General features: G+C 69.4%; 54 protein-coding genes and 6 pseudogenes (1 of these 60 cut by a window edge). 26 read left to right on the top strand and 34 right to left on the bottom strand.

The window, feature by feature from the left end; translation table 11 throughout:
• From menC to AB0C30_RS56960, 4 genes are all read left to right on the top strand, one after another.
• A protein-coding gene (menC, locus tag AB0C30_RS56975; RefSeq protein WP_225301994.1) for an o-succinylbenzoate synthase crosses the window boundary here: on the top strand, positions 1–151 show its 3' end. Its footprint begins 977 nt before the window's first position; 151 of the gene's 1128 nt are visible here — the last part of the coding sequence; its start codon lies off the left edge, out of view; the stop codon is at positions 149–151.
• 24 nt (positions 152–175) lie between these two features.
• Positions 176–1726, top strand: coding sequence for a GMC oxidoreductase (locus AB0C30_RS56970; RefSeq protein ID WP_357961196.1), 1551 nt, complete (start codon positions 176–178; stop codon positions 1724–1726).
• 30 nt (positions 1727–1756) lie between these two features.
• Positions 1757–3184: an aldehyde dehydrogenase family protein gene (locus tag AB0C30_RS56965; protein ID WP_357961193.1), complete on the top strand. Its 1428-nt coding sequence runs from the start codon at positions 1757–1759 to the stop codon at positions 3182–3184.
• Between the two features lie 184 nt (positions 3185–3368).
• Positions 3369–4070: a hypothetical protein gene (locus AB0C30_RS56960; protein WP_357961191.1), complete on the top strand. Its 702-nt coding sequence runs from the start codon at positions 3369–3371 to the stop codon at positions 4068–4070.
• Here the strand turns inward: AB0C30_RS56960 and AB0C30_RS56955 are convergent.
• The 4 genes and pseudogenes from AB0C30_RS56955 to AB0C30_RS56940 all read right to left on the bottom strand — a co-directional run.
• Positions 4071–4481, bottom strand: a pseudogene (locus AB0C30_RS56955) (NAD(P)-dependent oxidoreductase); the annotation flags it as partial.
• A 106-nt stretch (positions 4482–4587) separates the two neighbouring features.
• Positions 4588–4707 (bottom strand): annotated as a pseudogene (locus AB0C30_RS56950) (IS5/IS1182 family transposase); the annotation flags it as partial.
• Between the two features lie 124 nt (positions 4708–4831).
• A complete protein-coding gene (locus AB0C30_RS56945; RefSeq protein ID WP_357961188.1) occupies positions 4832–5563 on the bottom strand; it encodes a phenylalanine--tRNA ligase beta subunit-related protein in 732 nt (243 codons plus the stop codon).
• A 26-nt stretch (positions 5564–5589) separates the two neighbouring features.
• Positions 5590–6201: a LysE family translocator gene (locus tag AB0C30_RS56940; protein WP_357961185.1), complete on the bottom strand. Its 612-nt coding sequence runs from the start codon at positions 6199–6201 to the stop codon at positions 5590–5592.
• A 69-nt stretch (positions 6202–6270) separates the two neighbouring features.
• Here AB0C30_RS56940 and AB0C30_RS56935 point away from each other — a divergent pair, with 69 nt between their 5' ends.
• The 3 genes from AB0C30_RS56935 (at position 6271) to AB0C30_RS56925 (ending at position 9055) form a co-directional block, all read left to right on the top strand.
• Positions 6271–7761: a PLP-dependent aminotransferase family protein gene (locus AB0C30_RS56935; protein WP_357961182.1), complete on the top strand. Its 1491-nt coding sequence runs from the start codon at positions 6271–6273 to the stop codon at positions 7759–7761.
• Between the two features lie 380 nt (positions 7762–8141).
• The gene (locus tag AB0C30_RS56930; RefSeq protein WP_357961179.1) at positions 8142–8471 is read left to right on the top strand and encodes a hypothetical protein; all 330 of its coding nucleotides are present in this window, start codon (positions 8142–8144) and stop codon (positions 8469–8471) included.
• 125 nt (positions 8472–8596) lie between these two features.
• Positions 8597–9055: a cupin domain-containing protein gene (locus AB0C30_RS56925; protein ID WP_357961176.1), complete on the top strand. Its 459-nt coding sequence runs from the start codon at positions 8597–8599 to the stop codon at positions 9053–9055.
• 522 nt (positions 9056–9577) lie between these two features.
• Here AB0C30_RS56925 and AB0C30_RS56920 read toward each other — a convergent pair.
• Positions 9578–9961, bottom strand: a complete 384-nt coding sequence (locus tag AB0C30_RS56920; protein WP_357961173.1) for a tyrosine-type recombinase/integrase — start codon at positions 9959–9961, stop codon at positions 9578–9580.
• A gap of 200 nt (positions 9962–10161) precedes the next feature.
• Positions 10162–13389 (bottom strand): BTAD domain-containing putative transcriptional regulator, encoded by a 3228-nt coding sequence (locus tag AB0C30_RS56915; RefSeq protein ID WP_357961170.1) that lies wholly within the window; start codon positions 13387–13389, stop codon positions 10162–10164.
• Positions 13390–13491: 102 nt separating this feature from the next.
• Here AB0C30_RS56915 and AB0C30_RS56910 point away from each other — a divergent pair, with 102 nt between their 5' ends.
• The 3 genes from AB0C30_RS56910 to AB0C30_RS56900 all read left to right on the top strand — a co-directional run bounded on the left by AB0C30_RS56910 (position 13492) and on the right by AB0C30_RS56900 (position 15974).
• Positions 13492–14130 (top strand): hemerythrin domain-containing protein, encoded by a 639-nt coding sequence (locus tag AB0C30_RS56910; protein WP_225302058.1) that lies wholly within the window; start codon positions 13492–13494, stop codon positions 14128–14130.
• Positions 14131–14171: 41 nt separating this feature from the next.
• Positions 14172–14600 carry a DUF4267 domain-containing protein gene (locus AB0C30_RS56905; RefSeq protein WP_357961166.1) on the top strand — a complete coding sequence of 143 codons (429 nt, stop codon included), beginning with the start codon at positions 14172–14174 and terminating at the stop codon, positions 14598–14600.
• Between the two features lie 63 nt (positions 14601–14663).
• A complete protein-coding gene (locus AB0C30_RS56900) occupies positions 14664–15974 on the top strand; it encodes an FAD-binding oxidoreductase (RefSeq protein WP_357961163.1) in 1311 nt (436 codons plus the stop codon).
• Positions 15975–16272: 298 nt separating this feature from the next.
• On the opposite strand, the gene AB0C30_RS56895 is transcribed toward AB0C30_RS56900, so the two are convergent.
• The 3 genes from AB0C30_RS56895 to AB0C30_RS56885 all read right to left on the bottom strand — a co-directional run bounded on the left by AB0C30_RS56895 (position 16273) and on the right by AB0C30_RS56885 (position 17725).
• Positions 16273–16731: a Tn3 family transposase gene (locus AB0C30_RS56895; RefSeq protein ID WP_357961160.1), complete on the bottom strand. Its 459-nt coding sequence runs from the start codon at positions 16729–16731 to the stop codon at positions 16273–16275.
• A gap of 37 nt (positions 16732–16768) precedes the next feature.
• Entirely contained in the window at positions 16769–17386 is a 618-nt protein-coding gene (locus tag AB0C30_RS56890; RefSeq protein ID WP_357961157.1) for a Tn3 family transposase, read from the bottom strand.
• A 177-nt stretch (positions 17387–17563) separates the two neighbouring features.
• The gene (locus tag AB0C30_RS56885) at positions 17564–17725 is read right to left on the bottom strand and encodes a hypothetical protein (protein ID WP_357961154.1); all 162 of its coding nucleotides are present in this window, start codon (positions 17723–17725) and stop codon (positions 17564–17566) included.
• A gap of 41 nt (positions 17726–17766) precedes the next feature.
• Between AB0C30_RS56885 and AB0C30_RS56880 the strand changes: the two are divergent.
• Positions 17767–17964 (top strand): annotated as a pseudogene (locus AB0C30_RS56880) (GH32 C-terminal domain-containing protein); the annotation flags it as partial.
• 257 nt (positions 17965–18221) lie between these two features.
• Complete coding sequence (locus tag AB0C30_RS56875) at positions 18222–18881, top strand: TetR family transcriptional regulator (RefSeq protein WP_357961151.1); 660 nt, start codon at positions 18222–18224, stop codon at positions 18879–18881.
• 492 nt (positions 18882–19373) lie between these two features.
• Here AB0C30_RS56875 and AB0C30_RS56870 read toward each other — a convergent pair whose 3' ends face one another.
• Complete coding sequence (locus AB0C30_RS56870; protein ID WP_357961148.1) at positions 19374–20099, bottom strand: helix-turn-helix domain-containing protein; 726 nt, start codon at positions 20097–20099, stop codon at positions 19374–19376.
• A 371-nt stretch (positions 20100–20470) separates the two neighbouring features.
• Here AB0C30_RS56870 and AB0C30_RS56865 point away from each other — a divergent pair, with 371 nt between their 5' ends.
• The 3 genes from AB0C30_RS56865 to AB0C30_RS56855 all read left to right on the top strand — a co-directional run bounded on the left by AB0C30_RS56865 (position 20471) and on the right by AB0C30_RS56855 (position 23780).
• The gene (locus AB0C30_RS56865; RefSeq protein WP_357961145.1) at positions 20471–21268 is read left to right on the top strand and encodes an alpha/beta hydrolase; all 798 of its coding nucleotides are present in this window, start codon (positions 20471–20473) and stop codon (positions 21266–21268) included.
• Between the two features lie 73 nt (positions 21269–21341).
• Positions 21342–22346: an NAD(P)/FAD-dependent oxidoreductase gene (locus tag AB0C30_RS56860; protein ID WP_357961142.1), complete on the top strand. Its 1005-nt coding sequence runs from the start codon at positions 21342–21344 to the stop codon at positions 22344–22346.
• Between the two features lie 177 nt (positions 22347–22523).
• Complete coding sequence (locus tag AB0C30_RS56855) at positions 22524–23780, top strand: FAD-dependent monooxygenase (RefSeq protein ID WP_357961139.1); 1257 nt, start codon at positions 22524–22526, stop codon at positions 23778–23780.
• A 140-nt stretch (positions 23781–23920) separates the two neighbouring features.
• Here AB0C30_RS56855 and AB0C30_RS56850 read toward each other — a convergent pair whose 3' ends face one another.
• The 5 genes and pseudogenes from AB0C30_RS56850 to AB0C30_RS56830 form a co-directional block, all read right to left on the bottom strand.
• On the bottom strand, positions 23921–24130 hold the full coding sequence (locus AB0C30_RS56850) for a hypothetical protein (protein WP_357961136.1): 210 nt from the start codon (positions 24128–24130) through the stop codon (positions 23921–23923).
• Positions 24131–24553: 423 nt separating this feature from the next.
• Positions 24554–25774, bottom strand: coding sequence for a serine hydrolase domain-containing protein (locus tag AB0C30_RS56845; protein WP_357961133.1), 1221 nt, complete (start codon positions 25772–25774; stop codon positions 24554–24556).
• Between the two features lie 323 nt (positions 25775–26097).
• Positions 26098–26760, bottom strand: coding sequence for a DUF4097 family beta strand repeat-containing protein (locus tag AB0C30_RS56840; RefSeq protein WP_357961130.1), 663 nt, complete (start codon positions 26758–26760; stop codon positions 26098–26100).
• A 207-nt stretch (positions 26761–26967) separates the two neighbouring features.
• Positions 26968–27461, bottom strand: a pseudogene (locus AB0C30_RS56835) (SDR family oxidoreductase).
• Positions 27462–27716: 255 nt separating this feature from the next.
• Positions 27717–28463: a TetR/AcrR family transcriptional regulator gene (locus AB0C30_RS56830; protein WP_357961127.1), complete on the bottom strand. Its 747-nt coding sequence runs from the start codon at positions 28461–28463 to the stop codon at positions 27717–27719.
• Between the two features lie 133 nt (positions 28464–28596).
• Between AB0C30_RS56830 and AB0C30_RS56825 the strand changes: the two genes are divergently transcribed.
• The gene (locus AB0C30_RS56825) at positions 28597–29172 is read left to right on the top strand and encodes a dihydrofolate reductase family protein (protein WP_357961124.1); all 576 of its coding nucleotides are present in this window, start codon (positions 28597–28599) and stop codon (positions 29170–29172) included.
• Positions 29173–29604: 432 nt separating this feature from the next.
• Here the strand turns inward: AB0C30_RS56825 and AB0C30_RS56820 are convergent, their stop codons facing one another.
• The 6 genes and pseudogenes from AB0C30_RS56820 to AB0C30_RS56795 all read right to left on the bottom strand — a co-directional run bounded on the left by AB0C30_RS56820 (position 29605) and on the right by AB0C30_RS56795 (position 32641).
• Entirely contained in the window at positions 29605–29721 is a 117-nt protein-coding gene (locus AB0C30_RS56820; protein WP_357961121.1) for a TetR family transcriptional regulator, read from the bottom strand.
• Positions 29718–30137 (bottom strand): annotated as a pseudogene (locus AB0C30_RS56815) (recombinase family protein); the annotation flags it as partial. The gene AB0C30_RS56820 and the pseudogene AB0C30_RS56815, both read right to left, overlap by 4 nt.
• An 88-nt stretch (positions 30138–30225) precedes the next feature.
• Positions 30226–30702, bottom strand: coding sequence for a hypothetical protein (locus AB0C30_RS56810; protein WP_357961118.1), 477 nt, complete (start codon positions 30700–30702; stop codon positions 30226–30228).
• Positions 30644–31669, bottom strand: a complete 1026-nt coding sequence (locus AB0C30_RS56805; protein WP_357961115.1) for a hypothetical protein — start codon at positions 31667–31669, stop codon at positions 30644–30646. The genes AB0C30_RS56810 and AB0C30_RS56805 overlap by 59 nt, the downstream gene beginning before the upstream one ends.
• 178 nt (positions 31670–31847) lie before the next feature.
• A complete protein-coding gene (locus AB0C30_RS56800) occupies positions 31848–32174 on the bottom strand; it encodes a helix-turn-helix transcriptional regulator (protein ID WP_357961112.1) in 327 nt (108 codons plus the stop codon).
• Entirely contained in the window at positions 32171–32641 is a 471-nt protein-coding gene (locus tag AB0C30_RS56795; RefSeq protein WP_357961238.1) for a tyrosine-type recombinase/integrase, read from the bottom strand. Before AB0C30_RS56795 ends, AB0C30_RS56800 begins: the two co-directional genes overlap by 4 nt.
• A gap of 894 nt (positions 32642–33535) precedes the next feature.
• Between AB0C30_RS56795 and AB0C30_RS56790 the strand changes: the two genes are divergently transcribed.
• The 8 genes from AB0C30_RS56790 to AB0C30_RS56755 all read left to right on the top strand — a co-directional run bounded on the left by AB0C30_RS56790 (position 33536) and on the right by AB0C30_RS56755 (position 44170).
• Positions 33536–37438 carry a DNRLRE domain-containing protein gene (locus AB0C30_RS56790; protein ID WP_357961109.1) on the top strand — a complete coding sequence of 1301 codons (3903 nt, stop codon included), beginning with the start codon at positions 33536–33538 and terminating at the stop codon, positions 37436–37438.
• Positions 37439–37838: 400 nt separating this feature from the next.
• Positions 37839–39101, top strand: coding sequence for a UDP-N-acetylglucosamine 2-epimerase (non-hydrolyzing) (gene wecB / locus AB0C30_RS56785; protein WP_357961106.1), 1263 nt, complete (start codon positions 37839–37841; stop codon positions 39099–39101).
• The gene (locus AB0C30_RS56780) at positions 39098–40960 is read left to right on the top strand and encodes a DUF2334 domain-containing protein (protein WP_357961103.1); all 1863 of its coding nucleotides are present in this window, start codon (positions 39098–39100) and stop codon (positions 40958–40960) included. Before wecB ends, AB0C30_RS56780 begins: the two co-directional genes overlap by 4 nt.
• Complete coding sequence (locus AB0C30_RS56775; protein WP_225302465.1) at positions 40953–41102, top strand: hypothetical protein; 150 nt, start codon at positions 40953–40955, stop codon at positions 41100–41102. Before AB0C30_RS56780 ends, AB0C30_RS56775 begins: the two co-directional genes overlap by 8 nt.
• Positions 41099–42334: a glycosyltransferase family 2 protein gene (locus tag AB0C30_RS56770; protein WP_357961100.1), complete on the top strand. Its 1236-nt coding sequence runs from the start codon at positions 41099–41101 to the stop codon at positions 42332–42334. The genes AB0C30_RS56775 and AB0C30_RS56770 overlap by 4 nt, the downstream gene beginning before the upstream one ends.
• Positions 42331–43008 (top strand): hypothetical protein, encoded by a 678-nt coding sequence (locus AB0C30_RS56765; RefSeq protein WP_357961097.1) that lies wholly within the window; start codon positions 42331–42333, stop codon positions 43006–43008. The genes AB0C30_RS56770 and AB0C30_RS56765 overlap by 4 nt, the downstream gene beginning before the upstream one ends.
• Positions 43009–43107: 99 nt before the next feature.
• On the top strand, positions 43108–43860 hold the full coding sequence (locus tag AB0C30_RS56760) for a response regulator transcription factor (protein WP_357961094.1): 753 nt from the start codon (positions 43108–43110) through the stop codon (positions 43858–43860).
• Positions 43823–44170: a hypothetical protein gene (locus AB0C30_RS56755; protein ID WP_357961241.1), complete on the top strand. Its 348-nt coding sequence runs from the start codon at positions 43823–43825 to the stop codon at positions 44168–44170. The genes AB0C30_RS56760 and AB0C30_RS56755 overlap by 38 nt, the downstream gene beginning before the upstream one ends.
• 332 nt (positions 44171–44502) lie before the next feature.
• Here the strand turns inward: AB0C30_RS56755 and AB0C30_RS56750 are convergent, their stop codons facing one another.
• Complete coding sequence (locus AB0C30_RS56750; protein WP_357961091.1) at positions 44503–45798, bottom strand: alpha/beta fold hydrolase; 1296 nt, start codon at positions 45796–45798, stop codon at positions 44503–44505.
• A gap of 135 nt (positions 45799–45933) precedes the next feature.
• Between AB0C30_RS56750 and AB0C30_RS56745 the strand changes: the two genes are divergently transcribed.
• Positions 45934–46542, top strand: a complete 609-nt coding sequence (locus AB0C30_RS56745) for a class I SAM-dependent methyltransferase (RefSeq protein WP_357961087.1) — start codon at positions 45934–45936, stop codon at positions 46540–46542.
• Positions 46543–46572: 30 nt separating this feature from the next.
• On the top strand, positions 46573–47196 hold the full coding sequence (locus tag AB0C30_RS56740) for a DUF2218 domain-containing protein (protein ID WP_357961084.1): 624 nt from the start codon (positions 46573–46575) through the stop codon (positions 47194–47196).
• Here AB0C30_RS56740 and AB0C30_RS56735 read toward each other — a convergent pair.
• From AB0C30_RS56735 to AB0C30_RS56680, 12 genes and pseudogenes are all read right to left on the bottom strand, one after another.
• Positions 47193–47780, bottom strand: a complete 588-nt coding sequence (locus tag AB0C30_RS56735) for a TetR/AcrR family transcriptional regulator (protein ID WP_357961081.1) — start codon at positions 47778–47780, stop codon at positions 47193–47195. The genes AB0C30_RS56740 and AB0C30_RS56735 overlap by 4 nt on opposite strands.
• Positions 47781–47966: 186 nt before the next feature.
• The gene (locus AB0C30_RS56730) at positions 47967–48131 is read right to left on the bottom strand and encodes a hypothetical protein (protein WP_357961079.1); all 165 of its coding nucleotides are present in this window, start codon (positions 48129–48131) and stop codon (positions 47967–47969) included.
• A gap of 239 nt (positions 48132–48370) precedes the next feature.
• Positions 48371–48631, bottom strand: coding sequence for a hypothetical protein (locus tag AB0C30_RS56725; RefSeq protein ID WP_357961076.1), 261 nt, complete (start codon positions 48629–48631; stop codon positions 48371–48373).
• Positions 48618–49283 (bottom strand): group II intron maturase-specific domain-containing protein, encoded by a 666-nt coding sequence (locus AB0C30_RS56720; protein WP_357961235.1) that lies wholly within the window; start codon positions 49281–49283, stop codon positions 48618–48620. The genes AB0C30_RS56725 and AB0C30_RS56720 overlap by 14 nt, the downstream gene beginning before the upstream one ends.
• A gap of 895 nt (positions 49284–50178) precedes the next feature.
• A complete protein-coding gene (locus AB0C30_RS56715) occupies positions 50179–50907 on the bottom strand; it encodes a glycosyltransferase (RefSeq protein WP_357961073.1) in 729 nt (242 codons plus the stop codon).
• A 98-nt stretch (positions 50908–51005) separates the two neighbouring features.
• Positions 51006–51137, bottom strand: coding sequence for a hypothetical protein (locus AB0C30_RS56710; protein WP_357961070.1), 132 nt, complete (start codon positions 51135–51137; stop codon positions 51006–51008).
• A 345-nt stretch (positions 51138–51482) separates the two neighbouring features.
• Positions 51483–52382, bottom strand: coding sequence for a CDP-alcohol phosphatidyltransferase family protein (locus tag AB0C30_RS56705; protein WP_357961067.1), 900 nt, complete (start codon positions 52380–52382; stop codon positions 51483–51485).
• Between the two features lie 280 nt (positions 52383–52662).
• The gene (locus AB0C30_RS56700; protein WP_357961063.1) at positions 52663–53778 is read right to left on the bottom strand and encodes a CU044_5270 family protein; all 1116 of its coding nucleotides are present in this window, start codon (positions 53776–53778) and stop codon (positions 52663–52665) included.
• On the bottom strand, positions 53771–54343 hold the full coding sequence (locus AB0C30_RS56695) for an RNA polymerase sigma factor (protein ID WP_357961059.1): 573 nt from the start codon (positions 54341–54343) through the stop codon (positions 53771–53773). Before AB0C30_RS56695 ends, AB0C30_RS56700 begins: the two co-directional genes overlap by 8 nt.
• 120 nt (positions 54344–54463) lie before the next feature.
• The gene (locus AB0C30_RS56690) at positions 54464–54610 is read right to left on the bottom strand and encodes a hypothetical protein (protein ID WP_357961056.1); all 147 of its coding nucleotides are present in this window, start codon (positions 54608–54610) and stop codon (positions 54464–54466) included.
• A 93-nt stretch (positions 54611–54703) separates the two neighbouring features.
• Positions 54704–55582 carry an MFS transporter gene (locus AB0C30_RS56685; RefSeq protein ID WP_357961053.1) on the bottom strand — a complete coding sequence of 293 codons (879 nt, stop codon included), beginning with the start codon at positions 55580–55582 and terminating at the stop codon, positions 54704–54706.
• A 185-nt stretch (positions 55583–55767) separates the two neighbouring features.
• Positions 55768–56451 (bottom strand): annotated as a pseudogene (locus tag AB0C30_RS56680) (Tn3 family transposase); the annotation flags it as partial.
• Positions 56452–56644: the final 193 nt, after the last annotated feature.

The raw sequence follows: 56644 nt of genomic DNA, 5'->3' as shown, positions 1-56644 counted from the left end.
CTCGGATCGGTTCTACGCCCAGGACATCACCGAGCCGATCGTCATGAAGGACGGCGCGGTGTCGATCCCCGGCGGACCCGGGTTCGGCGTCGAACCCCTTCCCGCGGCACTCGGCGAGATGACCGTTCACACGCTCGACCTCACCGCCTAGCGACGAGACCAAGGATCAGGCCAGATGGGATCAGCAGGCAGCTACGACACCATCGTCGTCGGAGCGGGCTCGTCCGGCTCGGCACTCGCGGCACGGCTCGCCGACGCGGGACAGCGGGTGCTGCTGCTCGAGGCCGGCCGGGACTACGCGGCCTCGCAGCTTCCGGAGGCATGGAGGTCGCCGAATCCGTTGAACGCGATCCTGAACTCCGACTACAACGCGTTCTTGTGGGACGGGCATCTGGCCACCAGGACCGAGGCCCAGGAGCCCTACCTGTACTGGCGAGGCAAGGGCCTCGGCGGAAGCTCGACGGTGAACGGGCAGATCGCGATCCGGCCGCCCATCGAGGACTTCGACGAGTGGGCGGCCTCCGGTTGCACCGGATGGTCGTCCGCGGAGGTCATGGCGGACTTCATCGCCCTGGAGTCCGACGCCGGCTTCGGCGACGAGGACTACCACGGCACCGCCGGCCCGATCCCCGTCTACCGGGCCCCGGTCGACACGTGGGGCTCGGTCGACCAGGCGCTCCGCGCGGCAGCGCTCGCCTCGGGTTTCGGGTGGGCCCCGGACGTCAACGCACCCGGCGCGACCGGCGTCTCTCCCTACCCCATCAACTCGATCGACCGTCGACGGGTCTCGTGCCACGACGCCTACCTGGAGCCACGTCGCGACAACCCGGGCCTCACCATCCGCGGCGACAGTCTGGTCGACGTGGTTCTCTTCGAACGTGCTCGGGCAGTCGGCGTCCGGCTGGCCAACGGATCGGCCTTCCACGCGAACCAGGTCGCGCTCAGCGCGGGCGCCACGGCCTCGCCCTCGATCCTCATGCGCTCGGGCATCGGCCCCGCCGATGACCTCCGACGGCTGGGCATCGAGGTCCGTGCCGATCTGCCGGTGGGCCGTGGGCTCCAGGACCATCCGATGGCCCTGATAGGCATCCCGCTCACCGAAGCGGCCTCGGCCGGCCCCGCCGACCGGCACACGAACTGCTGCGTGCGCTACAGCAGCGGCACCGTGCCCGGCGGGAACGACATGATGCTGGCCGCCCTCAACCAGAACGCGCTGGCCATGGCGGCGGCCGAAGTGCGCGCCGGCGCCGGTGCCGTCGGGGTGTTCGTCAACCGGACCTACTCGCGCGGAACGCTGAAGCTTCGAAGCGCCGACCCGAGCACGCAGCCCCGGGTGGCGCTGAACATGTTGTCGGACGAGCGCGACATCGACCGCCTGGAAGCGGGCATCAGGCTCCTCGGCGACCTGGTGGCCCACTCCAGCTTCGCGGAGATCGCCGACGGCGATCTCTGGCGGGTCAATTCGTCGCTGCGCGATGCCCTGGACACACCAGGGCGACTGCGCGACTACCTGCGCGCCAGCGTGGTCGACACGCAGCACGCGACGAGCACGTGCCGGATGGGAGATCCGAACGCGCCGGAGACGGTCGTCGACCCCCGGTGCGAGGTCCTCGGTTTCGAGGGTCTCCGAGTCGTCGATGCCTCCGTCTTCCCCTTTGTCCCACGCGCCAACACCCATCTCGCCTGCGTGATGTTCGGCGAGCATATGGCCCGCAGGCTCCACTGAAGCCGGCTTCGATCCAGAAGGAATGAGCAGATGAAGCGCCTGAGCAACATCATCGACGGCACCCCGGTCGAAGCCGCGGACCCGGAACTCCGCAGCGTCGTCAACCCGGCCACCGAACAGGTCGTCGCACTGATTCCGGCCGGATCGGCCGCCGACGCCGCGGCGGCGGTGGAGTCGGCGCAGGCCGCGCACGCGGGCTGGGCGAGGCTCGACCTCGAGGACCGCCTCGGCCGGCTGAGCCGCACCGCCGACCTCCTCGAACGGCATGTGCGTGAGCTGGCGGAACTCGAGAACCGGGAGATGGGCAAGCCTGTCCCGCTCGCCGAGCAGTTCATCGCGGGCGGAATCGCCTCGTTCCGGCTCGGCATCGAGCGGGCGCGGTCCTATCCGTTCGTCGCCGACGTCACAGCTCCGGGCGAGTCCGGACGGACAGTGGTCATCCGTGAGCCGCTGGGCGTGCTGGCACTCATCGTGCCCTGGAACTTCACGGTGACCTCGATCCTGGGAGCCCTGGGCCCCCTCCTCGCCGCCGGCAACACAGTGGTGATCAAGCCCTCGGAGAAGGCGCCGCTGTCCGCGGCCCGGCTCGTCGAGCTGTGCGACCTTCCGGCAGGCGTGGTGAACCTTCTCCTGGGCGACGCGCGCGCCGGCAAGCCCTTGGCCGAGCATGAGGCGGTCAAGCTGGTGCACTTCACCGGGTCTGTCGAGGCGGGCCGCAGCGTCGCCGTCGCCGCGGCCAAGCGCCTTCAGCGAACGATCCTGGAACTGGGAGGGAACGACCCCGTCCTCGTCGACGCCGACGTCGACGTGGCCGCCACCGCCAAGGCGGTCGCGACGTCGACGTTCCTCAACAGCGGACAGATCTGCACATCGTCGGAGCGGATCTACGTGCACCGCGCGGTCGCGGACGAGTTCATCGCCGCCCTCGTGGCCGAAGCCGAAGGCTGGACGATGAGCGACGACCCCTACTCCCCGGGCCTGGGACCACTGGTCGACGACACCCAGAGGAGGATCGTGCACGACCACGTCCACGAAGCCGTCGACCGCGGGGCGACGCTGCTCTGCGGTGGCGGGCAACCAGACCGGCCCGGATACTTCTACCCCGCGACGGTGCTGACCGAGGTCACCTCGGACATGCGCATCATGAAAGAGGAGACCTTCGGGCCGGTCGCCCCCGTCACCGTGGTCGACTCCTTCGCCGAAGCCATCGACCTGGCCAACACCACAAGCTTCGGACTCGCGGCGACGGTCTATTCCTCGACCCCCGAGAACCTGCGGCGCTGCAGGGAGATCAACGCCGCTCTCGTGTGGATCAACGAGTGGCAACACGGTGGCGTCAACATGGTCTACGAGCCGTGGGGGGTCAGCGGGATGGGTGCGACCGGGGCAGCGGCGTCGTTCGACGCCGCCACCCGCCCGGTGTCGATGCTCTACTCGCCGTCCACGAACCACGGGTAGTACAGGGCCGTGCTCCAGGCAGGGGTCGCGCCGGTCGTGGCGGCCTGAGCAAGGGCCCACTCCGGAGAGCCGAATATGAGTAGGGGCTACTCATGTCCGGCGGTGGGCCGCGGGACAGGATGCGATCACGGGGCTGGGAGTGCCCGCCCGCGATCCGTTCCTTGATCTCTCCCAGAGGAAGAACATGCTCACACGTTCCGGCAAGCTCGCGGCGATGACCGCGTCGGGATGCCTGGCGATGTCGGTGCTCGGGGTCACGGGAGCCGCCGCCGAGACGGCGTTCGCCCCTGACACCTGCGCCAGCGGGTACGTCTGGCGCGGCGCGCGGCCCAGCGACCACGTCTGCGTGGACCCGTCCGTACGCGACCGTACGCGGTCGGAGAACGCCTCCGGCGTCTGGCACGCGTGCACGACCGGGTTCGTCTGGCGGGAGGCGTACACCGGTGACTACCGGTGCGTGGTCCCCAGCTCCCGCTCCCAGGCGCGGCAGGACAACGGCAGCGCGGCCCGCAGGCTCGCCTGGGTCGTCATGGTGAAGCGCAACCACGCCGGTAACGGGCCCTCGTGCGACGGTGAAAGCTGCTCCACCACCAACGAGGGGCCGTACCAGACCGTGGGCGTCCGCGGCTACTACCTGACGCCGGGCACCCAGGTCGCCGTCCAGGTCAGGCGCGCCTCGGATGACCGGGTGCTGTGGCAGGGCCGGGCCACGGCGCAGCCGGGCGGTAACGGACCGGCGGGCAACTACTCGGTCGACACGGGGCGGGTCCTGTGCGGTGGCAGCTCGTTCGCGGCGCCGCTCACCGCGTACGTGGTGGTGCGCGGCGACGGCGGGCAGTGGTCGCCGCGCGTGCCGATCGCCTGGCGGTCCTGCGGACTGGTGTGATCAGCGTGCCAGGGGTTCCGGCCGGGGCCCGGTGAGGATCCTCGCGTTGAGCACCGTGGTGACCTTGAGGGCCCATTCGCTCGGCTCTCGTACGAAGGTTCCGTGTCCCGGCCGTCCCGGGCCGTCGTCACGCGATGCGGGGCGCGTTACCGTGGCGTGGTCGGGGAGCAGCGCGAGGCGGTCGGCGTTCAGCAGGTTCCGGGTCTCGGGCAGCGACGGCGCGTGCAGGGGCACGATGTCGCTGCGGTGCAGCAGGTCAGGCAGCGGAACGAGGGTCGTGCCGAGGGCCTGGGCGTCCGCCTCGGTGGCGTAGGGGTCGCTCGCGAGCACGGTGAGGTCGAAGGACCGCAGCAGGTGTGCCACCCGCCGGCCGGTATGCGACAGGCCGACGATGCCGACGACGCGACCGTAGTTGGACCGACCACCCCCCCCACAACTGCTTGGCTGCGACGCAGGTCAGAGACGGATTCGTTGTTTTTTCCGCGATTGCTACCGGGACCCCCGTTACCGACACCCGATGTTCGAGGTGGAGGAGAACTTGGGCGGCTTTGAGGATGGCACCGATCCGCCGAAGGTCGAGACTGACTCGGCGGAGCGCCCTGGAGGTGGGCTTCAGCAGGGAGTTCGTTCGCTCGGCGACCCCGTGGACGCCACGTATGAGCCCCTCCCTGCCAAATGGACAGAGGTAGCAAACGGCGCGATCGGCCGCCCGTCGCAGAAGACGGGCCACAGGTCCGCTACATCTTGCCGGTACGGGTCGGTCAGTGTTGCGTCTCGTCTCCCGCCCCGCTTGGCTGGATGGCGAAGTCAAAGCGCGGCGTGGAGCGGCTCAACGTCGCGGTCGGCATCGAGATCGGCCAGACGCTGCTCAACGCGTCCGTCAGCGCGGCAATGAGGTCCGGGACGTCCTTGGCCGCCGAGGAGTGCAGCCCCTCCGCGATGATCAAGGCCGTATGGGTCTTGTCGCGAACGGCCGAGTGGCCGCTCTGCCGGTTCGTCCATCGCCGGGCGTGGGCGTGCTCCGCGGCGTCGACGAAGGTCACCTCTCCCGGTTCTGGGTTTTCCAGCTCTCCCGACAGTGTCAGGTACTTCTCGTCGCCAGCCGCACGCCGGACTTCGAGGTGCCCGGAGATCCTGGCGACGTCCAGCGCGGCCACCGGGATCGCGAAGGCGAGTGAGGCGGCGTTGCAGAGGTCGACCAACGGGTGGATCCGCGGCAGTGCGCCTTCTTTGCGGAAGCGCCGCAGCAGTGACTCCGAGGCGCATCGATACCGCGTTGGCTTGAGTCCCATCTTCGAAAAGGTGCGCCGCCAGGCCTGGATCTCGGGCAGGTCGGCCTCCGTGCCCGCCGCGAGCCGCGCCTTGGCGAGCAGGTTGAACGCCTCGATCCGGGGCTCGACGACCGCGTCGGCGGTGATCCCCGTGGCGACGAGCACGCCGGCGACGAGCTCGGGGTGCTCAGACCAGATCTCGTCCGAATGCTGGAAGTACATGTTCGGCTCCGTCGTGGGCTCGGCGGTCATCGGACGGCGAGCGCGAGCTTGGCGCCGAGGGCGACGAATGATCCGGCGAAGCCCCTGCGCAGCCAGGCCATCAGCCGCGGCCGCGCGATCACGCGGTCCCGTACCGAGGCAGCAAAGACGCCATAAACGGCGAAGATCGCGAGTGTGGCCAGCATGAACACGGCGCTGAGTTCCAGCATCCGCAGCACGTACCCCGGCTCGCCGGTGTCGACGAACTGCGGCAGGAAGGCGAAGAAGAAGATGGTTAGCTTCGGGTTGAGAAGGTTGATCAAGATGCCGGAGGCGATCACGCGTCCGGCTGGGAGCGGCGTGGTTTCCTCCTCGGCGACGATCGGATCTGTGTCCTTCAGCGTGGCCCACGCCATGTACAGCAGGTAGGCCACGCCCAGGTACTTGACGAGCTGGAACGCCGCCTCGCTGGTGTGCAGCAGCGCCGCCATGCCGGTGATCGCCGCCACCATGTGGGGAACGATGCCCAGCGTGCATCCGATCGCGGCGACGACGCTCGCGCGACGGCCGTGCGATAGCCCCGCCGACAGTGTGTAGATCGCCCCGGTGCCAGGCGTGGCGACCACGATGAGCGTGGTGACCAGGAACGCGATGCTCAAGGTGGTCCTCCTGATGGGCTCTGGTGATGGCCGTTCTCGTGACCGGAACTCTGCCGCCACAATGGCCTCATGAACAGGTCCAATGAAGACCTCGTCGAGAGGGCCATAAAGGCCGGCTCCGATTTCCTCCAGCTGAACGTCGAGGACGCGCCCGTCGGTGGGCTGTCCGAATGGCTCGCCGACCGATTGCGGTCGGCGATCTGCGACGGCCGCCTGACCGTGGGGAGCAGGTTGCCTGCGAGCAGGGTGCTCGCGCGGGATCTCAGCGTGTCCCGCGGCGTCGTCACCGAGGCCTACCAGCGTTTGAACGAGGAAGGCTATGTCGCAGGGCGCCGCCGGAAGGGGACGATCGTCGTCGGCGCTCCGGGCCGGACGCCACCGGCGCGGCCGCCGTCCCTTCCGGCGGACGTGGTGCCGGAGGACGCGGTGTTCACGGCGTCGCCCGGCGTCGAGGTCTTCGACTTGCTGCGGGCGGCCGCAGCGCGGATCGACCTGTCACCGGGCGTGCCCGACCTGGCCGCCTTCCCGCGGTCAGCGTGGCTGCGTGCCGAACGCTCACTGCTCGCCGACCTGGCATTCTCCGCCCTTGGATACGGAGATCCGCGCGGAACCCCGGCGTTGCGCGTCGCCGTGGCGAACTGGCTGGCCCGCAACCGCGGGATCCTCGTCAACCCGGCAGATGTGATCATCACCGCCGGCACCGCTCAGGCGCTCGGACTGTTCGCCGAGATGCTCGCCGAGGCCGGGATCCGCGAGGTGGCGGTGGAGGATCCCGGATCGCTGGGCGCCCGCCAGCACCTGCACAACCGGCGGCTGGTCACCCCACCGGTGCCGGTCGATGCCGACGGGATAGAGGTCGGCGCGCTGCGCGCGACAGGCGCACCGGCTGTCCTGCTCACGCCGGCGCATCAGTTCCCGACAGGCGTGGTGCTCGGCGGCGATCGGCGCCGCGAGCTGATGCGGTGGGTCGATGACGGCGGCCTGATCATCGAGGACGACTACGACGCCGAGCACCGTTATGACCGGCCTCCGGTTCCGGCGCTACGGTCGGCGCTCGGCGAGCGCGTCTGCTACGCCGGGAGCGTGTCCAAGCTACTGGCGCCGGCGCTGAGGATCGGATGGGTCCTCGCGCCGCCGCGGTATCGGGACGCCGTCGTGGCCGCCAAGCGGTTTGCCGACCTCGGCAACGCAACATTGCCGCAACTGATACTGGCCCGCCTGATGGAGTCGGGGGAGATGGAACGCCATCTGCGACTGCTGCGCGGACGCCACCGCCGCCGTCGGGACGCCATGATCGACGCGATCAGAGCACAGCTACCGGACGCGGCGGTCCACGGCGCCGCAGCGGGCCTGCACCTGACGATCACATTCGACGCCGGGTTTTCCGACGTTGACCTCGCCGCCGCGTCGCTCGCGTGCGGGGTGAAGGTGCAGCCGCTCTCGTGGCACCGGCAATGCCCGGGCCGCCCGGGGCTCGTGCTCGGCTACGCCGCGAGCACCCCGACCGCCATCGGCGAAGCCGTGGCGATCATCGGCGAGGCACTGCGCCGTGTGCGCTGACGCTGCTCCGCAGGGCACCCAGTGCAGCTGATCACACCCTGCCGGTCCACATCCACACTCACACCCTGGACCCGACCGCATCGGAACGGCCAGTATTGGTAACCCGAGCCCCGACGGCTCGCTGACGCGACTGGTCGTTCGGTTCCTGCTCAAGGGCCTGGAAGTCCCAGAGTTCACTGAATTGACGGTTCGTCGGACGGAACCGATGGATCTTCATGCCTCATGACCCATTTCGACCCCTGGGTTCGCCGCGACTGGCGGGGTCTTGCTCTTCAGCTGCGGTGGCCAGCAGGGCGCGGGCGTTCTCGGCACAGCGGATAGCGGATAGCGGTCTTGGGGTTGAGACTGAACACCGCAGCGAGGGGGAGCGGGTCCGGGCCATGCGCGAGGGCTTCTTCGAGCTGCTGATCAACGTGAAGGCGTTCAAGTGCCGCAGCCTGACCGCGCAGCTTCTAAGCGGAATAGATCTTGGATACGAGACCGACGCCGTGGGCGCTCATCTGGTCGATCCACAGGTGAGGATTGACTGTGCTCGGCCAGCGGGTGCGACGGTAGTCGAGCCATTTGAGCAGGATCTGATGGGTGAACTCGTCAATGGGGCACGCGGCGCAGCAGGTCCTCCAGGCCCGTCGCGAGCCATCGTGGCTCCGGCGCGCCGATCACACCAGATGAGCTCCTCGGGAATGCACCGGTGGGACGACGCCCTCTAGCTCATGACCACTCCGCTTGCCCCGCCGACGGATCACGGCTTGACTAACCGGACCGCAGTCCGATAACTTGCGACCATATTCGGACCATAGTCCGCTTCTCGGATTCTCGCAGCAGAGGGTAAGTCATGCTCAAGAAACTGATTCTGGCCAGCATGGCCAGTTCACTGGCCATGCTGGCGAGCGGAACGGCTAGTTCGCTCGCCGAGTCGCGCCCCGCACAGGCCGCCGGCCAAGTCATCTACCACTCTCACAAGGAGGATGGATCGCCCTGCGAAGGACTGAAGGGATGCACATTCGTCCAATTGAAGGGCGATCCGAAGACCGGCCCTTCGGAGGCGATGTTCACTCTCAAGGCCGGCACTCCCTTCTCCCCGCACTGGCACACCAGCCCAGAGCGCGTCGTCGGAGTCTCGGGGGTCATGCTGTGGCACGTGGAGGGACGCAAGACCTATCGGGTCGGTGCAGGCGATTACCTGTATTACCCATCGAAGGCGGTGCACTGGGGCAAGTGTGCTCCGGGTGCCGACTGCGTCTACTACGTGTACGACTCCAAGCCCTACGACTTCCATCCCGCCGAACGCTGAAGTGGCGTTGCGTCGACCGACGCCGACTCAGCCGCAAGGAAGCTCAGGCAGAAGCCCGCCGTACAGGAGGGGTGGCCGTTCAGCACACCTGGCGATCACGGGCACAGCCCGACTGATCGGCGACTCCGGCACCGGCAAGTCGCACCTGCTCATCACCTTAGGCACCGAAGCGGCGATGCCTGGATTCCAAGTGAAATAGACCCTGGCCACCTGGCTGGTCAGGGTGGCAGTGGACTCGGCATCGAGGCCCACATCGATGTCGGCTATCAGCGCGGTTCCGGCTGATCAAGGATACGCGGCTGGACTCTCCCATATTGGAAGAGTCCATGCTGGGGCATAGACGAGGAACTGCTGCCGATCGGGCAGTTCGCCAGGCTCGGTCGGCTGAGCGTCAAACGGCCTCGCTGTAGTCCCGGGGAAATTTCCAACAGATTTGCCTGACCTGCGGCGATACACAGGGCCTGGACGGCAGTCGCGAGGCGTCTACGGTGGGATCATGGGCGATGACGAGCCGAGGTTCGGCTACGGCCAAGGACGGCGGCCGCTGTGGAGCCAGCGCGAGCGCGATGCCGAGCAGGTTCTGCGGGTGTGGCCGGCCAGCAGGCGGGGCAGCAGCCGGGCGGTGGGGGTGGCCCAGTGCACGTACTCGATCGCGCCGCCCTTGGACACGACCCGGGCGCGGCGGAACTCCAGGTCGAGGTCTTCGACGTTGAGGGTGAGGACTTCCTCGGCGCGGGCGGCCGTGTCGTACAGGAGCCGCCACAGCAGGCGTTCCCGCAGGGCGTGCGCGGCGACCGGATACTGAGGCCCGGTCACGGCGGTCAGGCGGGCGAGGGTCTCGGCGTAGCCGGCGCGGGTGGTGGCCGCCTGCACCGACTCCAGGAAGCGCTCGACCGCGGCCGTCATCGACGAGGCGGGCGGGGGCCCGGCGGCCGGGGAAGGACGACGGACACGGACGTCCTCCGGGCAGGCGATGTGACACATAATGTAGCCGAGTCGCCGTCGTGGCGGCAGACGCCGAGCTGGGCGGACACGGCCCTAAGGCCGCCCACGTGACAGATAATGCAAGTTCTGTGTCACAGATGTGGCGGCGCCATGGGCAGAGACTAGGTGGTCGTTCGCAACCGGGCCTCGGCGGCCCAATGAGGTGCGTTCCACCGGTCGGCGATGGTGGCGGCCTGAGCGAAGTGGGCGGCGGCCTCGTCGTCGTGGCCGAGGAAGACGGCCAGCTCGCCGAGGGTGTGGGCGACCGGGCGCAGCTCCACGGACAGGCTCGTGGCGTCCGGCGGGGGGCCGTCGCAGCGCGCAAGCAGCGTCGCGTAGATCTCCTCGGCCGCGGCGCGGTCGTCCAGGGCGATGGCGGCCATCGCGCGGACGGTCGTGAGGAAGGTGAAGAAGTAGTCGGGCCGGATCGGGTCCGAGGTGCGTACCCGGCGGGCTTCGTCGATCAGGCCGTTGGCGTGCAGGGCGAGGACCAGCAGGTCGGAGGCGATCGGGCCGAACGCCTCGTGGAAGGCACGCACCTCCTCCAGGTGCTCGCCGAGCGTGCCGTTGTTCACCCAGATCGCGGCCAGCGCGAGGCGGAGGAAGCCGACGGCGTGCAGGGATCCGGCGCGCCGCATGCCGTCGGCGGCCTCGGTGTAGAGCCGTTCGGCGTCGGCGAACCGGCCCTCGATGAGGGCCAGGGTCGCCAGCACCACCTCGGCGACGCCGATCGCTTCGGGCAGCCGGTAGGTGCGCGCGAGGTCGAGGGCCTCGGCAGCCGCGCGGCGCATGGTGGCCGGGTCGTTGGCCCCGGCGGCGGCGCTGGCCTGGTTGAGCAGCCCGGTGACGCGATAGACGGGCAGGTCGTGCTCGGTGCCGATCGCCACCAGTTCGCGGCAGAGGTTGTCGCGTTCGGGCAAGCCGCGGTGGCCGCGGGTAATGACCTGGAGGGCCGCCGCCCGCAGGCGGGGTGAGGTGGCGAGGTCGAGCGCCTCGCGGGCCGCCGCCAGGGCGGTGGGGTCGTCCTCGCCGACCAGTTCTTCGGCGTAGGCGGCGAGGAGGTGGCTGCGTGCCTCCGGGGCCAGGTCGGTGCGCTTGAGCAGGCGGCTCAGCCTGTCGACGATGGGCCGGTCCACCGTGCCGTACTCGCGGGACTGCCATGGTGTCGGCTCGGTCCAGGCCGTGAACGCGGCGATCATCAAGTCGTCGCGTCCCAGGGACTCGGCGTACTCGACGGCCTGCAGGCGGGTCTGGCGCGCGGCAAGCAAGGCGCCGGCCCGGATCTGCGCCCGCAGCAGCCTGCCATGCAGGTCTATGCGCTCCTCCGGGCCGGTCGAGTTCGCGACCGCGTCGGTGAGGAGATCGGCTGCGACGTCGTGGGCGTAGCGTGCTTCGGCCAGTTCGGCGGCCCGGAGGCAGTAGCCGACGGCCTTGGGGGATCCGGCTCGCGCGTAGTGGTGCGCGAGCGCCGGGATGTCGCCGGTGGCTTCCAGTGCGGCGGCGATGCGGGCGTGCATGCGGGATGCCCGCAGGCGGCTGACGCCGGCGATGAGGGTGTCGCGGACGAGGGCGTGGACGAACCGCACCCGTCCGGGGCCGGGCTCGCTCAGCAGCCCGGCGATCACGCCTGCGTCCAGTGCGTTCAGCACGCCTTCCTCGTCGGTGTCGGCGGCGTCCACGAGGACGTCCACCGAGCTCTCGCGGCCTGCGACCGCGGCCAGTCGCAGCACGGCCACGCCGGCCTCGGGCAGCCGTGCGAGGCGCCGCCGCAGCACGTCCCGTACGCCTTCGGGGACCTCGGAGAGGGCGACCAGCGCGCCCTCTCCGTTCAGCAGTCGCGCGCTCTCCCGCACATAGAACGGGTTGCCGCCGGTGCGCTCGGCGATTCCGGCGACGGTCTCGTCATCGGCCTCACACTCATTCCGTACGATCTGCGCGACAGCCACGTCGTCCAGGCCGGGCAGGGGGAGCCGCAGCGGCGTGGCGCGCGCCAGCGAGGCCAGCGTTTCGGCGAGGTGCCCGCTCTCGTCCGCCCGGTAAGCCGCCACGACCAGAACGGGGGCCCGAATGCCGAGGCAGCCGCCGAGCAGCTCCAGCGTGACGGCGTCCGCCCAGTGCAGGTCGTCCAGCACGACGGCGACCGGGCGTTCCGCGGCGACGGCCGCGAGCCACTTCCACACGGCCTGACGCAGGCGGAACCGTCCCGCGGTGGCGTCGACGTTCACCGGCTCGGTGTCGGTGAGCAGCGGCGCGAGGTCGTCCGCGAACTCGCCCGGGGACCTGGTCGCGGCAACGCCTCTCAGCGCCTCAGTCCAGGCCCACGCGGGCGGCGCGCTGTCGACCTCCGAGCAGTGGCCGACGGCGACCAGCCATCCGTCACGTTCGAGCCGCCTGCCGAGGCGTTCCAGAAGCGTCGACTTGCCGAGTCCGGCCTCGCCGGTGACAAGGGCGATGCGCGCTCCGTCGGCGGCGGCCTCGGCAGCGGCCGCGACCAGTGCCGCCAGCTCCTCCTGGCGTCCGACGAACGGCGCCTCGGTGATCGGAACCGTCTGCGGCAGCGGGACAACAGGCGGTGGCAGGAACACGGACGCGTGAAGGACGTCCGTGCGCTGGGTGAGGATCGCCTCCTCCAACGCCGTCAGGTCCGGGCCGGGGTCGAGCCCGAGCTCCTCGGCGAAGATCCCGCGAACGCGGCGGAGCGTCGCCAGCGCGTCGGCTTGGCGGCCACTGCTCCACAAGGCCAGGGCGTGCAGCCGCCAGCCCTCCTCACGCAGAGGCTCGTCGCGGGTGAGCCGCTCAGCCTCGGGAACCACCGCGGCGGGGTCGCCGATGCGCAGACCGGCCGCGACGTGCAGTTCGGTGGCGACCAGGCGCAGCTCGTTCAGCCGGGCCGTCTCCGCGGCGGCCCACGGCTCGTCGGCGACCTCGGCGAACGCCGGTCCCTGCCACAGGCCCAATGCCTCGGCGAGCCGGGCCCGGGCGGCGCGCGGGTCGGTGTCCGTACGGGCCTGGTCGAGCAGGTCCTCGAACCGCCACGCGTCCACCGACTCGCGGGGCAGCCGCAGCGCATAGCCGGGCGCCGCGCTCACCAGCAGCCGGGCCGGCGTGCGTGACGGGCGGCCGGGCTCCAGCAGCCGGCGCAGGTTGGACACGTACGCCTGCAAGGACATCAGCGCCCGCGCGGGCGGCTCCCCGCGCCACAGGTCCTCGATCATCCGGTCGACCGGCACGACCTGCCCGCGCGCCGCCACCAGCAGGGCCAGTACGCCGCGCTGCCGCGGCCCGCCGAGGTGGACGGGCTCACCGTTCACCTCGGCGGCGAATGAGCCCAGTACGCGGATGAAAACCATGATCCGGACATAGTACTTGGGCTGTTCCAAATCGGCTCCAAGCCCCCTCCAAACACCCGAGAGCAACCTGAACACGTCGCAACCGATGAAGGACAGGAACAGATGAGCGTCAATACCCAGGACATGGAGATCGTGCACCGCGTCTTCCGCCGTGAAACACGGCTGCTGGTGGACCTCGTCGCGGCGGTCGCCCCGGGTGACACTGCTCGCGCCAAGGTGATCGCCGACCACTTCCGCATCTACCGGCTGGGCCTGCACCACCATCACGAGGGCGAGGACGAGCTGCTGTGGCCGCCGCTGCTCGCCCGGGTGGACCTGGAGGCCGACATCGTCCTGCGCATGCAGGCCCAGCACGAACGCATCGCGGCCACCCTGACCAGACTGGCCGCCGCGGTCCCCGCCTGGGAGGCCACCGCGGGCGCCGACGAACGCGACACCCTGGTGGCCGCCCTCGCCGAGCACCGCGCGGTCCTGCTGGAACACCTCGACGACGAGGAGGCCACTCTCCTCCCGCTCGCGGCCAAGCACATCACCCAACAGGAGTGGGCCTCCCTGGGCGACCACCTGGTGAACAACACTCCCAAGCTCACCCTGCTCACGCTCTTCGGCGCCGTCCTGGAAGACGCGAACCCGGCCGAGCGCGCCATCGTCCTCAGCGGCCTGCCCGCCCCGGTCCGCGTCATCTGGCACGTTATCGGCCGCCCCCGCTACGCCCGCCACATCCGCCGTGTCCGCGGCTGAACCCTGCTCCGACCCCGTCTGAACATCAAAGGAGAACAACCATGTCGCAGAAGAAGCTCAACACCGTCCTGGCCGCCGCCGTCGTCCTGTTCACCCTCTACCTCGGGTTGTCCTTCGTCCTGCCCCTCGGGACGTCCTTCCCGGGCCTGCCGAACTGGCCCTCTGGCGACAGCGGCTTTCCTATCGTGAAGGGCAGCCGCGAAATCGCGATGGGCCTGGCCATGGGCATCCTGCTGGTGACGGGCCACCGCCGCGCCCTGGGCTGGGTCCTGCTGATGGTGGCCGTCGCCCCGTTCGGCGACATGGTCAACGTGCTGGCCCACCACGGCTCCATGGCCGCCGCGTTCGGCATCCACGGCCTGACCTCGGCGCTGATCGCGGTCACGGGGTTGCTGATCCTCCGCGAGACCAGCAAGGCGCGCAAGGCCCAAGAGACCGCCACCCCAGCGCCCGCCGCGCAGCCCGCCTGACGTTCCCGCAGTGCGGCACGGTGTTCCTTCGCATTTTCTGAGAACTCGAAAAGGGAGACGACGATGACGATCAACGATTTGCGCGGTGTCCTCAAGGGGCGCGTGCTCCTGCCCGGTGACGACGGCTTTGAACAGGCGGCCACCGCGTGGAATCTGACCGTCAGGCAGCCGGTGGCGGCCGTGGCGGAGGCCGTGGATGCCGATGACGTGGCGGCGCTCGTGCGTTACGCGCGGCGGGCGGGTCTGACGGTGACCGCGCAGCCGAGCGGGCATGGCGCCTCGGGTGATGTGGAAGGCCTGATCCTGTTGCGTACCGGCCTGCTGAACGAGGTGGAGGTACGCGCCAAGGAGCGCGTGGTCCGGGTGGGCGCGGGCGTGAAGTGGGGGCAGGTGCTGGCGGCGGCCGGTCCGCTGGGTCTGACCGGCCTGTCCGGCAGCGCGCCGGGGGTCAGCGTGACCGGCTACACCCTGGGCGGTGGGGTCGGCTGGTTCAGCCGCAAGTACGGCTTCGCCTCCGACAGCGTGCGGGCTATCGACATCGTGGACGCCGATGGCGAGCCGGGCCGGGTGAGCGCCGAGTCCGATCCCGAGCTGTTCTGGGCGCTGCGCGGCGGTGGCGGGGACTTCGCGGTGGTGACCGCCCTCGAACTCGAGCTGTATCCCGTGCCAGTCCTGTACGGCGGGCGTGTGATCTGGCCGGAGCACCGGACCAGGGAGGTGTACGACGCGTTCCTGGAGATCACCGCCGAGGCGCCGCGTGAACTCAGTGTCTGGATCAACCGGCTCCAGCCACCCGGCGCGTCGCCGATGGTGACGCTGGATCTGGCTTACCTGGGTGAGGCGGTTCAGGGGGAGGACCTGCTGGCGCGCCTCGACAAGATCGAGGGCGCGATCTCCGACAGCCGCGGCGTCGTCCCGGTTGCCGACCTGGGCGGCATCACCGCCGAGCCCACCGATCCGGCCCCGTCCATCGCTCGTGCGGAGCTGCTCACCGGCCTGGACGCGGACGCGGTGGAGCTCCTGCTGGCCAAGCCGGTCGAACCGCTTATCAACCTGCAGATCAGGCACCTGGGCGGGGCGCTCGCCGAGCCGGAGGGCGGGGCCGGTGCGAGCGGCGCGGTGGCCGAGCCGTACCTGCTCGGCCTGCTGGGTCTCGGCCTGCCGCACGCGGCCGACGCGACGCGCGCCAAGCAGGCCGAGGTCGTGGCCGACCTGGAGGCCTACATCAGCGGCCACAAGCCGTACACCCTGCTGTCCCCCGGTGACACGGCGGCCAAGTCCTTCTCCGGCAGCGCGCTCGCGCGGCTGCGGGAGATCAAGCGGGCCCGTGACCCGCACAACGTGTTCCGCGCCAACTACCCGGTGCACGGATAGATCGGTTCCCACTGCGCGCACGGCACCGCAGATGCGACGGCGACTCGACCGCAGCCCGCGCCCGCCAGGAGCCAGCACCTTCGGTGCCACGTCCGCGAACAGGTTCTCGGATAGCCCCGATCGCGCGGATCGCGGTCAGCTTGTCGATCTCACGCAGCATCGACTCCAGGCTGATGTTGCCCGGCATCGCCTTGATCAGCGCCAGCACCGAATCGCCCGTCCGCAGTGACCGGGCCCCGCACAAGGCTGGGCGGGGGACACCGGCGCGGCGCGCAGGCCAGGCCCCGGGAAGCGGCGATCACATCAGAGCCATCTCCGTAGCCACCGGACGCAGTGGCCGCCAGCCGCCGCCATCCAGCTTGGCCAATTCCGCCTCCACGTCGACATTGATCACGCCGAAGAAGTCGATGTTCTCGCTGTGCGCCGGAGAGATGTGGGCCGGCAACTCATCCGGCACGTCCCGGCTGGTCGCCCGCAGCTGCCGCACGGCGAGCGAGTAGTACTCTGTGGTCCAGGTGGTGACGGCGTTGGTCAACACGGTCAAACACCACGCCTGATCGGTCTGATCGGCCAAGGCCGGCTTGGTGACGGTGCCCTGCTGGGCGTAGTGCAGGTCCCGGCGCAGCGCATGCAAGGTGCGGCGCAGCATGCCCCACTCCTTCAAGGCAGCGGCCAGGGTGTTCTGCCGGGAGGCCGCCGACCACTTGCCCACCACCAGCGACGCGGTGGCCTGGCCATACTTCAGCGACCCGGCCATGCGCAGCAGATCGGGCCAGCACTCGGTGATCAGGTCTTCATTCCAGCGCGCTCAGCAGCGGCCCGGCATGTGCCTCACGCAGCGTCTCCTCCCGCACGTACCACTCCTGCGTCCAGCGCAGCACGTCATAGCCGATGCCGCAGGCCTCCGACATCCTGGACAACCCCAGATTCGTGGCGTTGGCGATGAGCACGCTGAGGATATTGCGCTTGAGATCGGCCGAGCGGGCCTGGTTACGGCCGCCGGCGTGAGTGAAGCAGTCCAGAAAGTGCGTGCGCACGTCAAGCTCGATCAGCAGGGAGGCGATCGGCGCGAACGGCAGCATCCCGGCCGGCTCCGCCCTCAGCTCCTTGGCCTCGCCTGGCACGTCTTCGGCCGACAGCGGCGGGATGACGAGCTTGTCGTCGTCATCGAGCCGGACCGCGCCGGTGTCGTCCGGCAACGCCTTGGCCAGCGTCTGGTCGAGCTGCGTCAGCGCGGCGTGCAGTTCCTCCTTGCCCTGTTCGATCGCCTCGGCCGCATCGGCGGGCTTGCCGACCAGCTTGCAGAAGTCGGCCCGCCGCGGCGCCCACTGCTCGGGCGAGTACAGGTAGGTGGCCGGGTCGGCGTAGCGGCGCGAGCCGGGCACGAACACGTCCCGAGCGCAGCCCGTCACGCAGCGCCAGCACCACGCACAGCTCCCAGTAGTGGCGGTAGGCGGTCTCGTCGCCGTCCTTGCGCGCTTTGGCCAGGTACTCGGCGTAGCGGGCCGGGACGAACGAGGTGGATGCGCCCTCGGGCACCTTGCGGCCGCCGCCCTCGTTCAGCCGCTTCAAGATGGCCACCGCCTCCATCAACTCCGCCGTGCCGGTCCCGCCCTGGAAGTCGATCGCCGCCAGCACCTCGGGGTGAACTGGCGCAGGTAGGTGTAGGAGGCGTGCAGCGCCGAGAGCCGGCCGTGATCGCGTGGCAGCTTCTTCCAGCCTTCGGTGACGACCTCGCGCAGCTTGCTCATCCCGATCGTGTTGCGCAGCCCGCTGGCAGGAGAGCCGGACGCCCTTCCACCTGTCCGCCCGCACGGTCCGCCTGCGCGTCCTCGTCGACCGCACGTCCGTCGAGATGTTCGTCGACGACGGCCGGTACGCGCACTCGACCGAGGTCTTCCCCGACCCGTCCGACACCGGGCTGGCCCTGTTCACCATCGACGGGCAGGCGGTGTTCCGGAACATGGTGATCCGGGAGTTCGCGGTCTGATCCGACGGGGGGTGGCCGGTGGGATGGCCGCGACGGACGAGGTCGGCGGCGGCGCCCGGCGCGCCGGGGCTCTCGTCGAGGAACAAGCGCGAGGGCCGCACCGGGCGCGCTCGGTTCCGCGTCGGCCGAGCTTCGGGCCACGAGGTGGGGCCGGTCCCGCGTGAGGCAGCGGCCGGTGGGGCGTGATACGGGGGCTTCGGCTCGGCGTGACAAAATGGGGGGCCGTTCGTCCGTCCTTTGATGCTGCGAGGTTCTCCGTGAGCAAGCCCGTGGCCCGCGAGCCCCTGCGCCGTAATTCGCGGTCCAACCGGGCGCGCATCCTGGCCACGGCCCGTGAGGAGCTGGGGCGGAACCCCGATGTCACGCTGGAGGAGCTGGCGCGGGCCGCCGGGGTCGTCCGGCGCACCCTCTTCGGGCACTTCCCGGGGCGGGCGGCGCTGCTGGAGGCGCTCGCCGAGGAAGCCGCCGAGACGTTGCGGAGCACGGTGCAGGCCGGGCCGGAGTCGGGGGAGCCGGCGGAGTCGGCCGAGTGGGCGTTGGCGCGGTTCGTACTCCGGATGTGGCCCGTGGGCGACCGCTACCGCATGCTGCTGGCGCTCACCCGGCGGGACCTCGGCTCCGAGCGCCTCGACGAGGTGCTCGCGCCGGCCCGGGAGGCCGCCATCGGGATCCTGGATCGCGGGCAGCGGGACGGCGTCTTCCACTCCCATCTGCCGCCGGCCGTGCAGAGCGCAGGCCTGATGGCGTTGATCGTAGCTCTGGTGGAGTCCGTCAACACCGGCGCGCTGGAGGACGACGGGCACCGGATCGCCACGGCCACCCTCATCGCGGCCGGCGTGCCGGAGGATCGGGCGAGCGCGGTGGTCGAGGAGGTTGCGTCGGCGATGGCTACGGCTCTTCCGGCCCACGGCACCTGATTTCTCTCCGGCCGACCCGTTCGACGAGGTGTCCCGGGCGTCGTCGCGGCCCGCGACCTTGAAGTCCTTGAAGGTGACGCGGTCGCCGGAGGCCGCCGAGACGGTCGTCGTCGCGGTGACCTCGAAGCCGAGGGTGGTCAGGACACGGGCGCGGATCCGGTCGGAACCGTAGCCCCGGGTCAGTTCCAGGCCCAGGGCGTCGGACAGGTCCACGTACGACAGGAAGACGGTCGCCTCCGACGAGCGGGTCCGAGCCTCGCTGTCGTCGTCCGGCTTCGTCAACCCGTCCATCCGCAGGGCGAGTTCGGTCACCGGCAGCGGGCGGTCGGAGCCGTCGGCGGGTTCGTGCGAGTACGAGTACGAAAACTCGCCCTCCTGGTCACGGTCGTGCTCGGGGCGGGGGCGGTACATCGGCCCTCCTCCAAAGGGCTTCGGGGGACAGGGAGTTGGGGGCGGACATGTGTGAGTGCGAGGGGGGTGCGGGCACGGGTTTCAGACGGGACTCGGGGGCGACCCGGTCTTCCGTACGTGATCGACCTTCGCGGCGGCGGTGTCCGGGGCGACTCCGGCGGCGATGAGGGCGGCGGTTGCGGCGCCGGTGCCGTCGTCGGGGCACAGGCCGCGGTCGACGCAGTCGAGCAGGGCCAGCAGTTGGGCCTCGATGGCTCGGGCGAGCGGGTCGGGCGGGACGGTGATCTGGAAGACGCCCTGTCGGCGGCCGTGGGCGAAGACTCTCGTGGCCATGTCGCGGGCGGGGGTCAGCAGTTCGTCGACGCGTGCGGGGGCGAGGTCCTGGCCGCGGGCCAGCCGGATGAGGGTGCGGTAGCGGTCGCCGACGGGCCACATCATGAGGACGAATCGCGCCAGGTCCGCGACGGCGTCGGGGGTCGGGGCCGGGGCACCCGCGACGGCGCGCCGGATCGCCTCTGCGGCCTCGGCGGCCAGGCACTCGACGAGCGCGGTCCGGCCGGCGAAGTGGACGTACACGGTGCGCCGGGCCACACCGGCGGCGGCGGCGATGTCCTCCAGGCGGCTGTCGGGGTCGCGGGTCAGTTCCCGCCGAGCGGCGTCGAGGATCCGGGCACGGGTGGCCCGCGCGTCCCGACGCTGCGCCGAAGTCGAGGTCGAAGTCGGAGCAGGAGGGGGCGGCGTCTCGTGGGGCCGGGCCGGAGACCGCCTCGGCCTCGTCGTCGGTGTTCGTGCTGGTCGGCTGGTCACGTCGGTACCTCGAAGGCGGGTGGGAGGAGGGAGTCATCGCGATATTTGCACATCGACGGGCAACAAACTAGTCTGCACATCGATGGGCAATTAAGCGATTCCGCTCAAACATGGTCCAGCAGATCGGCTCCGTGATCGGCGTCAGCGTCCTGGTCGCCGTCAGCCGTACTTGCTGCTTGGTCCGGGCTTGCCGGACCGCGACGCCGCGAAGGCGGCTTGGGGGTTGAACTCATGACACAGGTGACCCAGCGACCGTCGTCTGGCGCGGACTCCCCGGCCAGGGGTCCCAGGCGACCGACCGCGTCCGTCATCGGACGGTTCAGGCAGGCGGGCTGGAGGTTCCGATCCTTGAGGCCGGCAGCGGGCCGCTCGTGGTGTGCCTCCACGGGTTTCCCGACCATGCCGCCAGCTGGGCGGGGATCCTCGACCGCCTTGCGCAGGAAGGGTACTGGGCGGTCGCGCCCGCACAGCGCGGATACTGGCCCGGCGGCGCGGCTCCCGACGGCTCCTATCGCATTGCCTCGACCGGCCAGGACGTCCTGGCCCTGATCGAAGCGCTCGGGCGCGAGCAGGCGGATCTCATCGGCCACGACTTCGGAGCCGCGGCGGCGTACGCGGCTACGAGCCTCGACGCGAGGCGTGTCCGCAAGCTTGTCACCATGGCGGCTCCCCATGGCCGTCAACTGCTGACCGCATTGGTCACTGACGGTGACCAGCAGCGGCGCAGCTGGTACATGTTCTTCTTCCAGACAGCCATGGCGGAGGCGGCCGTCGAGCTCGACGACTTCGCCTTCATCGACCGGCTCTGGCGGGAGTGGTCGCCCGGCTACGAGCTGCCGGATGCGGAGCGTGCCGCGCTCAAGGAAACCCTGGGTGCTCCGGGAGTCCTGACCGAGATCCTGGGCTACTACCGCCAGTTGTTCACGCCGCCGCCCGCGGACGAGGCGGCCCAAGCCCTGGAAGCCCGGGCGTTCGGTGCCATCACCGTCCCGTCGCTCTACCTCCACGGTGCCGGCGACAACTGCTTTTCCGTGGAGGTGAGCGAGGGCATGGACGACCTGTTCACGAACGGCTTCGAACGCATCGTCGTACCCGGCGCAGGGCACTTCCCGCACCTGGAGCAGCCCAAGACAGTCGCCGACCACATCCTGGGCTTCCTGAACAGCTGACCCCCTCCCACCACCCAGAACTCGAAGGGTTGACCGAACCATGACTGACAAGGAAAGGCAGGAGGCCATGGCTGTGACGACTTCTCCGTACGCGAGCGACGCACTGGCCAAGGGGACCGTCGACGCGGTGGTGATCGGCGGGGGCGCCGCGGGGCTGAACGGTGCACTGATCCTCGCCCGCTCCCGCCGCTCGGTCGTCGTGATCGACAGCGGCTCCCCGCGCAACGCGCCCGCGGAGGCTGTGCACGGCCTGATCGCCCTGGACGGCACCCCGCCGCCCGAGATCCTTCGACGGGGCCGGGAGCAGGTGCGCCAGTACGGCGGACGCGTCGTGCTCGGCGAGGTGGTCTCGGCCGAGTCCGCCGCCCCGTCGGCGGACGGGGACCTGCGGTTCACCGTCACCCTGGCCGACGGCCGCCGCATCACCGCCCGCCGCATCCTGGTGGCCACCGGCCTCACGGATGTGCTGCCCCAGGTGCCCGGGCTCGCCGAGCACTGGGGGCACAGTGTGGTGCACTGCCCGTACTGCCACGGCTGGGAGGTGCGCGACGAGCCCATCGGTATCCTCGCCACCGGTCCGGTCTCCATCGACCACGCGTACCTGTTCCGTCAGCTGACCGAGGACCTGACCTACTTCACCCACGGCACCGACCTGGACGAGGACAGCCGCGCCCGCTTCGCCGCCCGCGGCATCCGCGTCATCGACACCCCGGTCACCGAGGTCGTCGAGGACGGTGCCCTCGCCGGGGTGCGCCTGGCCGACGGCCAGGTCGTGGCCCGCCGCGTCCTCGCGGTCGCCGCGCAACTGCAGGCCCGCACCCAGGGCCTGGAAGGTCTGGGCCTGCCGGTGCAGGACCTGCCGAAGGGCCGCGGTTTCGCCTCCGGCACGGCCGGCACCACCGAGGTGCCGGGTGTGTGGGTGGCCGGCAACGTCACCGATCTGGTCGCCCAGGTCGGGGCCTCCGCAGCGGCCGGCGCACTGGCCGGCGCCGACATCAACAGGATGCTGGCCATCGCGGACACCGACGCGGCCCTCCAGGGGATCGCCGAGGCAAGCCCACAAGGGGTCACAGGATGATCTTGAAGCCCTGAGATCTCAGCCCGCCACCCGCCCGCCTCACCTTCATCGGCGAGGGCCCAGCAAGCAGGCAGCAGGAGCGTCCCGCCGAGGTCAACGCCACCCTCCTCGGCTTCCTCGCCCGCCTCGACGACTTCACATCCTCGGCTTCCTGAACGGCCGACCCACCCCAACCAGATGGAGGACACGACAATGTCGGACCGCAATCCCATGGACAAGAACACGACATCGCGACAGCGGGCCCTGGTGGTCGGCCTCGGGATCAGCGGGACCGCCTCCGCGCTGCGACTGCATCGCGCGGGCTGGGACGTGGTGGTGCTGGAGAAGGCCCCCGAGCGGCGCCGCGGCGGATACTTCATCGCCCTGTTCGGGACCGGGCTCGCCGCCGCCGAACGGCTGGGCATCGCCGATGCGGTGCCGAATCGCTTCGCTCCGGAAGGCGTGAGCTACGACGTCGACCGCACGGGCCGGCGCCGCCGCGGTGTGGGCTACGCCGATGTGTTCGGCGGGTCTCGAATGGTGATGCGGGGCGACATCGAAGACGCGGCCTTCACCGCCCTGCCCGACGAGGTCGAGATCCGGTACTCGACCGTGCCGATCGCGCTGGACCAGTACCTCGACGGGGTGGACGTCGAGATCCGCGATCTGACGACGGAGACGACGACCCTCGAACGGTTCGACCTGGTGGTCGGGGCAGACGGACTGCGCTCGACGGTGCGCCGGCTTGCGTTCGAGCCCGAGCAGAGCCCGATCCGTCGGCTGAACTACATGATCGCCGTGTACAGCCTGCCCGAGCCGGTACCCGGCTACCGCCTACAGGACGGGCTGTACATGGGCGAGGCGGGCCGATCGGTGTGGGTGTTCTCGTTCGCCGACCGTCCGCCGTCGGTGCTGTTCTCCTACCGCACCGACGACGTGGACGCCGAGTTCACCCGGCCGGCCATCGACTCGCTGCGCGCCGCCTACGGCCCCGAGCCCACCGGCTCCACGCTCGGTTGGCTGCTCGACCAGTTCGAGAAGGCCCCGGACCACCTGTTCGACTCCGCCGAGCAGGTGCACCTCGACCACTGGCACCGCGGCCGAGTCGTGCTCGTCGGCGACGCCGCGTGGTGCCTGACCGTTTACTCCGGCATGGGGGCATCCACCGGCCTGGCCGGGGCGGACCTGCTCGGCACCATGCTGGAACGCCACCCGCACGACGTGCCACGAGCGCTGCAGGACTGGGAGGACCACCTGCGCCCGTTCATCGACCACCACCTCGGCAGCGGTGTGAGCATGCGCGGTTTCTTCACCCCAGGCAACCGCGCCGAGTTGCTGCTTCGGTCCACGATGATCCGCCTCGCCCGGCTGCCGATCGCCGGCCGGCTGCTCGCCAAGATGATGACCAACAGGGCGCGGATGAAAAGTCTGGATATCGCCGCCGCTGCAGCGTGAGTGGAGTTCCTCGAATGCGAGCGGGAGAACGAGGTCGTCTGGGCCCGCAACTTCGTCGAACGAATGCTCGTACGCAGGTCGCGGGGATGGCCGGGAGGGTCATGTACCGGAGAATAGGCTGTTATCCGGTGCATCGGGGTTCACCCGAGCTGCTTGCTCCACGCGTCGTAGCAGCCGCGGTCGACGAGCCTGGTCCAGTCTGCGTCGGGGGTGGCGACTACCGTGGTCTGGCTGCGGGTGCCGCACCGGCTGCACGCGATCCCGGTCTTGCGGTCGAGGCGGTGCAGCTGCAGCGGACCCTGGGCGGGTTCAGAGCGCACGACGCGGTTGGCGAGGCGGGTCATCGGCACCGCGGCTTGGTCGTGGAATCGCCGCCACCGCGGCGGCCGCGGACGACGAAGGAGCCGGGTCCGATGCTGGTGCGTGCGTTGTTGAGGAACGAAGGTGACACCACGCCATGCGCTACCGGAAGAACGCCAGCAGGCCCTGAGCGCGGCCTCGCAGCTGGTTGACCTGCTCGCCGTAGGCCACAACATCCCCGCGACGCGCAGACTCTGCCCTGCGGGGTCGTCGTGCGCCACGTACTCGACCACCACCTGCGGCACGTCGGCCGGGCCGGAGCCGCTCGAGGGGATCTCACCCTTGGGCGGCCCCGGCCCCGGCAAACAGGGCCAAGCCCAGGCCGCGCGGAAACGTCGACGGTTCTCCCCGGCAATGGCTGACCGTTGTGTGCCGTGGGTTGAGGTCGAGGCCCACCCGGCGCCGGCTCGGTGTCAGTCGTCGATCGCCTGGTACAGCGTGGTCCAGAAGTCGTGGATGAGCCGCGCCGAATCCGGGGTGGACATCCCGACCTGGGTGAGCAGGATTCCGGTGAGCTGGTTGTCCGGGTCGGCGTAGGTCGCGGTACCGGTTCCGCCGTCCCAGCCGAACTGGCCGATGGGCGCGTAGTCGCCACGGTAGGTGCGCACCGCCATCCCAAAGCCCCAGCCGCCGTGCTGGCCTTGGCCGAACCCCACATGGACGTTGGCGCGGGCCATGGCGGTGCGGGCGGCGTTCTGCTCGGGGGTCAGGCTGTTGGTGGTCATCAGCTCGACGGCGGGCCGCGACAAGATCCGTTCGCCGTCGTGCATCCCGCCGGTGAGCAGCATCCGGAAGTAGGCGTGGTAGTCGTCGGCGGTGGAGACCAGCCCGCCGCCGCCGTCCTGGAACACCGGAGGCCGGCTCCACCGCCCCTCCTTGGCGTCGTCCCATACGTTGAACTCGCCGGTCTGCGGGTCGGGGACGTAGCTCGGCGGCAGCCGGTCGATCTTGTCGGCGGGCACGTGGAAGGCGGTGTCGGTCATCCCCAGCGGATCGAGAACACGCTCGCGCAAAAATGTCGCGAACGACTGGCCGGTGACCCTGGCGACCAGCACGCCGAGCAGATCGCTGCTGGTGTGGTATTGCCAGCGCTCGCCGGGCTGGTGCATCAACGGAAGCGCGCCAAGGCGGCGCATCCACTCATCCGGCTCGAGCATCGGATTGGGGGTGAGCCCCTGCTCGAAGATCGCGTCCATGATCGGAGTGCCCAGCGACGTCAGGTCCATGCCGATCCCGAACGTGCTGGTGAGCAGATCCCGGACGGTGATCGGCCGCCGCGCCGGCACGGTGTCGTCCAACGGGCCGTCGACCCGCTTGAGCACCCGCCGGTCGGCGAGCTCGGGCAACCACGGCTCCACCAGGTCATCCAGCCGCAGCCGGCACTCATCCAGCAACACCATCGCCGCCGCGATCGTGACCGGCTTGGACGTGGACGCCATCCGGAAGATCGTGTCCCGGCGCATCGGCGCGCCGCCGTCATGCCGCATCGTGCCAAGCGCCTCGACGTGCGTCTGGCCGCACCGGCCGACCAGGGCGACCAGCCCGGGGATCTTCCCGGACTCGACATGCCGGGTCAGCACGTCATGCAGCCTGCGCAGCCCACTCGCGGACAAGCCGCTGTCGCTGTTTCCCATGGTGAATCTCCTCACATACAGTGTTCGATTTGTCCGAGCCGCCCCCGGCGTGGCGATCACCGGGCGCGGCATGACTACGCATTCGCCCTGCTCAAGGACGGAGCAGGGGCGAATTGCGCAACGTGTTCTCAACCCGACGGTTCGTAAGGGCTTCGATGAGCCACGTACGGGTGAGCTCGGCGTGGCCCGAGGCCGCGGCCGCCACCGCTCTGATATCGGGTCGTCGCCGTCGTGATGCCGCAGCTGACCTGCGGCGGGAAGGAGCCGGCCGAGCGTGCCCCCATGGCCGGGCAGTGCTCGGGCACTGCGGGCCGAGCTGTGGATCAGAGGCTGCGGGCGGTGATGTCGCCGTTGAAGGTGGTGGCCTGGATGTCGAGTTCGGCGGTGCCGTTGTTCTTGAGGGCGTTGTTGATGCGGCCGTTGGAGGTGCCGGCGTCCAGGGAGGCCGAGACGCCCGCGGCGGCGGTGACCAAGATGTCGCCGGACTGGGTGCGGAGCACGAGCTTGCCGCCGGTGGCCTCGGCGATCCGGATGTCGCCCCGTGCGGTGCTGATCTCCGCGGCGCCGCCCAACCGGCCGACCTCGACGTCACCGTCGGTCGCGGTGAGGCGCAGGCTTGCGGTCTCCTCCAGCTTGATCTGGCGGTACGCGCCTTCGAAGGTGACGTCACCGAGGCGGCCGACGGTCCGGAGTTCGGCGCTCTCCGTCTTCGCCTCGACGCGGGAACCGGTGGGCAGCTGGATCGTCACCTCGATGGCTCCGGTGGGGCCGAGGTACTGGTTCTTCTGCGCGGTCTCGATCCGCAGGACGCCGTCGGCGTAGTCGACCGTGGTCTGCTCGGCGGCCTTGACGTCGCGGCCCTTAGCGGCGCTCGCGGGCAGGACCTCGACGGTGGTGTCGGCCCGGTCGGCCGCGATGAACTGAACGCGTCCGGCGGGGATGTTCAGGACAGTGGTGATCGGGGCGGCGGTGTTGAACTTACGCATGGTGTGCTCCCTGTGCTGCAAAATGTCGTTTTCCTGTATGACCACTCAGGCGTTGCGTCCCGTCCCGGGCCGCGATCGCTGAACCGTTCGTGGCTCCACCATCGCCGAACGCTCTGACGCCGGACCGTCGCCGTCCTGACGCAGCCGCTGACACGGCCCCGTAGGGCGATGACGTTCGTGGAGGCAGCGGCCGGCGCTGCTGTCAGCTCAAATCCGGGGGCCGAGAAAGCAGCCGCCGGAAGCGTCGATGATCTGCCCGGTCACCCAGCGGCCCGCCTCGGAGGCCAGGAAGGCCACCACGTCGGCGATGTCGGCGGGGTGCCCAACCCGGGGATGGCGTTGCCGCTGCCCACCACCTGCTGCACCTCGGGGTCATCCAGCATCCACGGGTTCATGTCGGTGACCGTCGGCCCGGGCGCCACGGCGTTGACCGTGATACCGCGCCCGCCGACCAACTGAGCGAGGGAGCGGCTGAGCACCTCGACGGCGGCCTTGCTCATCGCGTACGGCTGCTCGGGCATCGCGATCCTGGTCGCCGCCGTGGACAGGTTGATGATCCGGCCGCCGTCGTTCAGCAGCGGCAGAGCCCGCTGGATGATGAACAGCGGCGCCTTGGTGTTGACCGCGATCAGCCGGTCAAACGTCTCCGGGGTGATCGTCTCGATCGAGTCGGCGGTGATGGCGGCGTTGTTGACCAGGATGTCCAGCCGTCCGTCCCCCCGGTCGTTCCACCGGCAGCTACTGGGCCCACCACTCGGGTCGGCGCGACCAGCCCCAAAGTAGCTCTATGTAATCATCGCTACTCTTCGTGGTCCCAGAAATGAGGAGTTCTGATAGCGATCATCATCGGTTCCCGCGTCCCGAGCGGAACGCAGTAGTTCAGGCCCCCGTCGTTGTCCGACAACAAGCTCAGCGACCGCACCACTCCATCCATCCCGGTCGGGCGCCGCTGCTCCTTACGGAGGAGCTGGACTCGAAGCTGCTGATTCGTCGCCGCTGTTTCGAGTGCGTTGGGTGATGGTGTGTTCGAGGCCGTCGAGGAGGGTGTGCAGGCCGAATTCCTGGGTCGTGGTGGCCGAGGGGATGGCCATGGTGGTGGCCAGCAGCGGGAAACGGTCGGCGTTGCGGAGTAGCAGGTCGCGCATGATGGGGGCGGCCCTGCCGTCCGTCCAGGTCTGAGTGCCTTGGGTGGCGGCTGGGTGGGTGGCGCGGATGTGGTGGGAGACCAGCATGACCGCGTCCAGCCGTTCGCGTTCGGTCAGGGGCGTGTCGGCCAGAGCGCTGAGGGCTCTTTCGGGCCATCCAGTTTCGCATGGACCCATGACGCGGTCGCCCACGGTGATCGACGGCAGCCAGGGGTGGCGTCGCCAGGCGGCGGACAGTTGGCGGGCGTACTCTTCCAGCTTGGTCCGCCAGCTGGTCACGCCGCTCAAGTCGGGGGGTGTGCCGACCGCCGCCTCGATCATGATTGCACTCAGCTCAGATTTGCCGTTGACATAGCGGTACAGGGCCATTTTGGTGAGGCCGAGCTCGGCGGCTACCCGATGCATCGAGACCGCCTCCAGTCCCTCGGTATCGGCGACCTTGACAGCGGCGTCGGCCACCTGAGCGAGGTCGAAGGCGGGCCTGGGGCCCCTGGTGCGCGGCTTCCGCAGGCCCCACAACAGTTCGGCCAGTGCCATCGGATCCTCGTTAGCCGACATCGCAGCCTCCCACTAGCCCACCCTAAAAAACTGTATCTATGATACACAGTGTTATGGAGACACAGTTAGTCGCCGAACTCGGGAGCAGGCGGCGTGGCTGAGGAGTTGCACCGTCGCAGACAGGGAGCGGACTATGTCCAAATCAGTGCTCGACATGTCAATGTCGCTCGACGGGTACGTCGCCGATCCCAACGACTATCTCGGGGGCGACGATGGCGAGCGGCTGCACAAGTGGGCTGACGCGGGCCCGCAGACCGGTCCATCGTCCGGGCCGATCCAGCAGTTCCAAGGCGAATGGAAGGCGGCCGGTGCGGTCCTCGCAGGGCGGCGGACCGCCGAACTCATGGATCACTGGGGAGGCGACCACGACGGTCTCCCGATCTTCGTCCCCAGTCACCGGCCGCCCAGCCCGGCCGCCCGTTGGGGTCATCCGCTGGTGACATATGTGAACGACGGGATCGAAAGCGCGATGGCGCAGGCGAAGGCCGCCGCCGGGGGCCGGGACGTTCAGGTGCGTGGCGGCGCCTACACGGTGCAACAGGCACTCGAGGCCGGGGTACTGGATGAGGTGCAGATCCATCACATCCCGGTGCTGCTGGGCGCCGGCCGCCGGCTGTTCGACGTCTTGCCGTCGGAGATCGAACTGGAGATCGATCAGGTGATCGACACACCGGAGGCCACCCACATCCGCTACCGCATCCGCCGCTGAGCCGATCGGTCACCGACCCAGGCCAGCGCTGAGGCCAGCGGCGCTCCGCCTCTCCTTCCCGGAGATGGGCACCGAGTACGAACTGGTGCGGTTACCTGTCAATCTCTTTGAGGTGACTTCGGCTAATCCTGTGTGGTGTTCGGTGGCTCTTCTCGGCCGACGGGCGTGTTGATCCGTAGGCGGCCCGGGCGACATAGCGGCTCCCTTGCAGCCAAGCCTCAACAGCCCCTCAACTCAAGATTAACCTCTGAGCTGGGACTCTTCTCTCGCGGCGCGGTTCTGGTTCGTCTTGTTCTCGGGGGACGGGTGACGTGGGTTGGGCCGGAGCGTGATTCGACGTAGTGGGTGTGCTCGCGCAGCATGACGGCGATTTGCTCGGCGAGCTTGGCCTTGCCGCCGTAGTAGGTGATGGGGGGCAGCACCGTGCTCCTCCTACGCCGAGACCGGCTTGTCGGGGTCAAGGTGGTGGTAGATCGTGGCACGACTGACGCCGAGCCGGTCGGCGATCTGCTGGACGGTGTAGCGCCGCTTACCGTCCTCGCCTTTCACCTCGTACAGCGCGCGGCCATCTCCACGCCGTGCTCATCCAGGGCGGGGGGACGTCCGCCGACGCGGCCGCGTGCCCGCGCCGAAGCCAGCCCTTCAAGGGTGCCCTCCACGATGAGCTCGCGGAGGAACTCGTCGAACGCGCCGAACATGTGGAACTGCAGCCGCCCCGACGGTGTCGAGGTGTCGATGCCCTGTTTCAGTACCAAGAGATCGACCTCGCGCGCGCCGAGCTGGGCCGCCAGGTCCAGTAGATGGCGCAGCGAACGGGCCGCCCGGGAAAGGCGGGTGATGACGAAGGTGTCACCGGGCCGGAGGTAGTCCAGCGCCTTGTCGAACTCGGGACGGCGGTCGATCTTCCCTGAGGCCTTGTCGACGAAGATCCGGTCACAGCCTGCTGTCGTGAGGGCATCGCGTTGGCTGTCGGGGTTTTCCTCAACCCCGAGGAAGTCCCAGAGTTCATGCGAACTGAAGGTTCATCGGATTGAACCGAAGGGTCTTCATCCCTCATGGACCGTTTCGACCCTTGGGTTCGTCGCGACTGGCGGGGTCTTGCTCTTCGGCTGCGGTGGCCAGTAGGACGCCGGCGTTCTCGGCATAGCGGATGGCGGTCTTGGGATCGAGGCCGAACACTGCGGCGAGGCGGAGCGGGTCCGGGCCGTGCGTGAGGGCTTCTTCGAGCTGCCGATCAACGCGGAGGCGTTCGAGCGTCGCAGCCTGACCGCGGAGACTCTTGGCGAAGTAGATCTTGGAGACCGGACCGGTGCCGAGGGCACTCAGCTGATTGATCAACAGGTGAGGATTGGCTGTGTTCGGCCAGCGGGTGCGCCGGTAATCGAGCCATTCGAGCGGGATCTGATGGGTGAACTCATCGATGGGGCGGGTGCGGCCGGCGATGGTGAGCCGTCGGTTGCCGAGGTCGACGTCATCGAGCAGCAGGAAGCGGATGGCGCCGGTGCGGGCGGCGTGAACGGCGGCGAGCATGAGCACGAGCCCGGGCGGCCGGGGTAGTGGCGGCTTCGGTCGCCCGGTCGATGTCGTCCTGGTCGGGCCGCTGGACAAGCCCGTAAGGATGCTGGCCCATGCGGATGCCGCGGATCGGGTTGCGGAAGATACTGCGCCGCTTGCGGCAGAACGCGAACAGCGATCGGGCCGCAACCAGGAAGTTCGAGCGGTGAAATCCCTGCATGCCGTCGAGGACCTCGGCGAGGTCCTCCCGGGTGACTTCCACCAGGTGTTCGTATCGGTCTGACCAGTGCAGCAGTGTGGAGCGCAGCCGGTTCATCTGGATCCAGACCGACTTGATGTTGCGGGGCTTGATCCGCGGTGCGCCGTCGCGCAGCGCCCGCGCCCAGGCCTCGACGTCGTCTCGGATGCCTGGGGCGAGTCCTTTGAGCTTGGCTTCCAGCCACCCGTCGAAGGCCTGCGGCCGGTCATCGACGAACATCCCCATCTCCTGGAGCACCTCGAGGGTCCGCTCGACGGTGATGCCGAGCGCGCGCAGCGCGGGGAAGACCTCCGAGTAGTAGACGACGTCGAGGCAGCTGTGCCGGGACAACACGATGATCAGGGCGCGCCGGACGGCGAATCGAACACCACGTCGCCACCCGCGCGCCTCGCCCCGCCGATAGGCAAGATAGAGCGCCCAGCTCAGCCACGGATTGGCGAGATCGACATCGGCGCTCTCGTCGAACCGAGTGAAGTCCCGGCGTGCTTCGAACAGTCTCAGCTGGGTCCACCGCTCGGTGGGCCGGACCGCAGGCGGCGGAGGCGGCTTGGGCCGCGACCGCCATCCCTGTTCATGGACTGGGCTTTCGGGGCGGCGTCGTTTCATCCGGTCGAAGAACGGCTGCTGGAACGGCAGTCTTTCCCCGGATTCCAGGACCGAGACCGCGCCGCGGGGCAGGCCGCCTGCGGCCTTCGACTCATAAGCGGCCTGCTGCCAGCACAACCTGCAGTAGCCCTTCTTTAGCGCGACCGTTCGGTTGCATCCGGCGCATTCGCCCTCGCTGCCCGGGTAACAGTGTCGAAGCACGGTGCAGGCCGAGCATCGGCGAGCGCCGAGGACTCCCCAGGCCAGGCAGTCCATGCAGCTCTGTGGACCATGCAGAACCCGTCGCGGCGGCATGTCACGCAGGCGGCAGAGAACGACCGTCCTTCCGCTTCGGAACCACGGGTGGGCCACCCGCGGCTGCTGCCGTGACCTGCTTGTCCTGCCCGCCATCGACGCGTCTGACCTTGTCGGGCTCGGGGATGAGGAGCTCTTCGACCCCGCAGCCCAGCACGGCGCAGAGGACGTTGAGGTCGTCGAGCTTGATGCTGGCCGGCTCGCCCGACCACAGGCCGGATATCTTTCCAGCGCTGATCGTCAGGCCGTGCTCGGCGAGCATCCGCTGCAGCTCAGAGGCTTTCCAGATGCCGCGGGTGGCGGCGGCCAGCCGCAGGTTCCATCTCATCGCCGTAGTCCTTCCAGCCGGGCGGCGGCGCGCTGCTGGCCCGCTGCCCAGGCGTCTTCGATGTGAGTGCCGGTGACGTGCACATACTTCATCGTGGTCGCGATCCACGCGTGGCCGAGCAGCTGCTGGACGGCGATGAGGTCCATGCCCTGCTGATAGAGCTGGGAGGCGCAAAAGTGCCGCAGCACGTGCGGGGTCAGGGCATCGGCCCATTCCGGCAGGTGCGCGGCGGCGGCCTTGGCGAGCGCGGCCCGCAGCGTTTCATCGCCGACCCGGGCCACCGATCCGTCAGCGTTCTTGCGCTCCGACAGCAGCAGCGCCACACCGGGCCGGGTGTGGTCGTCACCGAAGTGCCCCCACACGTCTTCGACGAACCACCGCAGTGTCGCCGCGGCGTTGTTGATCAACGGCACCATGCGCTCGCGTGGCCCGGAGCCACGGGCGCCCTTGCCGTGGCGGACGTGCAGTTTGCCGATGCGGCCCAGGTCCCACTTGATGTCGGCCAGGTCGAGCTTCCAGGTCGAGCTTGCAGGCCTCGTTCACGCGCGGCCCGACCTCGGCCATCAACCGGCAGGCGGTGTAGTTGCGGGCGGTCGGGGCGAACTTCCGGCAGGTTGTCAGCTCCTGCCGCCATCCGGCGAACAGCCGATCGACCTGGTCAGTGGTGGGCGGGATGCGCAGCTTGCCCTGCGTCCCGCCGCGTGGCCGGTTCATCTCGTCGATCGGGCACTCGATGACGCGGCCGGTCATCTGGTGGATTTCGACCTTGTGACGCAGCTCCAGGAACGCAAAGAACGTCTTGATCGCCTGGGCCCGAGCCAGCCGGGTGCCCCTGGCGGTGGCGCGTAGCACCTTGCCGAAGTACGTATCGGCGTCGGCCGGTTCCATCTCCCACAACGGCTGGCCGAACCAGACCCGCACCTGCTCCAGATGCACCACGTCGGAGGAGATCGTCCCGTCCGACAGCCCCGCTGCCGTCCGGGCCGGCACGAACCCGGCCAGCACGTCGGTCTCCAGCGCCTCCAGGTCCTCCGCAGTGGCCGGGGCACGCGCCACCCGCAGATCCTTCACCACCGCCAGCGCCAACTCCGGCCACCTCGCCTTCACTCTCACAGCAAGACGAACGACCAGGACGATAGACCTTCAGAATCCCCGAAATCTCATCAACCTCTGCAGAAGCCGGAGCACGCCGCGACCAGGGCATTTGCACTCAGGGGCAAACATGTACCCCCCAACCGGGCTCACGCCGAAAATGGTGCCGTTTCGAGATTCCGACTGACGGCCTGTGACGGCCGAGGTGACAAGGGAGCACAGTGAAGAAGTCTCGAGGGGTACGCGGCCATCCAGCGAGCAGTCGGGCCGTGAGGGAGCGCCGTGGTGGCGCCGTCGCCGGCCTGGCGGTGTTCATGGTCGCCGCGTCGTTGACCGGGCAGGTCGCGATCTCGCAGGCCGCGCTGGCGGACGATGCCACGCTTCGACCCGGTCAGGTTGCCACCATGCCTCAGCCCGCCCTGACGGCCGCCACGTTCAAGCCCGACGACCGGGCGGTGGCCACGCGGACGGCGAAGGCACAGGGAAGGCGGGTGGAGGTGGAGAGCGAGAAGACCGAGAGTTCCTCGCTCTGGGCCAACCCCGACGGCACGTTCACCTTGGAGACCTTCCCAGGGCCGGTGCGGGTCAAGGACGGCGACACGTGGCGCCCGATCGACACCTCCCTCGTCCGCGACGGTCAGGCGGGCCTGCACCCGAAGCGCACCGCCTCGGACGTTCAGGTGTCAGACGGCGGCGGCGAGCCGTTCGCCAAGGTCCAGCGGGCGGATCGCTCGTTCGCCGTCTCCTGGGGCAAGGCCCTGCCCGCGCCGCAGGTCAAGGGGGACACCGCGACCTACAAGGACGTCGTGCCCGGCGGCGACCTTATGGTAAAGGCGCTGCCGAACGGGTTCAGTCATTCGATCGTCTTACGCAAGCCCCCCACCCATCCCCTGGAGATCACCTTGCCGGTGGCCACCAAGGGCCTGAAGCTCTCGGAGGCCGCCGACAAGGGCCTGAACCTGCAGGACGCCTCCGGCGAACTGCTGGCATCCGCTCCGGCCCCGCGCATGTGGGACGCCACGACCGATCCGCGCTCCGGCGAACCCGCCCACCAGGCCGCAATCGACATGACGATCAAGCAGACCGGCCAGGGCACCGTCCTGGTGCTGAAGCCCGACGCGAAATTCCTCTCCGACCCCGCGGTGAAGTACCCCGTGACCGTGGACCCCACCAGCACGCTCACCGTCGAGACCGACACGTGGGTACAGAGTGACATTCCCGACTCGCAGCGCGGTTCGACCGAGCTGAAGGCCGGCACCTACGACGGCACCCACATCGCCCGCTCCTACCTGAAGTTCCGGCACGTCGACGATTTGCTCGGCACCCAGATCGTCGACACTGACCTGCGCCTGTGGACGTTCTGGTCGTCGGTCTGCGTTGACCCGAGCGCCGGCGTGCAGGCGCGCCGGATCACCTCGGCCTGGGACCCCGACACCATCAGGTACGGCTCGGAGCCGGCCACCACCACCACAGGCGCCGTCACCACCAAGACGGCCTACGGCGCGGCGAGCTGCCCGCAGGACTTCATGCACTGGGACACCGACGCCATCGTCCAGGCGTGGGCCGACGGCCAGCCGAACTACGGCATCCAGCTGCGCGGCGCCGACGAGAAGGACGCCTCAACCTGGCGGCGCTACTACTCGTCCAACTACGTCTCGGGCGCTCAGGGCGACAAGGAACCTGCTCTCACCGTCACCTTTTCCTATAAGCTCGCCACCCCCACCGGTCTGGACGTGACCCCGAGAGCCTCCACGGACCCGGCGGTCACCACGGTTGCGAGCCTCACGCCGACCCTGTGGGCCAAGGCGACCGATCCCTCCGGGAAGCCGCTGGACTACACCTTCGAGGTGACCGAGGCCGGCAACGGCGACGTGATCGCCACGGGCGGCCCCAAGGGCGTGGCCTCAGGAACGACGGCGACCTGGAAGGTGTCGGGGAACGCCTTGCGCAACCCCGGGTCGTACCGGTTCCGTGCCAGGGTGACGAGCCAGACCGGCGCGAGCGGCTGGTCGTCCTGGACGCCGTTCGCGACGGACGTGCCCAGGGTGCCCACCGGCCTGGCCACCGGCGCGAGCGACCCGTCGGCCGTGGTGCTGTCTGGTCTGCTCTCACGCCCCTCAGGCGAATGGCTGACCGCGAGGTTCTACCTCTTCGACAGCGCCGGCGCGGCGGTGGGGACCAGTCCGCTGGGAACCGCCGACGCTCAGGGCGGGCAGCGGGCGTCCTTGAAAGTCTCTCCCGAGCTGCTCACACCCGGCGCTTCCTACAAATGGCAGATGGAGGCATGCGTCGTGGCGGCCTGCGGCGCCCGCACCGCTCCCGTCACCTTCATCGCGCCGCAGGCTGCGGCGGAGAAGCCCACCCAGACCAAGACCTTCGACGCCGACGTGCTCAGCGTCCGCGCGGCCAGAACGGCGTCCGACGCCTGCGACGGGAACCCGTGCACGCTTGAGGAGGCCTCCGCGTTGCAGGTGGGAGGAGGCCGGATCTCCACGTTCGAGGCCGACCTCGGCGCGATCCCGGCGGGTGCGGAGATCGCCTCGGCGACACTCGACCTCGGCACCCCCATGTGCGCCATGGCCTGCCCCACCGGTGGGAAGGTGTCTGCGTACGAGCTGAAGGGCGCCCTCGCCGCCGACGCCTCGGGCGCCGACGTCTCCGCCAGGCTGCTGGAGGAGCCGTTCGCCGAGGTTGACCAGACCGACCCGAAGATCGACATCACCGGTTCCGTGCAGGGGGACCGCCAGGACGGCCAGGGCTTCGCCGAGCTCGCGCTGCGGGCCACCGACCCGGCGGCGCCGGAGATGGCCTTCGGCTCGGCGAGGATCACCGTCACCTATGTCCCGCCCGGCGTGCCGGGAGCTCTGCAGAACGTCAGCGTGCGCGCCGGAGACGGCGGAGCGCTCGTCACCTGGGGGCCTCCGTCCGAGGCGACCGGTGACACGCGGACCACGGGGTTCGACCTGGAGGTCCTCGACGGCTCGGGGAACGTCGTTCAGACGCTGACGCCGTCCGAGGCGAGGGCGATCGTCCCTGGGCTGGCCAACGGATCGGCCTACGTGTTCCGGGTGCGCGGGAAGAACGAGCAAGGTGCCGGAGCCTGGAGCACGACCGCGGCGGTCAAGCCGCAGGCCGTGCCCGACCGGCAGGAATACGTCGACGCGGTGGCCCAGTATCTGGACAGCCGGGAGGGCATCGTCGAGGGACGTTTCGCGAGCGCCGCAGAGGCGATCGGGAAACACGACCAAGGCTACCGGTTCGAGTCGCTGCTCCAGGCGGACGAGCAGGAGCTGCTGACCGCGAAATCCAAGGCCGAGGTCGGCGGAGGGGCCCAGGAAAGCTCAATCACCACGCTGGGAGACCCGCTCGTGTCCCTGTCGGCCGACAGCGCTACCGTGACCGTTCGGGCAACTGTGCACCAGAACCGTGTCGTGCGTGACGAAACCGGCGAGAAGACCACCGAGGAGGAGGAGAATGCCACGGACTATTCCTTCAACCTGGTGGTAGCGGGGCAGGGACAGCGTACGGACGGCTCCGCCGACGGCCTGATCGATCGGACGGACGGCGACTCGGTCGACTCCCAGGCTCACCCGGAGGGATGGGTCAGCGCGGATACGAGCGAAGACCTCACCGTGCCCGTACCGGACGACACCCCCAGCGACACGGTCTCGGCCAACTCCGTGAGCCAGTCGGGCATCGCCAACTGGGCCAGGAGGAACGTCAACAGCCACGTGGAATACACCAACAACGACTGCACCAACTTCGCCTCCAAGGCGCTTCGGTTCGGGGGCGGCGCCTGGGAGATCCGGAACTACGGGAGAACTGCCAAGCAGAAGCGCGAGAACCTGAACAACTGGTTCTGGGCGGCTCCCACCGGCAAGGATTCGCAGACGTTCGTCCTGGTCCACAAGAGCATGTACCACATGGCCAACCGGCACCGGATCCAGTGGCGCTCCACGTTCTCACAGGTGCAGGTCGGCGACATCATGTACTGGGACTTCGACCCGTGGCTGCACGACGGACCCGAGCACATGTCGATCGTCACCAAGAAGACCGCCAACAACGAAAGAGGGATCTTCTACACCGCGCACAGCTACAAGAGGCTGGACGCCAGAGTCTCCGACGCGAAGAAGAACGGCTATACGATCGGCTACGCGAGGCTCGTCGTCTGACGAGGAAGAGGCGCCGAAACCCCCAGCGTGCTCGTCCTGCCGCCTTCCGGGGTCACGGAAAACGATAATTGATCTTTAAAAGAGGGCGTCCGGCCGGAAGTCCGGGCGCCCTGCCCGTCCGACGTCCATGACCAGGGCATGGACGTCGGGCCGTGCGTCGTAGGCCTCGGGGTCGAGGAACGAGAGGACAGCCATTAGCGGTGAGATGGATCATGGTGCAGATGGTCACGGTGGGACGAGGAGTCGTCGCCAGAAGGGGTGGGCGAGGAGTTTCCAGGACAACCCGGACGATCCCCAACCCCTGGCATCGCGGACGAATTGAGGTAGTCCTGAGGCAGTCTTGAGGATTGCTGAATGTTTTAGTGCGAATTGTCGTTTTATGTGCTCTTCAACGAGGCTCGTGGGCACCGGGCGTGCGGGGTCGGGCGTACGTCGCGTCATGGTGGTGTACGGCACGCGGCCCGAGGCGATCAAGATGGCTCCCCTGGTCATTGGTCTGACCGAGGCGGCGCTCTTCGAGCCGGTGGTGGTCGTGACAGGGCAGCATCGGGAAATGCTCGACCAGGTCCATGAGACGTTCGGCATCGAACCGGACGTCGATCTCGGGATCATGCGGCCGGGACAGACCCTCGCCGAGCTGACGAGCCGGGCGGTCTGCGGGCTGGACGGTCTCGTGGCCGCGTACCGTCCCGACGCGGTGGTCGTGCAGGGGGACACGACGACCACGCTGGCCGGAGCGCTAGCGGCCTTCTACCACCGGGTGCGGGTCGTGCATCTGGAGGCCGGGTTGCGCAGCGGCGACCTGTACTCGCCGTTCCCGGAGGAGGCGAACCGCAGCCTGACGAGCCGGATCGCCACCCTCCATCTGGCGCCGACCTCAGGCAGCGCGGACAACCTCCTTCGTGAGGGCGTGTCCGCCGAGTCGATCGTCGTCACCGGAAACACGGTGATCGACGCGCTCCTGCAGAGCACCTGTACGGGTCACGGGTACAGGGAACCGAGGCTGGCCGCGCTGGAGCAGGACGGCCGGCGCGTCATCGTGGTCACCGCGCATCGCCGGGAGTCCTGGGGGGACCGGATGGAGGGCATCGCCCGGGCCCTGTCGCGGCTGGCGGCGGCCGGTGAAAGGGACGTGCACCTCGTCTTCCCCATGCATCCGAACCCGGAGGTGAGGCGCGCCCTGCTCCCGCGTCTCGACCGGCATCCGAACATCACGGTCACCGAGCCGCTCCGCTACGGCGACTTCGCCCGCCTGCTGCGCCGCTCGTACCTCGTGCTCACCGACAGCGGCGGGATCCAGGAGGAGGCGCCGAGCCTGAACAAGCCGGTGCTCGTGATGCGCGACACCACCGAACGGCCCGAGGCGCTCCGCACCGGGGCGGCACGGCTGGTGGGGACCGAGGAGGACGGCATCGTGGCCGGTGTCAGCGGCCTGCTCCACTCGCCCGAGGACTACCGGCGCATGGCGCGGGCGCGCAATCCCTACGGCGACGGGCGGGCCACCGAGCGGGTGCTGGCGGCGCTGGCCCACCTGTTCGGCCTCGGTCCGCGCCCCGTCCCGTTCGGAGCGCTGCCCGAACAGGGCGTGCCCCGACAGGACTACCGGGTCGTGGTCGAGGTCGAGGCGGCGAGCCATGGCGTGAGGCCGGTGATCGTGCGATGAGCGACGGCGAGCGCGCGGGCGGGCTCCGGCGGCACGCCGGGCTCAGGTGGCTGGCGGCTCTGCTGCTGAGCGCTCTCGTCGTGTCGGGCGCCAGCCTGGGGATCTTCTCCAGGAAGGAGCCGGTGACCTTGCCCGCGCCCCGTACGTGGCCGGCGTGCAGCACGAACGGCCCGGACGCGCCGGACGGACGGTCCGCGAACCCGGCGGCGACAGCACGCGCGGGCATGGACCAGAACGGCACGCACCATAACGGCAGGGACCAGAAGAGCACGCCTCAAAACGGCACGGACAAAGGCGGCACGAACGCGAACGCGACGCTGATCGCCGTCGACGACGCCGACGGGCCGGCCGCGTTCCAGGTGTACGCGGCCCGCGCCGCCAACCTGGTCTCGCACTTCGGGCCGGTACGGGTGATCCGGACGAGCACCTACCGGGCCGGCATGCTGGCCGGCCACCGGGCCCTGGTGTACGTGGGCATGTCGAGCACCCAGCGGCTTCCGGCGGCCCTGCGCGGCGACGTGCTCGCCGGCCGGCGCCCCGTTCTCTGGCTGGGCGGCAACATCGGCACGCTCACCACGGCGGACGACTTCGTGCGGCGCTACGGCTGGCGATGGGGCGGCGAGGGCCTGGCGCCCCGCCGGGTTCCGCGCCAGGGAACCGACGCCCAGCCGCCGATCCCGCAGTCCGGGCAGGTCGTCCAGCGCGGCGCGGGCCTGGAGCGCGTCACTGGCGTCCAGTACAAGGGGGTGCTGCTGAGCCGCGACCCCGGCCAGGGACCGATCAGCACGTTCGCCGCTCTCGACCCCAGCAGAGCCCGGGTGCTGGCCACGGCGGTCACGACGGATCGCCGGACGGGTCCCTGGGCCGTCAGGTCCGGGAACCTCACCTACGTCGCCGAGGTCGCGTTGAACATCGACGAGGACGACGACCGCTTCCTGGCCGTGTCCGACCTGCTGTTCGACCTGCTCGCTCCCGGAACGCCTGCCCGCCACCGCGCCCTGGTCCGCCTGGAGGACCTCGGACCGCAGGCCGATCCCGAGGCCATCCGCGCGGCGGGGGAGACGCTGTCCCGGCTCGGCGTCCCGTTCAGCTTCGGCGTCATCCCGGTCTACCGCGGCCCGCTGAAGGACGGTCAGGAGCGGGCGACCATCCGCCTGCGGGACCGGCCGGAGCTGGTGCGGGCCCTGGTCTACCTTCTGGAGCACGGCGGCACGATGGTCCTGCACGGCTACACCCACCAGTCGGACGGCCCGCCCAATCCCACGAACGGGGAGAGCGGGCAGGACTTCGAGTTCTTCCGCACCCACTTCGACGCCCAGCAGCGGCTCATCTACGACGGAGCGATCCACGGCGACTCGGCCACCTGGATGGAACACCGTCTCGACCAGGCGGTGGCTGAGGTCCGCGCGGCCGGCCTGCCCGAGCCGCACGTCTTCGAGGTGCCGCACTACGCCGCCTCGCCGGACGACTACCGCGTCATCGCGCGCAAGTTCGCCGCCCGCTATGACCGCGGGGCCTACTTCACCCCCGGCTGGGAGGGCCACGCGCCGGTGTCGCCGTACATGGACGAGCAGTTCGCCCCGTACGTGATCCGCGACGTCTATGGCAGCGTCGTCGTCCCGGAGACCCTCGGCATGGTGGAGCTGCACCCGGTCATGGAGGACGAGGGGACCCCAGAGGCGATCGTGGAACACGCCCAGGCGCAGCTCGTGGTACGCGACAACGTCGCGGGGTTCTTCTACCACCCCTTCCTCGGCGCCGACCGGCTGAAGGACATCGTCGGCCGGCTCAAGTCGATGGGATACCGCTTCGTGGCGCCCTGTCAGCTAGGAGAGAGGAAAGGCAAGCGCCATGACTGAGCTCCTCGCGCGGGCCGTGGACGTCGGGGCGACGGCGTTCGGCGTGGCCCGGCTCGCCCTGGCGGTCGCCGGACTGCTGTTCGCGCTGTACGTCGTCGTCCTCGGCACGCTCGTGCTGGCCGCCCACAGGAGGCGCCGATGATCACCGTGCTGGTCCTGTGCGCGCTGTCGGCCGTGCTGCTGGTGTTCACCTACACGCTGGGGATGTACCTGGAATCGGCGGGCATCGCCGAGCACCCCGCCGGCGACGGCGGCGACTTCTCCGTCGTCTTCCTGGTGCCCTGCCTGAACGAGGAGCGGGTCATCGCCGCCACCCTGAGCGCCCTGCCCGGCGGCCAGGTCCTGGTCGTGGACGACGGCTCCGACGACGGGACGGCCGAAGTCGTCCGGCGGGTCGCCGGCCCGCTGGTCCGCCTGCTCAAGCGCGAGCCGCCGGACGCCCGCCAGGGCAAGGGCCGGGCGCTCAACCACGCCCTTCGCCACTTTCCGGAGGAACTGCTGGACGACGCCGACCGTGTCCTGGTCTGCCTGATGGACGCCGACGGCCGGCTCGACCCGCGGGCCCTGGACACGGCGCTGCCGTACTTCGCCGACCCCCGGGTCGGCGCCGTCCAGATGGGGGTGCGGATCGGCAACCGGACGCAGAGCCTCCTGACGCGGATGCAGGACATGGAGTTCGTCGTCTACACCTGGATGTTCCAGCGCACCCGCACCCGCATCGGCTCTGCGGGGCTCGGCGGCAACGGCCAGATCATGCGGCTGAGCGCCCTCCTGGACCTGGGTGACGACCCGTGGTCGCCCAGCCTGACCGAGGACCTGGACCTGGGCGTGCGGATGGTGCTGTCCGGCTGGCGTACCGCCTGCGTCCCGGACGCGACCGTGAGCCAGCAGGGGCTCGTCAGCGTGCGCGCCCTGGCGCGGCAGCGCTCACGCTGGTTCCAGGGGCACCTTCAGGCGCTGCGGCTCGTGCCGTCGGTGGTCGGGCGGGCGTCCGGCCGGGTGGCGACCGACCTGCTGAACGTGCTGCTCAGCCCGTTGCTGATCTTCGTGGGCGCCTTCATGACGATCTCGCTGGTCGCGTCCCTGGTGGGGGTGGCGTTCTCGCCGGTGGCGCGCGAGCAGCTCATCCAGCCGGTGCCGATCGCGTCGTGGTACGCGCTGACGTTCGGCGCGGCCTTCCTGCTCGGGCCGCTCTACGCGCGCATCAGCGGTGACATGGGGCGGTTGCGCGGGCTCTGCTACGGTCACCTGTTCATCGTCTACAACCTGGTCTGGCTCGTGGCGGCCTGCCGGGGGCTGTGGCGGGCGGCGCGCGGCCGGCGGGTCTGGATGAAGACCGAACGGCTGGCCGATCCGTCACCGGGACCCGCGTGAGAGCGCTCGCGGGCCCGGCACTGGCCGCTGTCGCGCTGCTCGCCCTCCCGGTGGCGCCCGCCGCGCCCGCCCCGTGCGTCCCGTGGCCGGAGGGGACCGTCCGGGCGGGGCTGTTCCTGACCTACGACGGGTACGGCAGGGCGTGCACGTACCAGGCCGGCGGCCGGTGGGTGTGGCGGCTGTCACCGCGGCCCGCGCGAGCCCCGGCCGAGACGCACGCCGCGCTGGCCCTGACCACCGGCCGCTACACGGACGTCCGGATCCGCGTACGGGCCAGGACCCTGCACCAGCTACGGCGCCCCACGCCCAACGCCTGGGAGGTCGCCTGGGTCGTGTGGCACTACACGGACGACGACCACTTCTACTACCTCGTGCCCAAACCCAACGGCTGGGAGCTCGGCAAGGTCACCCCCGGCTACCCGGGCAACCAGCGTTACCTCGCCACGGGCGCCCGGTCCTACGCGCTCGGCGTGTGGCACACGATCGAGATCCACCAGGTGGGCGCCACGATCACGGCCAAGGTGGACGGCCGTCACCTGGTCCGCTTCCACGACCGTGAACGGCCCTATCGGGGCGGCCACGCCGGCCTCTACAACGAGGACGCCACGACCTGCTTCACCGACCTGCGCGTCGCATCTGCGGCACGGCGGTTTCGCGGCGGCTCGCTGCGGTAAGTGAGGCCTTGAACGGGGGAGGGATCGCCGGGGTCACGGTCGTGCGACCGCGCCGCCACCGCGCTCGCCGGCGATCGGTGGCTGACTCGAGGTGATGGCGTGGTGGAACGGCCGGGGGCACTGGTCATCGAGGACACCGCGGAGATGCGCAGGCTGTTGTGCGAGGTCCTGCGGATGGCCGGTTTCGAGGTGTCGGAGGCGGCCACCGGGGCCGAGGGGCTGGACCTGGTCGCGCAGAGGCGGCCCGACCTGGTGACGCTCGACCTCATGCTGCCGGACATGGACGGCATCGAGGTGTGCCGGCGGCTGCGGGGGATGACGAGCGCGTACGTGATCATGGTGTCGGGCCGTACGGAGGAGGCCGACCGGCTCATCGGCCTGGAGGTGGGCGCCGACGACTACATGACCAAGCCGTTCTCGCCGCGGGAGCTGGCGGCGCGCGTCGCGGCGATGTTCCGGCGGCCCCGCCGCGAGCCGGAGAGCGCCTTCCCCGAACGGGCGGGGGTCCACGAGTTCGGCGACCTGGTCGTGGACGAAGAGAGCCGCGAGGTGCACCTGGCGGGCCGGCCCGTGCCGCTGACCCGCATCGAGTTCGACCTGCTGGCGCTGTTCGCCTCCAACCCGAGGCGGGTATGGCCTCGCGAGACGTTGACCCGGGCGATCTGGCACACCGACTGGCCGGGCAACGCCCACGTGATAGACGTCCACATCGCCAACCTGCGGCGCAAACTCGGTGACGACGCCCGGTCCGGCCACTGGGTGCGCACGGTGCACGGTGTGGGCTACAGGTTCGGAGACGGAGGGGACATGCGCGATGGTCCCGATTCACGTTCTGCTGTGCGGGAGCGGTGACGACACGGCGCCGCGCGACGCGCTCCGGCTGCTGCGCGAGGCCGCGACGCTCCCGGCCGCGCCGGATCTCGCTGGAACGGCCGGGCTTGGCGGAGGAGATCCAGATCAGGTTGCCGTTCTCGTCGGTGAGGGCGAGGAACAGCAGGCCGTGGACCTTGTGTTTGCCGTTGTAGTTGGTGCGGTTGGCTCGCCCGGTGCGGCGGCGGGTACGCACCAGCGTGCCGTCCAGCAACACGACCTGCCCGCCGGCCTTGGCGATCTTCTTCAGGGCGCGGTCCAGGCGTGGGGCGTGCCGCGAGCAGGTCGATGACCTCCAGCAGCCAGCGGCGGATGGTGGAGGCTGAGACGTTGTTGCCTGCGCACAGATCGTCTTGCAGGACAGCGGATCCTGGCCGGAGCACACCGCGGACAGCAGCGCCTGGTAGTCGGCGGGCAGCACGTGAACCCCGGCGGCCTCATGCCGGAAGCCGCTGGAGATGGCCATCTGGCGCCGCGACGGCTAGGCCGAAGAGCTGGAGGGACTGGTCCATCACTCCGATCGCGCCTGTTCATCCGCTACACCGACCGGCTCGCCGACGCCGGCGGGGTCACACACCTCTGGGCCGCACTCGGGTCGTCGCGGGCCGCCTGGGTGGTGCGGTGTCAGGCGTTCCTGGCCGTGAGGTGCCGGGCCAGCTCCTCGGCGAACTCGGCGGCGTGCGAGAGGAAACCGGTGTGGCCGCCCGGCAGCTCGATGACGCCCAGGCCCAGCCGTTCGCCGAGGCGCCCGATGGCCTCGTAGCAGGGATAGCCGTGGGATTCGCGCCCGGCGGCCGGGAGGATCCGGTCGGCGTGCTGTGTGAGGGCGTCCAGGTCGAGCTCGGCTGGCGGGTACTGACGCAGCTCGTGTTCGAACCAATAAGCGGCGTTGGCGTCGTTCCTGGGGGCGCGAGCCATGGTCCGCCGGTCGATCTCGGCGAACGTCCGCTCCCGGAACGCCTCAAACGCAGGCTCGATCCCCGACGATCGGTAGAGATCGTAGACGCCGCTGAAGAAGGTCTCCCACTCCTTCCCGTCGGGCAGTTGCCCCAGGGCGGGCGGCTCGTACGGGACAAGCGTGCGCACCGCTTCGGGGTGGCGGGCGAGCGTCTCCAGGCCGACGATGGCCCCCGAGCTGGCGCCGAACACGGTCGCAGAGTCGTCGCCGCCCAAATGCCCGATCAGCCTCCGTACGTCGTCGGCGTCGGTCTGGAGGCGGCGGTCGTAGTCCTGAGGCCCGGCGAGGCGACTGCGTGAGAAGCCGCGCCGGTCGTAGATGACCACGGTGTAGTGCGCGGCGAGGTGCGCCGCGACCATCCTGAACACGTCGGCCGTGCCGCCGGCTCCCGGGACCATGACGAGGAGCGGCCCGTCGCCGTGGGTCTCGTAGTAGAGCCGTGCTCCGGGGACCTCTACCTGGCCCGCCGCGACGGCCTGCCGCAAGGTCGACAGGTGTTCCGCCTGGTGTGAGAGGGCCACGCCGATCACCTGCTCCAGCGTCCGCTTCCCGTCGGAGAAACGGCTCGTGGCCGGGTCCAAGACGCTGTCGAGCCGCTCGTCTGTCAGGTCGCCGAGCCGGCTGATCTGATCGTTGGCGCGGGTCAGGTCGCCCAGGAGATCGGCCAGGTTCGCGGGCCCCGGCGCTCCGTCGTGGCCGCCCCCGTGCGTTACTGATCCATCGTGCTGTCCGGCCTGGTGTGCCGCCGGGCCGTCCGCAGCACCCCGGACGAGTCCGCCGAGCCGCCCGTAGCCGTCGGCCAGATGACGCCCGGCCGCGCCGACGGTGTCCCCCGCACCGTCGCCGCCCTCGTCGTGGCACGGTTTGCGCAGATCGGCCTCGGTCATGCGACCGAACAGGTCCATCGCTTCGCGCAGCTGGCGGGTCGCCGCCTCCATCAGTGCCTTACCGCGTTCGCTCACAGCAGTGCCCCTTCCTCCGTGGCATGTGAGGATTTTTCGATACACACTGTATGTATCATGAGCGGCATGTAGTGTTCAATTCGATGCTGTTCCACTGCATCACGGTGTATTGATCCACAAGGAAAGGACTCACGTATGAGCGACGCGCCCGTGCACCCGCACGGCCCTCCGGAGGACCTGTACGGCACCACGCCCCCATGGGACGTCGGGCGCCCCCAACCGGCGTTCGCCGCCCTGGCCGAGGCCGGCGAGTTTCGCGGCAGGGTGCTGGACGTCGGCTGCGGCACCGGCGAGCTCGCGCTGCTGTGTGCCGGCATGGGACTCGACGTCACCGGCGTCGACCTCGCGCCGAAAGGGCTCCAGGCCGCCGCGGAGAAGGCGCGCGAGCGGGGGCTCGCCGTCCGGTGGCTGCGCCATGACGTGCTGCGGTTGGGCGAGCTGGGCGAGACGTTCGACACCGTGCTCGACTCGCTGATCTTCCACATCTTCGGCGACGCCGACCGGGCCACGTATGTCGAGAGTCTGCGCGCCGCCCTGCGGCCGGGAGGCCGCTACTTCATGTTGTGCTTCAGCGAACGGCAGCCGGGCGCGGGTGAGTACGGTCCGCGCCGGGTGACGCGGGAGGAGATCGCGGCGGCGTTCTCCGACGGCTGGAAGATCGACTCGATCGACGCCGCCACCATCGACAGCAATCTCGGCCCGGAGGGCCTGGCGGCCTGGCTGGTCGCCCTCATCAGGATCTGACCCCGAGTCCGAACAAGCAGAAGGAGCACGATGCCGACCAGCGAAGCCACGGTCAAGATCGAACGGCCGAGCCGCTATCTCACCCAGCTCTGCCGCCACGCCCAGCAGATGGGCGGGCGCAAGGGCCACCAGATCCCCGGCCACCTCGGCCATCGGCCGCCTGCCGAGCGGCCGCAACGCGTCGAGGCCGAATGGAGCGACACCCACGGCACCATCACGTTCGACTGGGGCACCTGCACCGTGGACGCAACCGACGACACGCTGGAACTGCGGATCGAGGCGGACGACCAGGAGAACGTGCGCCGGATCGAGGAGCTCATCGCCAGGAACCTCACCCGGTTCACCGCCCGCGACCCCGTCAGCGTGGAGTGGCGCTCCAAGGACGGATCGACCACCACGGAGAGATCACGGACCCTGCACGGATCACAGGCTTCGGCGGGCGGTCGCAAGCGGGGACGCGGCCAGGCGATGCTCATCGCCGTGACCGTCGCGGTGGGCGTCGCCATACATGTGGGCGTGGGGGTAGGCCTGCTGGCCATGCCCCAATGGACGGGCATGATCGTCGACCTCCTGCTGCTGGCCGTCGCCGTCAAGCTCGTCTTCGTCGGCGTGCACCTCTACCGCCGCCGCAAGGTTGCCAGAACCCGCTCCTAAGGCCGCATCCCGGCCATGACGACCTCGAGCAGGCGCTGAACGGCCGCCTTAGACGGCATCGCGGCCGCCGCCTGAAGGGCGTGCCGGCAGTAGGCCGCCAGCTCGTCGGCCGGCACGTCCGCCCGCACGTGACCGGCTTCGGCGGCCCCTGCCAGCACGTCGCGGAGCAGCTCGTCGAGCTCCTGATGCGCCCGCGCGACGTACTCCCCTTTGTGCAGGGCGGCGAACACGTCCGCCCCGAAGCTCTCGTGCTCGCCGTGGTGCCCGCGCTCCCGCTGGATGTGCGCGTACGTCCGCAGCACGGCCTCGAGCCGCTGCTCCGCGCCGCCGGCGTGATCGCGGGCCGTGACGAGCTCCTTCAGATGCTCGGCGACCCGGCGGTCGTGCCAAACCAGCACGATCGTCTCGACGGCGGGGAAGTATTTATACAGGGTCGCCCGCCCGATGCCGGTCTGCTCGGCGATCTGCGACATGGTCACCCCGAGCAGGCCGCGCTCGGCCACCAGCGCGGCGGTGGTGTCGAGAATCGCGTCGCGCACCGTGCGGCGGTGCGCCTCGATCGTCTCGTTCCACAACTTCGGCACCCCACAAGCTTACTGCTACAAAACACTGTGCATAAGTAACGACATAGTGTCTCGCAAAATCCTCGCGAGCCGGCTGACCAGCCCTTGCGCTCGCCGTCGACCATGCGGTGTCGTGTCAGCGGCCGCGTCAGGAGCCGGCCAGGACAGCGGCGGGCACGACGGCTTTGGGCGCCGGGGCCATGAAGGTCACCCGGCGTGGGTCAGCTCCCGCACGTTGTCGTAAGAGATGGTCTTGGAATCGCCCAGCAGCAGTTCCCGCCGGTCGGCGATCTTCTGCAGTGCCCGCATCGCCCCGACGACCTGCGACACCTCCGCCGCGCCGCCATCGTAGACCCGGGAAAAGACCGGCACCCCGCCATCGGCGCTGGTGCCGATCCCGGCCGGATCTGCTTCAGATCCGGCCGCCGGTCCTTGGGATGGCCGTACTTGGACCGGGGGAACTCCTCCTCGGCCTGGTCATAATCGCCGAACAGGGAGATCGGTCGGGTAGCGGTGGCACGTTACCGCGCCACCGCCCCCTCAGAACCGGGCGAGCGGGCTTTCCCCGCACCTCGGCTCAAGCAAGCCACGAGGGCGTCACGGCGATGATGTCACCGGGTCCTGCGCGCGCGGGCCTGGTGGCTGCGGTTGCAGGAGGCGTGCACCAGGCGGGTTGTGGTTCTGTCCGGCTGGCCGTCCCGCCCGTGGTGGGTGAGGTAGAGGGCGGCTATCGCCCTGCGGGCGGTGCTCAGCCACCAGTTCTCCCATTCTCGGGGGGATTGCGGCGGTTGATCGGCGGCGAGAAGAGCCTCGCCGCAAAGCGGGCAGCGTCCGTCCTGCCTGGCGAGCAGGCGCAGGTTATAGCTGTCCAATGGGGGTTTGATTCTTTCGCCGCCGCTTGGCCCAGTACTCGGTCAGGTCCGGGTCGTCGGGAGAGGCCCGCCCCGTCACGAGCTGATGCCGGACGATGGTGGTCCAGGAGAACTTGGCCAGGTGGCGGACTCCCCCGTCAGAGACGGAGGTGCGGTCCCCGAACACCCACCGGTCGTTCCTGAACCGGTTGAACCGGCCGAAGTAGCGTCTGACGATCCACTTCTTCGGCTTGTTGGAGTGCGTGTGGCGTGCCCATCGGAAAGTGGGCCACCACACGTGATGGTCCAGCGCGGAGAAGATCTTGCTGGCCACCACTCCTCGGTAGTAGGCGGCCCAGCCCCGCATGATGGGGTTGAGCCTGGCGATGACCGCCCTCGCGTTCGAGCCGCGCAAGGCGCGGACCTCGTCGGTGAGCCTCTTCCGAAACCACCTGACCGCATCCTGGCTCGGTTTGATCAGCAGCTTGTCGCCTGGGTAGCGACGCAGGTTGAACCCCAGAAAGTCAAAACCCGCTTCGAGGCGCACGACTCTCGTCTTGTCCTCGTTGAAGATCAGCCCTCTAGGACCCAGCCACCGGGCGAGCCGCTCCTTGACCTGCGCCGCGTGCTGCTCGGAATGGCAGCACACGACCAGGTCGTCGGCATACCTCACCAAGATCGGAGAACCGTTCCACCGCCACCTCACCCTGATTGGTTATGGTGCGGTAGCGGACTCCAGCGGCCTCTTCCAGCCCGTGGAGCGCCACGTTCATCAGCAACGGGCAACTTCCAGAATTCCAGGGGAGGCAGCAGCACACTCGGCATATCCGGGGGTGAGGAACCAGCGGACAGCCGTTGGCGCTGAGAAGGATCTTGGCCGCAACGAGTGAGGTCGCTCTTGGCCGTGAAGGTTCTTCAGCGGGTTGCCCGGTCGCGGCGTCGGCGGGCGGCGCGGATCTCGAAGTCGGCGACCTTGTCGTCGAGCAACGCGTACAGCTGCGATCTCGACACCGGCGGCGGCGCAGTAGCTCTGCCGGCGATGGTGGGCGGCGTCGTAGGACAGAGGTCCGCCGCGGCCGTTGATGGAGGCGCGGAACAGCGGTCCGGCGGTGTAGCCGGCGCGGGTCAGGTAGAGCTTGAGTAGGGTGACGTAGCCGCGGTCGTCGAGCAGGACGGTGCGGACGCTGCCGCCCTTGCCGTGGATGCGGACGTGTTCGTCGTCCAGCCGCAGGTCCAGGTCTTCGACGTACAGCAGGTGCGTACAGCAACACGGCCTTACACCATCACACTCCACCAGCCGCTACCCACCGCCTGACCAGGCCGGGACGTCGTTGACAAGGTATCTGCCCTTCCCTACGGATCAGAAGGTTACGGGTTCGACTCCTGTCGGCCGCGCTTATGTGAAAGGCCCGTCACCAGGGGCTCCCTGGGACGGGCCTTCGTGTTTGTCTTGACCATCTCGCGATCTTGCTAACACCCCTGCTAACAGGCGCTCAGAGGATACTTCCGCCTACTCGCCGATCGCCTGAGTGAAGATCTCCGCAGCGGATGCTTCCGCCGTGAGTTTGTCACTTCACGAGTGATACCCCCCGGGTCTTTTTGTCGATCAGGTCGGCGAGGAGTTGGTCCCACATGGCTGCGATGGTGGTGGGGCGGTAGCGGGCCGAGGTGTTCAGGGCGCGGGCTCCGAGCTGCCGGCGTAGTTCCTCGTTCTCGATGAGTGTGCAGATCGCGTCGGCCATCGCGTGGATCTTGCCGGGTTCGACGAGTAACCCATCGAAGCCGTGGGTGATCAGCTCGGCCGGTCCGGTGGGGCAGTCGTAGCTGATCACCGGCAGCCCTTTGCTCATCGCTTCCAAGATGACCATCGGCATGCCCTCGCGGCGCGAGCCGAGCACGAATAGGGAGGCGGTGTCCAGTTCCGCGCCGACGTCCCTGGCAGCACCTTCCAAGAGCACCCGGTTCCTCAGCCCGCGCTTGTCGATCGCCATCTGGAGTTTGGCCGCGCGGGGGCCTGCGCCGACGATGCGCAAGCTCCAGTCCGGATGTCTGGCATGGACATGGACCCAGGCGCGGATCAGCAGGTCGTGGCCCTTGACATAGGCCAGACGACCCACGGTGACCGCGTTCTTGGTCGTGAGGGCGGCGGGGCCGCCGCTCAGCCGGGTGACGGCGTTGGGGATCTGGATCAACGTCTGCGGGCCGTTGCCGCCTCTTCGCCGGTAGGCGTGCTCGTAGCTGAGGAGGTCGGCCTGGGTGAGGGTGACGAGGGCGTCGAGCCTGCCGTAGCGGCGCAAGATCTGTGCGCGAATGGCCGGCCGGTGGCCGGACAGGTTGCCATGCTCCTGGGCGATCGTGATGACCTCGGGCGGGGCGAAGCGGGCGGCGATCAGGTTCAGGGACGCTCACGTTCCCTGAGCACGCTCATGATCTCGACGTCGCGCGTACGCGCGAGGTGTTCGGCGAGGTTGAAGACGGTCCTGATCGTGCCGCCCATACCGTTGGCGTGCAGCAACAAGATGCTCACCGTTTGGCCGTCGGCCGGAGGCGCCGAGCGGGCACGCTGGCGGTCGCGTATCTCCAATGCCCGAAGAAGCGTCGTCACGGCGGCGCGACGTACGAAGGACACGTCACATTTCCGTTCACGGTGATGGCGGCCCCTTGCGTGAAGCCGGAAGAAGGCGGCCGTAGCGGTGTGGCCCGGTCCGGGACCGGCGAGTGGCCTCGCCGGTCCCGGACCGGGCGCATGTCGTGCGCTTTGGTCCTGGGCAGGGCGCATGGCGTGGCGCCTGGCCGAAGCGCTTTGCCGGGGGTGAGGCCCCGGAGGTAGGAGCGTGGGCGTGTCGGCCGTGTTCGGGAGAAGGGCGGGCGTCTACCCGAGTGTGGAGTGCGTGGGCGGCGGCGGGATGCCGGCCAGAGCGCGGGTGAAGTCGCGGGAGGACAGCCAGAGTTTGTACATGATCGCGGCCTCGAAGACGAGTAGGAGGATCGCCGCGCCGATGGTGACCGCGACGATCTGGCCCAGCAGGGGGCCGACGATGAACACGGCCATCTGGAACTCGATGCCGCTGACCAGGTGGGTGCGGACACGATGGGCGCGCAACCATTCGCGGACGCGGAGGTACCAGTCGAAACGCGTGCGAAACTCCTGCTGAAGGTCAACAGTCCCGGCCGGGCGGACCGTGATCTCGTCGGCGTCAAGGTCGCCGTCTTCGAGCAGCAGATCTGCGGAGACGGTCGGCAGGCCGGCCGTGGCCGACTCCTGCGTCGCCTTCTTCAGCGTGCGGCGCATCTGCCGCCGGACCTTCGCGATTTGAAGGGCGTCGACATAGCGCAGCATGTCGAGAAAAACGATCATGACGCCGAGAACCAGATAGATCTCCTGCCCGCTCGCCGCGTATTGCCCCCAGGTCAGGGCGAGCGTGCAGGTGAGCACCCGAATCCGGTCGAAGACGTAGTCGAGCCAGCCGCCTAGGACGGTTCCGGTGCCCTTCAGACGCGCGACCTTGCCGTCCACGCAGTCCAGCACGAAGCTCAGATGATAGAGAACGGCTCCGGCGACCAACCACGCCCAGTCGGCCATTGCGAAGCAACCGGCCGACCCGAGCCCGAGAACGAAGGCGCCCCAGGTGATCTGATTCGGGGTGATCGAGGTCCGGTTCGCGGTCACGGCCACGAGCGGGCCCGCCAGGGGATCCACCAGGAACACCGTCCACCAGGCGTCTTTCGCCTTATAAGTGCGCGAGCGCACCTCCGCCACCGTGAACGTCATCGAGAGAACCTCCCTGGCCCGCTCCGTGACCCGCGATCCCCCCAACCCCGGCCCCGGCCTCTACCGGCACCGGAACTTCGGATGACGCCTCCTCGTCCCCGGGAGAACAGGACCGGTCTTTCAAAGATCATCATCAGCGTATTCCGAATCGCCTGTTTCTTCTTCGTCGTCGAGCGCATGCGTGTCATCTCCGAGATGCAATGCGTCGTCGGCCCCGAGAAATCTCGCCATCCGCTCTGAGAATTTTTTCAAAACTCCACTTCCATCTCCGATCGCTTATTCAGTCAGCCGATATCCGCTCGCCTGTCAAAGGTGGGCGGTCGCCCGCCTCGTCGACGATCGCGCCCTTGAGCTGGGCGTCCCAGCCGAGGATCTGGCCCTTGCGCACCGCGCTGAAGAGCTCCTTGTGGTCCCGGATCACGACGGTGCGGTAGCCGAGGTACGCGTACGTCTCCGGGTCGATGAAGATCTCGTCGCGCAGGTAGCCGTTGCCGACCCGGTAGAGGGTCACCCCGGGGCGCTTGGCGAGGTCCGACGCACCCTTCTCGTACCGGACGCCGGGGATCCTGGCCATGGCCCCGTACATCGCGGCGCGGATCCTGGCGGGCAGCACGGCGTCGCGCATGCCCTGGGCGATGTACTGGAACGCGTACATGTCCCGCTCGTCGCGGGTGAGCGGAGCGGGCGTGAAGCGGTGGCCGCCCTTGGCTGCCGGGCGGTCCTGCCGCTTCGCGGTCTCCTCGGCGTTGATCTGCTCGTACACGCGCTCCAGCAGCGCGCCGGGGTCCTCCGGCAGCGAGAGCAGGTACGGATACGTCACCTCGTACTCCGATCCCTCTTCCACCTTGAGCTGGCCGTGCTCCATGTAGGCGAAGCCCTTCTCGTCCAGGCGCCGCCAGCTCTCATGAGTCGTCTTCACCTTCGGAATGCCGAACAGTCCGGGGCCGCCGTCCACCCGCGTCTGGGCGGTGAGGCTCTTCAGGTACGCCCACTGGCCCGGCCGGGGCGTGACGTCCGGCTCTGCCGCGGCCTGGGCCGCCGCGTTGCCGGCCAGGTCTCGCGCGTCGGCGACGGGACGCAGCCGCAGGGTCGTGGGGGACGGGGCGCCGGTCGGAGTCGCGCCCGTGCGGGGGACCGCGCTCACGACCCCGGCACGGCCGCTGCCGGTCTCCGCGCCGTTCACCGTGGTCGTCACCAGGACGGCGGCGGCGGCCGCGCCGGCCAGGCCGAGCCCCCACACCGGCCGGGTGCGGCGGACGGTCACGAACCGGGCGGGCCTCCGGTTGCGGGACGCGCGCATGTGGGCCGCCAGCCGGGAACGCGCCTCCGAGACGACCTCCGCGGCCGGATCCGGCATCGCGTCGTGACGGTCGCGTAGCTGCCGCAGCTCATCCATGGTCGATTACCTCCTGTGCCGTGGGGCCTAATGTGGTGCGCAGCTGGCGCCTGGCCCGGTTGACCCGGGAGCCCACCGTGCCGACCGGAATGTTCAGGGCGCGTGCCACCTCCGCGTAACTGAGCTGGGCGCAGGCGACGAGCAGCAGCGCGTCGCGGTCGCCCTTGGACAGCGCCGCCAGCCCGCGCGCCAGCTCGGGGCTCAGCCGTTCGGCGAAGACGCGCTCCACCACCCGGTCGGCGTGCCCGGCGACGTCGTCCGGGCCGGCGGCACGGCTGAGCGCGCGGTACAGGCGGATCTCGCTGCGGCGGTGCCGGCCGATCAGGTTCGTGGCGATTCCGTACAGCCAGGCCCGCGCGTCGTCGAAGGCCGGGTCGTAGCGGTGCCGCTGGTCGAAGGCGGCGAGGAACGTCTCGGCGGCCACGTCGTCGGCCGCGCCCGGCCCGAGCCGGGCCGCCACGTACCGGTGGATGACCGGGAAATACCGATCGAAGATCATCGAGAACGCGTCGGCCTCGTGTAACGACCGTTCGATGATCGACGCGTCAGTCGTCGCCTCACTCATGCGTAAGACACGGACAGGGGACGAGCTCATGCATTTGGCGCCTTTCTGAAGAAGTGATCAGCGCTGATTGCCCGAACCCGCCCATCTTCTTCACGCCTTCTTCCGATACGGTCAGCCGGGCTACCGCTCCGTCGGCCGGAGCAGGAGCGTGACGAAGCCGAGCACATCGTGGTAGCCGCCGAGCCACAGGTCGCGGTGCTCGTCGGCGGCGGCCAGGGCCTCGAAGGCCCACGCGGCGTCCACGCGCAGCACCAGGTCGAACGGCACTGCGGCTTCGAACGAGTCGGCCGGGACACCTGGTGCAGCCGGAGCCGGTCAGCCACCCCGAGGCGGACCGCGCGCGACTCGGCCCACCGGCGGCTACGAGTCGGTGTTCCTCATCGGCATTGTGGACGACGGCGCGCACGTCGCAGCCCGCCGCCGAGGAGGACCGTGCAGGACCCAACGGTCAGTAGCCCCCCCGGCGAGGAAAGTGCCTCGTACCTCAGCGAGCGGCAGGACCAGTGCCCCAAGCGCGGCACCTGCCGCAATGCCGGCGTTGTAGGCGCCGGAGTTCGCCGCCAAGGCGATGTCCGTGCGGCCCGGCGCGCAGTGCAGCATCGCGTTCTGAGTGGACATGAACACCGGCCCGAGTGCACCGCCCATCAGCATCAGAAACACCACCGCCGCCACCTGATGAGCGCCGAACGCATACAGGCCGAGCATGCCTACCGCCTGCGTGGCCACGGCGGCGGCCAACGCGGACTGCGGAAAACGGTCCAGAAACGCACCAGTGATGCTCACCCCGGCCAGCTGGCCCAGCCACGTTCCAGCGGGAACACCAAGCGCGAGAGCGAGCGAACCAGCGACGGATAGCGCCCCGACCACCCGCCCCCGGACCTCGGGCGCGAACAGACCCACCGCGACCGGCCCCGTCACGGCCCAGAACAGCGCCTGGGCAAGCGCGGTCAGTAGCCGCGTCACGAGGAGCAGCCGGTAGGAGGCAGCCAGCGCCGCAACAAGACTCGACACCACGAGCGCAGCAAGCAGTCCCATAAGCACATAGCGTCGGGGTACAGCCCGCACGACGTGGGCGAGTGGCACGGATGCGATGGCCACCGTCACGCCGTAACCAGTAACCAGCAGGCCAACCGCTGACAGGGACATCCGTAGGTCGTCGGAGATGAGCTCCAAGAGGCCGACCGGCAGGTTCTCCGCGGTGTTGAAGGTAAGAGCGGCCAGCATCAGGGCCCCGAGCACCGCCAGCCTGTGTCATGGAGCCGGTTGCCGCGTGATCGTACTGTCTTTTCCTGCCCTCGCGCGTTGTACCTGCTCAGTAGCAGCGTCCATGCAGGTACCCCACCAGGCACACCAGTCCCGCCGCAACCGGATTCATGTGGCTACGCGGTCTTGCGCCCGTTTCTGCCGTATTCCGGTGATACCCGTAGTTGATCTTCTTGTCCTTCGCGGTAGGGCTTGCGGATCTGGCCGCTGGCGCCGTGGCGGATCTTGCGGGCGAGCCGGTGCCGGGACTCCTGGACGGTGAGCTGCTTGTTCAGCTTGCGGCGGTAGGTGTCGTCGATCGGGTCCAGGATGGACAGCAGGTGCAGGGTCTTGTCGATCCGGCCGTACTCGGCGAACGCCTCCCCGAGCGGGGTCGGGGAGCCGTTGCGGGCGAACATGCGCAGCAGGTCATAGGCACGGACCTGGTTGTTCACCAGCGATCCGGCGACCCGAGTCATATCCGACCCCTGGGTGTGAATCCTCATCCGGTTGATCTTGTTGCGGGCAATCGCCTCCAGCGGCCCGTACGCCGGCGCCGTCCCGTCGGGCAGCTCGGCGCGTCAAAACCGCTGATCGCCCAGATCGGCGAAGCGGGGCGCGAACCGGTAGCCCAGCATGGAGAAGATCCCGAAGACCACGTCCGAGTCGGATGCCTGGTCGGTCGTGACGACCTCGGGTTGCGGCCCCGCGTCGATGTTGATCAGGGTGTCGAGGATGTACAGCGAGTCGCGCGGCGTGCCGGGCACGACCATCTGCCCGATCCCCATCACTTGATCATTGACTGCGTTCAAAAGCGTCAGGCCGCGCTTGTAACCGAAGTACTCCGGGGAGGGGGCGGCGTTGAGCCTCCAACAAAGCCGGAGCGCTTCATTGTCCCCGGGCCTGCCGGCTTGAGGTGGGCATGTCAGGGCTCTGACAGCTCGAACCAGACGGCCTTGCCGGTAGGGGTAGGTGTGGTGCCCCAGCAGCAGGCGAACTGGTTGATCAGGCTCAGCCAATGGCCTTGTTCGTCGTCCTGGCCGGCGTGGCGCGTGTGGG

Source organism: Nonomuraea sp. NPDC048901, assembly GCF_040649695.1.
Lineage (GTDB): Bacteria > Actinomycetota > Actinomycetes > Streptosporangiales > Streptosporangiaceae > Nonomuraea.
This window is presented reverse-complemented; position numbering and strand designations above follow the sequence as displayed.

Bases quoted from the DNA above. Each gene is read 5' to 3' on its own strand.
- AB0C30_RS56970 (WP_357961196.1), top strand. From the start codon at position 176: ATGGGATCAGCAGGCAGCTACGACACCATCGTCGTCGGAGCGGGCTCG.
- AB0C30_RS56965 (WP_357961193.1), top strand. From the start codon at position 1,757: ATGAAGCGCCTGAGCAACATCATCGACGGCACCCCGGTCGAAGCCGCG.
- AB0C30_RS56960 (WP_357961191.1), top strand. From the start codon at position 3,369: ATGCTCACACGTTCCGGCAAGCTCGCGGCGATGACCGCGTCGGGATGC.
- AB0C30_RS56945 (WP_357961188.1), bottom strand. From the start codon at position 5,563: ATGTACTTCCAGCATTCGGACGAGATCTGGTCTGAGCACCCCGAGCTC.
- AB0C30_RS56935 (WP_357961182.1), top strand. From the start codon at position 6,271: ATGAACAGGTCCAATGAAGACCTCGTCGAGAGGGCCATAAAGGCCGGC.
- AB0C30_RS56930 (WP_357961179.1), top strand. From the start codon at position 8,142: ATGCGCGAGGGCTTCTTCGAGCTGCTGATCAACGTGAAGGCGTTCAAG.
- AB0C30_RS56925 (WP_357961176.1), top strand. From the start codon at position 8,597: ATGCTCAAGAAACTGATTCTGGCCAGCATGGCCAGTTCACTGGCCATG.
- AB0C30_RS56920 (WP_357961173.1), bottom strand. From the start codon at position 9,961: ATGACGGCCGCGGTCGAGCGCTTCCTGGAGTCGGTGCAGGCGGCCACC.
- AB0C30_RS56915 (WP_357961170.1), bottom strand. From the start codon at position 13,389: ATGGTTTTCATCCGCGTACTGGGCTCATTCGCCGCCGAGGTGAACGGT.
- AB0C30_RS56910 (WP_225302058.1), top strand. From the start codon at position 13,492: ATGAGCGTCAATACCCAGGACATGGAGATCGTGCACCGCGTCTTCCGC.
- AB0C30_RS56905 (WP_357961166.1), top strand. From the start codon at position 14,172: ATGTCGCAGAAGAAGCTCAACACCGTCCTGGCCGCCGCCGTCGTCCTG.
- AB0C30_RS56900 (WP_357961163.1), top strand. From the start codon at position 14,664: ATGACGATCAACGATTTGCGCGGTGTCCTCAAGGGGCGCGTGCTCCTG.
- AB0C30_RS56895 (WP_357961160.1), bottom strand. From the start codon at position 16,731: ATGGCCGGGTCGCTGAAGTATGGCCAGGCCACCGCGTCGCTGGTGGTG.
- AB0C30_RS56885 (WP_357961154.1), bottom strand. From the start codon at position 17,725: ATGAGCAAGCTGCGCGAGGTCGTCACCGAAGGCTGGAAGAAGCTGCCA.
- AB0C30_RS56855 (WP_357961139.1), top strand. From the start codon at position 22,524: ATGGAGGACACGACAATGTCGGACCGCAATCCCATGGACAAGAACACG.
- AB0C30_RS56845 (WP_357961133.1), bottom strand. From the start codon at position 25,774: ATGGGAAACAGCGACAGCGGCTTGTCCGCGAGTGGGCTGCGCAGGCTG.
- AB0C30_RS56840 (WP_357961130.1), bottom strand. From the start codon at position 26,760: ATGCGTAAGTTCAACACCGCCGCCCCGATCACCACTGTCCTGAACATC.
- AB0C30_RS56830 (WP_357961127.1), bottom strand. From the start codon at position 28,463: ATGTCGGCTAACGAGGATCCGATGGCACTGGCCGAACTGTTGTGGGGC.
- AB0C30_RS56825 (WP_357961124.1), top strand. From the start codon at position 28,597: ATGTCCAAATCAGTGCTCGACATGTCAATGTCGCTCGACGGGTACGTC.
- AB0C30_RS56810 (WP_357961118.1), bottom strand. From the start codon at position 30,702: ATGCTCGCCGCCGTTCACGCCGCCCGCACCGGCGCCATCCGCTTCCTG.
- AB0C30_RS56800 (WP_357961112.1), bottom strand. From the start codon at position 32,174: ATGAGATGGAACCTGCGGCTGGCCGCCGCCACCCGCGGCATCTGGAAA.
- AB0C30_RS56780 (WP_357961103.1), top strand. From the start codon at position 39,098: ATGAGCGACGGCGAGCGCGCGGGCGGGCTCCGGCGGCACGCCGGGCTC.
- AB0C30_RS56775 (WP_225302465.1), top strand. From the start codon at position 40,953: ATGACTGAGCTCCTCGCGCGGGCCGTGGACGTCGGGGCGACGGCGTTC.
- AB0C30_RS56770 (WP_357961100.1), top strand. From the start codon at position 41,099: ATGATCACCGTGCTGGTCCTGTGCGCGCTGTCGGCCGTGCTGCTGGTG.
- AB0C30_RS56755 (WP_357961241.1), top strand. From the start codon at position 43,823: ATGGTCCCGATTCACGTTCTGCTGTGCGGGAGCGGTGACGACACGGCG.
- AB0C30_RS56745 (WP_357961087.1), top strand. From the start codon at position 45,934: ATGAGCGACGCGCCCGTGCACCCGCACGGCCCTCCGGAGGACCTGTAC.
- AB0C30_RS56740 (WP_357961084.1), top strand. From the start codon at position 46,573: ATGCCGACCAGCGAAGCCACGGTCAAGATCGAACGGCCGAGCCGCTAT.
- AB0C30_RS56705 (WP_357961067.1), bottom strand. From the start codon at position 52,382: ATGACGTTCACGGTGGCGGAGGTGCGCTCGCGCACTTATAAGGCGAAA.
- AB0C30_RS56700 (WP_357961063.1), bottom strand. From the start codon at position 53,778: ATGGATGAGCTGCGGCAGCTACGCGACCGTCACGACGCGATGCCGGAT.
- AB0C30_RS56695 (WP_357961059.1), bottom strand. From the start codon at position 54,343: ATGAGTGAGGCGACGACTGACGCGTCGATCATCGAACGGTCGTTACAC.